Annotated in this window: 42 protein-coding genes and 2 pseudogenes; 24 read left to right on the top strand and 20 right to left on the bottom strand. The window is 71.1% G+C overall.

Annotated elements, in window-relative coordinates; genetic code table 11:
• Positions 1 to 366: 366 nt before the first annotated feature.
• On the bottom strand, positions 367 to 1767 hold the full coding sequence (locus ACWEVS_RS16070; protein ID WP_452552066.1) for an aminotransferase-like domain-containing protein: 1401 nt from the start codon (positions 1765 to 1767) through the stop codon (positions 367 to 369).
• A gap of 60 nt (positions 1768 to 1827) precedes the next feature.
• On the opposite strand from ACWEVS_RS16070, the gene ACWEVS_RS16065 reads away from it, so the two are divergent.
• Positions 1828 to 3009 carry a trans-sulfuration enzyme family protein gene (locus tag ACWEVS_RS16065; RefSeq protein ID WP_449916270.1) on the top strand — a complete coding sequence of 394 codons (1182 nt, stop codon included), beginning with the start codon at positions 1828 to 1830 and terminating at the stop codon, positions 3007 to 3009.
• 118 nt (positions 3010 to 3127) lie between these two features.
• On the opposite strand, the gene ACWEVS_RS16060 is transcribed toward ACWEVS_RS16065, so the two are convergent.
• Entirely contained in the window at positions 3128 to 3433 is a 306-nt protein-coding gene (locus ACWEVS_RS16060) for a hypothetical protein (RefSeq protein WP_449916267.1), read from the bottom strand.
• A gap of 67 nt (positions 3434 to 3500) precedes the next feature.
• Here ACWEVS_RS16060 and ACWEVS_RS16055 point away from each other — a divergent pair, with 67 nt between their 5' ends.
• Together ACWEVS_RS16055 and ACWEVS_RS16050 are read left to right on the top strand one after the other, a co-directional pair.
• On the top strand, positions 3501 to 3797 hold the full coding sequence (locus ACWEVS_RS16055) for an ArsR/SmtB family transcription factor (protein WP_449916265.1): 297 nt from the start codon (positions 3501 to 3503) through the stop codon (positions 3795 to 3797).
• Positions 3797 to 4714 (top strand): threonine/serine dehydratase, encoded by a 918-nt coding sequence (locus tag ACWEVS_RS16050; RefSeq protein WP_449916262.1) that lies wholly within the window; start codon positions 3797 to 3799, stop codon positions 4712 to 4714. The genes ACWEVS_RS16055 and ACWEVS_RS16050 overlap by 1 nt, the downstream gene beginning before the upstream one ends.
• Positions 4715 to 5015: 301 nt before the next feature.
• On the opposite strand, the gene panB is transcribed toward ACWEVS_RS16050, so the two are convergent.
• Complete coding sequence (gene panB, locus ACWEVS_RS16045; RefSeq protein WP_354912940.1) at positions 5016 to 5840, bottom strand: 3-methyl-2-oxobutanoate hydroxymethyltransferase; 825 nt, start codon at positions 5838 to 5840, stop codon at positions 5016 to 5018.
• A 124-nt stretch (positions 5841 to 5964) separates the two neighbouring features.
• Between panB and ACWEVS_RS16040 the strand changes: the two genes are divergently transcribed.
• From ACWEVS_RS16040 to ACWEVS_RS16010, 7 genes are all read left to right on the top strand, one after another.
• The gene (locus tag ACWEVS_RS16040; protein ID WP_449916259.1) at positions 5965 to 7179 is read left to right on the top strand and encodes an MFS transporter; all 1215 of its coding nucleotides are present in this window, start codon (positions 5965 to 5967) and stop codon (positions 7177 to 7179) included.
• Positions 7180 to 7280: 101 nt separating this feature from the next.
• The gene (locus ACWEVS_RS16035; RefSeq protein WP_452552064.1) at positions 7281 to 8819 is read left to right on the top strand and encodes an MFS transporter; all 1539 of its coding nucleotides are present in this window, start codon (positions 7281 to 7283) and stop codon (positions 8817 to 8819) included.
• Positions 8820 to 8826: 7 nt separating this feature from the next.
• Positions 8827 to 9432 (top strand): TetR/AcrR family transcriptional regulator, encoded by a 606-nt coding sequence (locus ACWEVS_RS16030; protein WP_449916254.1) that lies wholly within the window; start codon positions 8827 to 8829, stop codon positions 9430 to 9432.
• A 164-nt stretch (positions 9433 to 9596) separates the two neighbouring features.
• Positions 9597 to 11579 carry a right-handed parallel beta-helix repeat-containing protein gene (locus tag ACWEVS_RS16025; RefSeq protein WP_452552062.1) on the top strand — a complete coding sequence of 661 codons (1983 nt, stop codon included), beginning with the start codon at positions 9597 to 9599 and terminating at the stop codon, positions 11577 to 11579.
• Positions 11576 to 11956, top strand: coding sequence for a hypothetical protein (locus ACWEVS_RS16020; RefSeq protein WP_452552060.1), 381 nt, complete (start codon positions 11576 to 11578; stop codon positions 11954 to 11956). Before ACWEVS_RS16025 ends, ACWEVS_RS16020 begins: the two co-directional genes overlap by 4 nt.
• On the top strand, positions 11953 to 13173 hold the full coding sequence (locus tag ACWEVS_RS16015; RefSeq protein WP_449916250.1) for a hypothetical protein: 1221 nt from the start codon (positions 11953 to 11955) through the stop codon (positions 13171 to 13173). The genes ACWEVS_RS16020 and ACWEVS_RS16015 overlap by 4 nt, the downstream gene beginning before the upstream one ends.
• Complete coding sequence (locus tag ACWEVS_RS16010; protein WP_354912924.1) at positions 13170 to 13700, top strand: TetR/AcrR family transcriptional regulator; 531 nt, start codon at positions 13170 to 13172, stop codon at positions 13698 to 13700. Before ACWEVS_RS16015 ends, ACWEVS_RS16010 begins: the two co-directional genes overlap by 4 nt.
• On the opposite strand, the gene ACWEVS_RS16005 is transcribed toward ACWEVS_RS16010, so the two are convergent.
• The 3 genes from ACWEVS_RS16005 to ACWEVS_RS15995 all read right to left on the bottom strand — a co-directional run bounded on the left by ACWEVS_RS16005 (position 13662) and on the right by ACWEVS_RS15995 (position 18521).
• Positions 13662 to 15434 (bottom strand): NAD+ synthase, encoded by a 1773-nt coding sequence (locus ACWEVS_RS16005; protein WP_452552058.1) that lies wholly within the window; start codon positions 15432 to 15434, stop codon positions 13662 to 13664. The two genes, ACWEVS_RS16010 and ACWEVS_RS16005, sit on opposite strands and share 39 nt — an antisense overlap.
• Positions 15435 to 15489: 55 nt before the next feature.
• Positions 15490 to 17133: a BTAD domain-containing putative transcriptional regulator gene (locus ACWEVS_RS16000; protein ID WP_449916243.1), complete on the bottom strand. Its 1644-nt coding sequence runs from the start codon at positions 17131 to 17133 to the stop codon at positions 15490 to 15492.
• 176 nt (positions 17134 to 17309) lie between these two features.
• The gene (locus tag ACWEVS_RS15995) at positions 17310 to 18521 is read right to left on the bottom strand and encodes an MDR family MFS transporter (RefSeq protein WP_452552056.1); all 1212 of its coding nucleotides are present in this window, start codon (positions 18519 to 18521) and stop codon (positions 17310 to 17312) included.
• A 58-nt stretch (positions 18522 to 18579) separates the two neighbouring features.
• Here ACWEVS_RS15995 and ACWEVS_RS15990 point away from each other — a divergent pair, with 58 nt between their 5' ends.
• Complete coding sequence (locus ACWEVS_RS15990) at positions 18580 to 19545, top strand: DUF5937 family protein (protein ID WP_452552054.1); 966 nt, start codon at positions 18580 to 18582, stop codon at positions 19543 to 19545.
• Here ACWEVS_RS15990 and ACWEVS_RS15985 read toward each other — a convergent pair.
• The 3 genes from ACWEVS_RS15985 to ACWEVS_RS15975 all read right to left on the bottom strand — a co-directional run bounded on the left by ACWEVS_RS15985 (position 19529) and on the right by ACWEVS_RS15975 (position 21784).
• Positions 19529 to 20260 (bottom strand): expansin EXLX1 family cellulose-binding protein, encoded by a 732-nt coding sequence (locus tag ACWEVS_RS15985; protein ID WP_449916237.1) that lies wholly within the window; start codon positions 20258 to 20260, stop codon positions 19529 to 19531. The two genes, ACWEVS_RS15990 and ACWEVS_RS15985, sit on opposite strands and share 17 nt — an antisense overlap.
• An 85-nt stretch (positions 20261 to 20345) precedes the next feature.
• Positions 20346 to 21230 (bottom strand): terpene synthase family protein, encoded by an 885-nt coding sequence (locus tag ACWEVS_RS15980; protein ID WP_449916234.1) that lies wholly within the window; start codon positions 21228 to 21230, stop codon positions 20346 to 20348.
• Positions 21231 to 21238: 8 nt separating this feature from the next.
• The gene (locus tag ACWEVS_RS15975; RefSeq protein ID WP_449916232.1) at positions 21239 to 21784 is read right to left on the bottom strand and encodes an EF-hand domain-containing protein; all 546 of its coding nucleotides are present in this window, start codon (positions 21782 to 21784) and stop codon (positions 21239 to 21241) included.
• Between the two features lie 173 nt (positions 21785 to 21957).
• Between ACWEVS_RS15975 and glnA (ACWEVS_RS15970) the strand changes: the two genes are divergently transcribed.
• Entirely contained in the window at positions 21958 to 23322 is a 1365-nt protein-coding gene (gene glnA, locus ACWEVS_RS15970; protein ID WP_449916231.1) for a type I glutamate--ammonia ligase, read from the top strand.
• 211 nt (positions 23323 to 23533) lie between these two features.
• Positions 23534 to 24220, top strand: a complete 687-nt coding sequence (locus tag ACWEVS_RS15965) for a hypothetical protein (RefSeq protein ID WP_452412879.1) — start codon at positions 23534 to 23536, stop codon at positions 24218 to 24220.
• Positions 24221 to 24303: 83 nt separating this feature from the next.
• Here the strand turns inward: ACWEVS_RS15965 and ACWEVS_RS15960 are convergent, their stop codons facing one another.
• Together ACWEVS_RS15960 and ACWEVS_RS15955 are read right to left on the bottom strand one after the other, a co-directional pair.
• Complete coding sequence (locus ACWEVS_RS15960) at positions 24304 to 25227, bottom strand: CPBP family glutamic-type intramembrane protease (RefSeq protein WP_452412880.1); 924 nt, start codon at positions 25225 to 25227, stop codon at positions 24304 to 24306.
• Between the two features lie 95 nt (positions 25228 to 25322).
• Positions 25323 to 26570, bottom strand: coding sequence for a serine hydrolase domain-containing protein (locus ACWEVS_RS15955; protein ID WP_354912904.1), 1248 nt, complete (start codon positions 26568 to 26570; stop codon positions 25323 to 25325).
• 215 nt (positions 26571 to 26785) lie between these two features.
• Between ACWEVS_RS15955 and ACWEVS_RS15950 the strand changes: the two genes are divergently transcribed.
• On the top strand, positions 26786 to 27517 hold the full coding sequence (locus ACWEVS_RS15950) for a hypothetical protein (RefSeq protein ID WP_449916225.1): 732 nt from the start codon (positions 26786 to 26788) through the stop codon (positions 27515 to 27517).
• Positions 27518 to 27569: 52 nt separating this feature from the next.
• Here ACWEVS_RS15950 and ACWEVS_RS15945 read toward each other — a convergent pair whose 3' ends face one another.
• Both ACWEVS_RS15945 and ACWEVS_RS15940 read right to left on the bottom strand, forming a co-directional pair.
• Positions 27570 to 28436: an alpha/beta hydrolase gene (locus ACWEVS_RS15945; RefSeq protein WP_452412882.1), complete on the bottom strand. Its 867-nt coding sequence runs from the start codon at positions 28434 to 28436 to the stop codon at positions 27570 to 27572.
• A 10-nt stretch (positions 28437 to 28446) separates the two neighbouring features.
• Complete coding sequence (locus tag ACWEVS_RS15940; RefSeq protein WP_452552051.1) at positions 28447 to 31821, bottom strand: serine/threonine-protein kinase; 3375 nt, start codon at positions 31819 to 31821, stop codon at positions 28447 to 28449.
• Between the two features lie 382 nt (positions 31822 to 32203).
• Here ACWEVS_RS15940 and ACWEVS_RS15935 point away from each other — a divergent pair, with 382 nt between their 5' ends.
• Positions 32204 to 32875, top strand: a complete 672-nt coding sequence (locus ACWEVS_RS15935) for a type 1 glutamine amidotransferase (protein ID WP_452552049.1) — start codon at positions 32204 to 32206, stop codon at positions 32873 to 32875.
• Here ACWEVS_RS15935 and ACWEVS_RS15930 read toward each other — a convergent pair.
• Positions 32847 to 33350 (bottom strand): HXXEE domain-containing protein, encoded by a 504-nt coding sequence (locus tag ACWEVS_RS15930; protein ID WP_452552047.1) that lies wholly within the window; start codon positions 33348 to 33350, stop codon positions 32847 to 32849. The two genes, ACWEVS_RS15935 and ACWEVS_RS15930, sit on opposite strands and share 29 nt — an antisense overlap.
• 77 nt (positions 33351 to 33427) lie before the next feature.
• Between ACWEVS_RS15930 and ACWEVS_RS15925 the strand changes: the two genes are divergently transcribed.
• The 3 genes from ACWEVS_RS15925 to ACWEVS_RS15915 all read left to right on the top strand — a co-directional run bounded on the left by ACWEVS_RS15925 (position 33428) and on the right by ACWEVS_RS15915 (position 37999).
• Positions 33428 to 36331 carry a bifunctional [glutamine synthetase] adenylyltransferase/[glutamine synthetase]-adenylyl-L-tyrosine phosphorylase gene (locus tag ACWEVS_RS15925; protein WP_452552045.1) on the top strand — a complete coding sequence of 968 codons (2904 nt, stop codon included), beginning with the start codon at positions 33428 to 33430 and terminating at the stop codon, positions 36329 to 36331.
• Positions 36332 to 36402: 71 nt separating this feature from the next.
• Positions 36403 to 37449 carry a hypothetical protein gene (locus ACWEVS_RS15920; protein ID WP_449916213.1) on the top strand — a complete coding sequence of 349 codons (1047 nt, stop codon included), beginning with the start codon at positions 36403 to 36405 and terminating at the stop codon, positions 37447 to 37449.
• 43 nt (positions 37450 to 37492) lie between these two features.
• Complete coding sequence (locus tag ACWEVS_RS15915) at positions 37493 to 37999, top strand: hypothetical protein (RefSeq protein ID WP_452552043.1); 507 nt, start codon at positions 37493 to 37495, stop codon at positions 37997 to 37999.
• A gap of 82 nt (positions 38000 to 38081) precedes the next feature.
• Here ACWEVS_RS15915 and ACWEVS_RS15910 read toward each other — a convergent pair whose 3' ends face one another.
• Together ACWEVS_RS15910 and ACWEVS_RS15905 are read right to left on the bottom strand one after the other, a co-directional pair.
• Complete coding sequence (locus ACWEVS_RS15910) at positions 38082 to 38759, bottom strand: hypothetical protein (protein WP_452552041.1); 678 nt, start codon at positions 38757 to 38759, stop codon at positions 38082 to 38084.
• A gap of 127 nt (positions 38760 to 38886) precedes the next feature.
• Positions 38887 to 39903 carry a hypothetical protein gene (locus ACWEVS_RS15905; RefSeq protein WP_452552039.1) on the bottom strand — a complete coding sequence of 339 codons (1017 nt, stop codon included), beginning with the start codon at positions 39901 to 39903 and terminating at the stop codon, positions 38887 to 38889.
• A gap of 218 nt (positions 39904 to 40121) precedes the next feature.
• Here ACWEVS_RS15905 and ACWEVS_RS15900 point away from each other — a divergent pair.
• A pseudogene (locus ACWEVS_RS15900) lies at positions 40122 to 40381 on the top strand (IS256 family transposase); the annotation flags it as partial.
• Between the two features lie 24 nt (positions 40382 to 40405).
• Here ACWEVS_RS15900 and ACWEVS_RS15895 read toward each other — a convergent pair.
• Both ACWEVS_RS15895 and ACWEVS_RS15890 read right to left on the bottom strand, forming a co-directional pair.
• Positions 40406 to 41479, bottom strand: coding sequence for a hypothetical protein (locus ACWEVS_RS15895; RefSeq protein WP_452552037.1), 1074 nt, complete (start codon positions 41477 to 41479; stop codon positions 40406 to 40408).
• A complete protein-coding gene (locus ACWEVS_RS15890; protein WP_452552035.1) occupies positions 41460 to 42347 on the bottom strand; it encodes a phosphotransferase enzyme family protein in 888 nt (295 codons plus the stop codon). Before ACWEVS_RS15890 ends, ACWEVS_RS15895 begins: the two co-directional genes overlap by 20 nt.
• 502 nt (positions 42348 to 42849) lie before the next feature.
• Between ACWEVS_RS15890 and ACWEVS_RS15885 the strand changes: the two genes are divergently transcribed.
• The 3 genes and pseudogenes from ACWEVS_RS15885 (at position 42850) to ACWEVS_RS15875 (ending at position 44371) form a co-directional block, all read left to right on the top strand.
• Positions 42850 to 43530, top strand: coding sequence for an HAD hydrolase-like protein (locus ACWEVS_RS15885; protein WP_452552033.1), 681 nt, complete (start codon positions 42850 to 42852; stop codon positions 43528 to 43530).
• Between the two features lie 63 nt (positions 43531 to 43593).
• A pseudogene (locus tag ACWEVS_RS15880) lies at positions 43594 to 43794 on the top strand (IS256 family transposase); the annotation flags it as partial.
• Positions 43795 to 43924: 130 nt separating this feature from the next.
• Positions 43925 to 44371, top strand: a complete 447-nt coding sequence (locus ACWEVS_RS15875) for a hypothetical protein (RefSeq protein ID WP_452552031.1) — start codon at positions 43925 to 43927, stop codon at positions 44369 to 44371.
• 292 nt (positions 44372 to 44663) lie between these two features.
• Here ACWEVS_RS15875 and glnA (ACWEVS_RS15870) read toward each other — a convergent pair whose 3' ends face one another.
• Both glnA (ACWEVS_RS15870) and ACWEVS_RS15865 read right to left on the bottom strand, forming a co-directional pair.
• Entirely contained in the window at positions 44664 to 46088 is a 1425-nt protein-coding gene (gene glnA / locus ACWEVS_RS15870; RefSeq protein ID WP_354912885.1) for a type I glutamate--ammonia ligase, read from the bottom strand.
• 126 nt (positions 46089 to 46214) lie between these two features.
• Positions 46215 to 46502: a hypothetical protein gene (locus ACWEVS_RS15865; RefSeq protein WP_452552029.1), complete on the bottom strand. Its 288-nt coding sequence runs from the start codon at positions 46500 to 46502 to the stop codon at positions 46215 to 46217.
• Between the two features lie 140 nt (positions 46503 to 46642).
• On the opposite strand from ACWEVS_RS15865, the gene ACWEVS_RS15860 reads away from it, so the two are divergent.
• Together ACWEVS_RS15860 and ACWEVS_RS15855 are read left to right on the top strand one after the other, a co-directional pair.
• The gene (locus tag ACWEVS_RS15860; RefSeq protein ID WP_449916195.1) at positions 46643 to 47110 is read left to right on the top strand and encodes an RDD family protein; all 468 of its coding nucleotides are present in this window, start codon (positions 46643 to 46645) and stop codon (positions 47108 to 47110) included.
• A 328-nt stretch (positions 47111 to 47438) separates the two neighbouring features.
• Positions 47439 to 51668 carry a GH92 family glycosyl hydrolase gene (locus tag ACWEVS_RS15855; RefSeq protein WP_452552027.1) on the top strand — a complete coding sequence of 1410 codons (4230 nt, stop codon included), beginning with the start codon at positions 47439 to 47441 and terminating at the stop codon, positions 51666 to 51668.
• The last annotated feature ends 71 nt before the right edge of the window (positions 51669 to 51739 follow it).

Genomic DNA, 51739 nt, shown 5'->3' with positions numbered 1-51739 from the left:
CTCGGCCTCCCGCCTCTCGTGCGCTCGCCCCTCGTGACGGGGCCTGGGATCACGCCGGTCCTCGGATGACCGGGCTCGGCGTCACACCGGCCCTCGCGTGAGCGGCGCTCGTCCACACTGGCCTTCGTGTGAGCGGCGCTCGTCCACACCGGCACTCGCCTGACCCCATCCGGAAAACGGTCCTTCGGCAACCGGATCCCCTGCAACCGGCCCCTGTGACCGGCTCCTGAGATCGGTTCTCCGGCAGGCGGCTCTCGGGTAACCGGCGCTCCGGTGACCGGACCTTCTGGAAACGGGCCTTGAGTGACCGGTCTTTCTGCGACGGGTCCCTGGGACTCGCCCACGGCCGCGAGCGCGCGGGCAGGGTCAGACGATCAGCGTGTGGCGGGACGCGGTGTGGCGGGCTCCGTCGTAGGCGTCCCACGCCTTCACGAGCGCGTCGACCGCCGCCGTCAGCTCCTCCTTCGGGAACAGGAAGTGCAGCCGCATGTGGTCGGCATGCCCGCCCGCCGGGTCGAACGACCGGCCGGGCGGGATCGCCACCCCGTGCCGCAGCGCCACCTGGGCGAAGGTGTCGGCGTCGCCACGGGGCAGGCGGACCCAGATCGTCTGCCCGCCGAGCGCCGGGGCGAACTCCCACGACGGCAGCTTGGCCCGCAGCTCGCCCAGGAGGTGGTCGTGCTGCGCGCGCAGCACCGCGACGCGCGCCTGCCGTACCTCGTCGAGCCTGCGCAGCACCGCGACCGCCGCCAGCTGGGACAGCACGTCGCCCCCGAGGTCGTGGATGGCGCGGAGCCTGGCCAGCCGGGCGGCCAGCGGGGCGGCGGCGCGGATCCAGCCGACGCGCAGCCCGCCCCACACGAGCTTGCTCAGTGACGCGATGGTGACGACCTGCTCGCCCGGGGTGAAGGCGGCGAGCGGGGGCGGGGTGTCGCCCGCGAAGCACAGCTCGGCGCAGACCTCGTCGTCGATGAGCGGGACGTCGTGCGCCGCGGCCGAGACGGCCAGCCTTCCGCGCTCCGCCGTATCCATGATCGCGCCGGTGGGGTTGCTGGCCGTGGGCGTGACGTAGATCAGGGCGGGCCGGCCGCCCGCGTCGACGCCCGCCCGGACGACCGCGGCGGCGTGCCTGAACACCTCCAGCGCGCCCGGATAGGTGGGCGTCTCGGTCTGGACGGTGTCACCGGGGTTGACCAGCAGGCCGGTGAGCAGGGTCAGCGCCTGCTGCGCGCCGGTGGTGACGATGACCTGGCCGGCGTCGGTGGGCAGGCCGCGCCCGGTGTAGTAGGCGGCTATCGCGGCACGGAGGGCGGGATGCCCGGCGGGGTGGTAGCCGAGGTCGCGCCGGGGCAGCATCGACACGGCCTCGCCGAAGGCCTCGGCCAGCAACGGCGGTGGCTCGTCGGGCGCGGCGCAGGTCAGCAGCGTGACCCCGTCCGGCGGGTGGAGGATGTGCGACAGCAGCGGGTTGGAGCCCACCTCGTTGGTGGCGCGTGTGGCGGGCAGGTCGGCGCTGGCCACACGGGTGCCGCTGCCTCTGCGCCTGACGACGCGCCCCTCCTGCTGGAGCAGGTCGTAGGCGGCGACCACGGTGCCCCTCGCCACCGCCAGCCCCCCGGCGAGCACCCGGTCGGGCGGTAGCGGAGCCCCGGGCGGCAGCAGCCCGTCATCGATGAGATCGCGCAGCCGGGCGGCGAGCAGCAGGTAGAGCGGGCCGCGTCCGGACGCCCACCGGCCGAGGAGATCCGCGAGATTGGCCTCATCCATGGACCAATTATGGATGATTGGCTCTGACATCCCGCCGTCAGAACGGCGATCCTTGTCGGTATGAGCCAACTGCGTCCCGAGACCCGTGCCGTCCACCTGCCCAAGCCCGTGATCAGCGGAAGCGTGCCGATCACCGTGCCGATCTACCAGACGTCCGGGTTCGTGTTCGACGACCCCGAGGTCTTCGCCGACGGCATGGGCAGGCCCGACGGAGCCTTCGTGTACGGCAGGCTCTCCAACCCCACGGTGCGCTCGCTGGAGGAGGCCGTCGCCGGTCTGGAGGGTGGCGTCGCGGCCGTCGCCACCGCCTCGGGCATGGGCGCGATCAACTCGGTCCTGCTCGGCCTGCTCAAGCCCGGCGACCACCTGATCGCCCAGAAGGCGCTGTACGGCGGGACAGCCGCGATGATCAACGACATGGTGGCCCGCTTCGGCATCTCCGTCACCTACGTCGCCGAGGACGACCCCGCGGCCCTGCGCGCGGCCGTACGGCCCGAGACCAAGCTCGTCTACCTGGAGACCATCGCCAACCCGGTCTGCCAGGTCGCCGACCTGCCCGCGATGTGCGCGGCGGCCAAGGACCTCGGCCTGCTGTCCGTCGTCGACAACACCTTCGCCTCGCCCGTGCTCTGCCGTCCTCTCGAGCACGGCGCGGACATCGTGATCCACTCGACCACGAAGTACCTGTCGGGGCACACCGACGTGATCGGCGGCATCGCCGTCTTCGCCGACGAGGAACTTCACCGCACGGTGTGGCACTTCGCGATCGAACTGGGCTCGACCCCCGACCCGTTCGCCGCGTGGCTGACCCTGCGTGGCATGCAGACGCTGCCGCTGCGGATGGAGCGCCACTGCGCCAACACCCGCGTGCTGGCCACCAGGCTCGCCGAGCACCCCGCCGTCAGCGCCGTGCACTGGCCCGGCCTGCCCTCGCACCCGTCGCACGACGTGGCCGTCAAGCTGCTGCCCGAGTTCGGGGGCGTGTTCTCGTTCGACCTCGCGGGTGGCCGGGCGGCCGGCGAGAGGTTCATGGCGGCGTTGCGGCTGGCGCTGCTCGCGCCCTCGCTCGGCGGCGTGGAGACGCTGGTGTTGCACCCGGCCACGACCTCGCACAGGTCGCTGAGCGCGGAGGAACTGGGACGGCACGGCATCTCCGAGGGCACGGTGCGGGTGGCGGTCGGGATCGAGCACGCCGAGGACCTCTGGGCCGACTTCGCCCAGGCCCTGGACGCGGCCCGCTGAGACGGCGGCTTCGGGCGGATCGGAAGTGAACTCGCGGAGAGGGGCGGCTTCGGGCGGACCGACGGGTTTCACGGCGGCGGGGCTGTCCCGGCCGAAGGCGAGGTCTCCGCACCCTGGCTCAGGCGGAGCCCACCAGGTACGCCTCGCGGACCCAGGCCGCGAACTCCTCGTCGAGGTCCTCGCAGTGGCGCAGGTGGAACCGGTGCACGTAGAGACGGTCGGTGTAGCGCGTGGCCCCGCCGAAGCGGCGGTCGTGGACGATCCGGCGCAGGCCGAGATAGCCGGTCAGGCCGTGGGCAGTGGTGCGGGCTCCGGCGAAGTCACGGCGCCCGCGGAAGGTCATCGAGGTGGCGGACCTGACGCAGGTCACGGGACCACAGGATTCCACCAGTTCGACGAAGCGTTCGCGCAGGTTCGATTCCATGTTCGGAAAGCTACTCGAGGGCGCCGACGATTTGACGTGACGCTTAGGCGTTGAGGAAACTTCCTCAGTGCTGCCGACTCTCCGGGCGCTCGCCAGCGAGCCGAGGTTGCTGATCCTCGACTGGCTCAAGGACCCCGTCGCCCATTTCCCGCCGCAGGTCGACGGCGATCTGATGGAGGACGGCGTCTGTTCGATCTTCATCGCGACCAAGCTCGGCATGACACAGCCGAGCGCCTCGGCGCACCTGAAGATCCTGGAAAGGGCAGGGCTGATCCGGGGCACGAAGATCAAGCAGTGGGTCTTCTACCGGCGCGACGAGGCACGGATAGCCGAGCTGAAGCGAACGATCGAGCGGGAGCTGTGATGGCGGTTTCGTATGACGACGTGCTGGCGGCGGCGGACAGGATCAGGGGTCGCGTGCTGCGGACCCCGGTCGTCGAGGTCGGCGAAGGGCTGTTCCTCAAACTGGAGACGCTGCAGCACTCCGGCTCCTTCAAGGTGCGGGGGGCGTTCAACAGGATGCTGTCGGCCACCGTGCCGGACGCGGGCGTGATCGCCGCCAGCGGCGGCAACCACGGGCTCGCGGTGGCCTACGCGGCCAGGGCCCTCGGGCTGCGGGCCGAGATCTTCGTACCTGAGGTCTCCAGTCCCGTGAAGGTGGCGGGGCTGCGGGCGCTCGGCGCCGACGTCACGCAGACGGGGGCGATCTACTCCGAGGCCGCGGAGGCGGCGGCCAAACGAGCGGCCGAGACCGGCGCGCTCGAGGTGCACGCCTACGATCACCCCGACGTGGTCGCGGGGCAGGGCACGCTCGGGCTCGAACTGATGGAGCAGACGGGCGGCGTGGACACGATCCTGATCGCGGTCGGCGGCGGCGGTTTCGTGGCAGGCGTCACCGTAGGCTCGGGCGCGTCCCAGGGCGCGCCGGTGGTCGTCGCGGTCGAGCCCGAGCGCTGCCCCACGCTTCACGAGGCGCTGAAGGAGGGACGGCCCGTCCCCGTCGCCGTGAGCGGGGTAGCGGCCGACGCGCTGGGCGCCAGCCGCCTCGGCGACGTGGCCTACGGCATCGTCGAGCGGGCGGGCGTCAGGAGCCTGCTGGTGTCCGACGACGCGATCGAGGCCGCGCGGCGTACGTTGTGGGCGGAGTACAGGATCGCCGCCGAGCACGCCGGTGCGACCGCGTACGCGGCGTTGCTGTCCGGCGCCTACGAGCGGGCGCCCGGTGAGCGGGTCGCGGTCGTGCTGTGCGGGTCCAACACCGACCCCGCCACCCTCGGGTAGCTTGTCGGGCCCGTCCGACCCGGCAGCCGGGGACGGGTCTGTGCTGCCGGTCGATTCGGCACCCGGGGTGTCGCGTGAAGGTGGAATCAGCGTCCGGGATGCGGAAGGTGGCACCGGCGTCCGGGGCGCGGAAGGTGGCATCGGCGTCCGGGGTGCGGCGGGCGTCCGGTCGGGTGTGGATCCGGGAGGGCCGCAGGGGAGCCGGAGAACTGTGCTGTTCCTCGGGGGAAGCCGGAGGGCTGGGCTGTTCCTCGGGGAGGCGGGCCGGTCGCATGTTCGGGGCCGGCCCGCCTTCACCGCGTCAGCTGTAGGCGTGTTCGGCCGCAGGGAACACTCCCGCGGCCACCTCGGTGGCGAAGGAGCGGACCGCCCTGTCCATCTCCGCGCCCAGATCCGAGTACGTCTTGACGAACTTGGCCGGCTTCGCCGTCAGACCCATCAGGTCCTGCCAGACCAGCACCTGCGCGTCCGTGCCGACCCCCGCCCCGATGCCGATCGTCGGGATGGCCAGCGACGTGGTGACCCGCTCGGCCAGTTCGGCCGGCACGCACTCCAGCACCACCGCGAAGGCCCCCGCCTGCTCCAGGGCCTTGGCGTCGGCCATGAGCTCGTCGCCCGCCTGGCCGCGGCCCTGCACCCGGTAGCCGCCGAAGGCGTTGACCGACTGGGGTGTCAGCCCGAGGTGCGCCATGACCGGCACGCCCGCCGAGACCAGGTGTTCGACCTGCGGCAGGACCCTGCGTCCGCCCTCCAGCTTGACGGCGTGCGCTCCGGCTTCCTTCATGAAGCGCGCCGCCGACTCCAGCGCCTGCGCGGGGGAGGACTGGTAGGAGCCGAACGGCAGGTCGGCCACGACCAGCGCCCGCGAGGAGCCGCGCACCACGGCCGCGGTCAGCGGCAGCAGGTCGTCGACGGAGACGGGGAGCGTGGAGTCGTAGCCGTAGACGACCATCGCCGCCGAGTCGCCGACGAGCAGGACGGGGATGCCCGCCTCGTCGAACACGCGGGCCGTCATCGCGTCGTAGGCGGTCAGCATCGGCCACTTCTCGCCGCGCTCCTTGGCCGCCGCGAGGTCGCGGACGGTGACCCTGCGCCCGAGAGCGCCGCCGTACAGGGAAGAGGACATGGGTGTAACCCTCCTGAGCCGTCTCGAGTCGCCCCAGTGGCGTACCCGGACCTCTCCGATGATGACATGCGGCCCGAAGTGTCGGTGCCTGACGAGAGAATGGGGCCGGAGGTAAGCAATAAAAATGGCAATCGAACCTTACCGGCGTCTGCTCGCGATCCCCGGTGTCCGTACGTTGTTGCTGGTCGGCATGCTGGCCAGGATCCCCGCCACGGCGACCGCCATGGCGTTGACGCTGCATGTCGTGAACGGCTTGAAATTCGGGTTCGCCGAGGCGGGCGTGGTCGCCATGGCCAGCACCGTGGGCATGGCCGTCGGCTCGCCGCTGTCGGGAAGGTTCGTCGACAGGCACGGGCTGCGTCCGGTGCTGGCCGTCACGACGGTCGCCCAGGTGGCGTTCTGGTCGACGGCGTGGCTGCTGCCGTTCGCGGTGCTGGTGCCGGCGGCGGGCGTGGCCGGGTTGCTGGCCCTGCCGATCTTCAGCGTGATCCGGCAGTGCCTGGCCGCGATGGTTCCCGTCGAGCAGCGCAGGATGGGCTTCTCGCTCGACTCCATCATGGTCGAGCTGTCGTACATGACCGGTCCCGCGCTGGCCGTCGCCGGCATCACCACGCTGGGCAGCACGTGGACGATGTCGCTGATCGCCGCCGGGCTGGCGTGCGCGGGCACGGGGCTCCTGGTGCTGAACCCGCCCATCAGGTCCGAGGCGGAGCTGGAGGCGGCGCAGGAGAAGGTCTCGCGTCGCCAGTGGCTGACCCCCTCGCTCGTCGCGCTGCTCGGCACGGTCACCGCGGCCACGTTCGTCCTCACCGCCACCGAGCTGTCGCTGGTGGCCACGATCGAGCACGCCGGCCAGACCCGGTGGATCGGTCTGGCCGTGGCCGTCTGGTGCGTCTACTCGCTCATCGGCGGTTTCGTGTACGGCGGGCTGCCCCGCGGCTTCCCCACCCTCCTGCTGACCGGCCTGATGGGCGCGCTCACCATCCCCGTCGGTCTGGTCGGCGGTGACTGGCGGTGGCTGGTGGTGGCGCTGCTGCCCGCCGGCGTGCTGTGCGCGCCCGCCCTGTCGTCGTCGGTCGACACCCTCAGCAGGTGGACCCCCGCGGCGGCTCGCGGCGAGGCCATGGGCCTGCACGGCACCGCCCTGCTGATCGGCGGTGCCGCGTCGGCGCCGATCGCCGGAGCCGTCATCGACGCCCACGGACCCAGCTGGGCGTTCGCCCTGGCGGGGCTGGTGGCCGTGGTGATGGTGCTGGTGGCGCTGCCGTTCTGGAAGCGGACGCCGCAGCCGGAGACGGCCGCCGAGCGGGAGCCGGAGCCCGAGCGCGTGCACGCGTGACTCCCGTTCGGCCTGGTTATGAAACGCAACCGTTGCGTATCGGAATTCGTTGCGCTACGGTTGCGTTGCGAAACTAAGCCGTATCGAAATGTGGAGTCCCCATGAAACCAGAGACCGGCCACCCCCGCCGGTGGGCGATCCTCGGCGTCCTCGTCTTCAGCCTCCTGGCTGTCGTGCTGGACAACACCATCCTGAACGTCGCGATGAAGACCATCGCCGACCCCGTCGAAGGGCTGGGGGCGACGCAGGCCGAGCTGGAGTGGGCGATCAACTCCTACACTCTCGTCTTCGCGGGCCTGCTGTTCACCTTCGGCGTGATCGGTGACCGTACCGGCCGCAAGCGGATGTTGTTCATCGGCATGTTGTTGTTCGGCCTGGCCTCGCTGGCCAGCGCGTACTCCCAGGATCCGATGCAGCTGATCCTCGCGCGCGCCGCGATGGGCATCGGCGGCGCGGCGATCATGCCGGCGACATTGGCCATCATCTCCAACGTCTTCCCGCCGCACGAGCGCGGCAAGGCCATCGGCTACTGGGCCGGCGGCGTCGGCCTGGCCGTCGCGGTCGGCCCGATCACCGGTGGCTTCCTCATCCAGCACTTCTGGTGGGGCTCGGTGTTCCTGATCAACGTCCCCATCGTGCTGATCAGCATGATCCTCATCGGCACCATCGTCCCCGAGTCGCGTGACCCCAGGCCGTCGAAGCTCGACCCCGTCGGTGTGATCCTGTCGATCGTCGGCCTGGTCGCCGTCGTCTACGGCATCATCCGCATGGGCGAGCTCGCCACGGTCGCCAGCGCGGAGGTGCTCGTCCCGACCGTCTTCGGCGTGCTCGTCCTGGCCGGCTTCGTCTGGTGGGAGCGGCGCATCGACCACCCCGCCTTCGACGTGCGCAACTTCGGCAACGTCCGCTTCAGCTCGGCCATCGGCATGATGGGCATCGTCTTCTTCGCGATGATGGGCGGGATGTTCTTCCTGACGTTCTACATCCAGATCGTCAGGGGGTTCAGCCCGATGCAGGCGGGCGCGCTGATGATCCCGTTCGCCGCCGCGCAGCTGATCTTCGCGCCGCTGAGCCAGCGGGTGAACGAGCGCTTCGGCGCCAAGTCCTCCGCGGTGGCCAGCATGATCGTGGTCACCCTCGCCCTGGTCAGCTACTCGCTCTTCGACAGGACCACCCCGATCTGGCTGATGGAGGTCGTCTTCTTCGTCCAGGGCGCCGCGATGGCCAACATCACGCCGCCCGCGACCACCGCGATCATGGAGTCGCTGCCGAGGGAGAAGGCGGGCGTCGGCTCGGCCATGAGCAACACCGTCCGCCAGGTGGCCGGCGCGCTGGGCGTGGCCGTGCTCGGCTCGCTGCTGTCGTCGACCTACCGCGGCGAGATCGCCCCCGCGCTCACCGCCCTTCCCGAGGGTGTACGGCACGCGGCCGGCGAGTCCATCATGGCCACGGTCGGCCTGGCCGGCGGCAACCCCGCCGTCCTGAACACCGCCTTCGACGCCTTCATCGACGGCATGCACACCACGGCCCTGGTCTCCGCGGCCATCGCCCTGGTCGGCGTGGTGGTCGTGGCGGTCTGGATGCCGGGCAAGGCGCGCCTGGTCGCCAAGGTGGAAGAGAAGGAACCAGCGGTAGTCTGAGGCTGCGATGACGACGACAGAGACCGGTACGGCCCGCCCCGCGGGCCGTCCGCGCAGCGAGAAGGCCGAGAAGGCGATCATCGAGGCCACCCTCGACCTGATGGGCGAGGGGATGGGTGTCTCCGAGCTGTCCATCGAGGCGATCGCGTCACGGGCCGGGGTCGGCAAGACGACCATCTACCGGCGCTGGTCCAACAAGGAGGACCTGGTCGCCGACGCGCTCGCCTCGCTGAAGGCCCCGGTGCCGCCGCTCGCGGGCGTCTCGGTGCGCGACGACCTGGTCGCCCTGCTCGACACCACGATGCGCGAGGCGGGTCAGGCCCGCACGCGCTGCGTCATGAACATCGCGATGAGCGAGTCCGACCGCTATCCGGAGCTGTTCGCCAGGTTCATGCGCCAGGCGGTCGAGCCGCGCACGGCGGCCATGACGGCGGTGATCGAGCGCGGCATGCGCACCGGTGAGCTGCGCGCCGATCTCGACACGCGGCTGGCGCTGGGCACGCTGTCGGGCACGATGATGTGGCACATCAAGCGGGCCAAGGACGACGGCGACCTGCCTGACGACCTGCCTGCCCGCATCGTCGACAGCGCGCTGCGCGGTCTGGCGCCCTGAGAGGCCGCGCAGGGCGGCCATGCCGTCCCGCGGTCCCTCGGGGCGGAGCCCTGCCACCATCTGGTCACCTTGGGTGACCGAGTCGTTCCTCCGGCCCTGTTGACCGGGCGGGCGAACTCCGGGGGCCCTAGGCAGAACGTGAGCAATGTTCTAATCTCGCCGCCATGCCCCTCATCGCCCGAAGGACGCTGACGCTCTTAGGCGTGGTCCTCGCCCTGCTCCTGCCCGCCGGCGCCGCCCTGGCTCACGAGGAGCGGGAGGTGAAGCTGCCGGACGGCTCGGGGAGCGTCCCCACCTACCGGCAGAGGGAGCCCGACCTGCTGGTCTGCAAGACGGATCGATCAGACTTCGAGCGCCGGATCGCGAGTTTCCCTGCCGAGCTCAAGCAGCGCAACCTCGACCTGTTCGCCCGCTGCCAGAAGGAGGGCGTCCGGCATCTCCAGGAGGCCGTCGACAAGGTCGACCGCCCCGGGATGAACATCGCCATCCTCCCCGGCCGCTACCTGGAGGAGCCGAGCCTGCCGCAGCCGGGGGGCGCCTGCGCCAAGCTCGACGCCCGCTGGTCGAGCTGGGGCTACCAGATCCTCTCCTACGAGCAGCAGGCCCAGTGCCCGCACAACCAGAACCTGGTCGCCATCCTCGGCAAGAAGGACCTGCAGATCGAGGGCACCGGCGCGGGCCCGCTCGACGTGATCGTCGACGCGCAGTACCGCAAGCTCAACGCCATCCGCGCCGACATGACCAACGGCATCTACTTCAGGAACTTCACCGCCCAGCGCACCACCTTCAACTCCCTCTACATCCTGGCGACCGACGGCTTCGTCATCGACCAGATGCTGACCAGGTGGAACGACGAGTACGGCTTCCTGACCTTCGCCAGCGACCACGGCCTCTACACCGACTGCGAGTCCTACGGCAACGGTGACTCGGGCCTGTACCCGGGCAGCGCCTCCAACATCAACGACGGCCGCGGCCACGAGGTGCCGCGCTACTCCATCGAGATCAGGCGCTGCAAGAGCCACCACAACATGGTCGGCTACTCCGGTACGGCAGGCGACTCCGTCTACGTCCACGACAGCGAGTTCTGGGGCAACCTGGCCGGCGCCACCATGGACAGCGCCTTCCCCGGCCATCCGGGCCTGCCGCAGAACCACGCCAGGTTCGAGAACAACAAGATCTACGACAACAACGCCTCCTACTACGAGTACGTCAGGGACGGCACCTGCGCCAAGCCCCCCGCCGAACGCGGCTACGAGAAGGGCGTGGTCTGCCCCCAGATCGGCCTGCCGCCCGGCAGCGGCATCATCACCGGCGGCGGCAACTGGAACGTCTTCAGGAACAACTGGATCTGGGGCCACGACAACGCCGCCTTCAACCTGCTGGCCGTGCCCGCCTTCATCAGGGGCGAGGAGTCGTGGGACAAGCAGTTCGACACCTCGCACCACAACCTCTACGCCGGCAACCACCTGGGCGTCTCGCCGGCCGGCGAGAAGCGGCCCAACGGCGCCGACGTCTACTGGGACGGCCAGGGCACCGGCAACTGCTGGGAGGGGGTGCGCGTCACCAGCCCCGGCGCGCTTCCCGCGTGCGGCGCGAGCGGGCCGTCGAGGGTGGTGGCCGAGCCGGTCAAGCTCGTGCAGATGTACCTGTGCAACGACTACAGCGTCGGCGACCGCCGCCTGCCCGGCGGGTGCTGGTGGTTCGGCTCCAGCGGCCTGGCCAGGGTGGAGGTGCAGCTGGCGCTGGGCGGCTCGCTGGTGCTCGGGCTGATGGCCGTCCTGCTGTGGCGGCGCCGCCTGCGCTCGCGGTGGGCGCTGCCGCTGACGCTCGCCGGGCTGGCGGGGCTGGCGCTCGACGTGGTCGGGGCGCTGGAGCCCTACACGGTCCTGCCCGCCGCCGCGCTGGCGCTGACGGGGGTCTGGCTGCTCGGAACGGGGCTGGTCATGCGGGGGGCCTTCGGCTGGTTCGGCGTCGTGCTGGGCGTGTTGCACCTGGTCGACGCCTTCGACAAGGCGGTGTGGATGCTGCCCGTGCTGCCGATCGGGCCGGGCTGGATCCGCGGGCTGCTGACCGGGGTGTGGGTGCTGTGCGCGGTGGTGGCGGTCGCGCCCCGCCGTACCGGCAGGGTCGCGGAGGAGACCGCGTGAGGCGGGGAGCGGCGCTGGTCGCGCTCGCGCTGGTGGCGGGGTGCGGATCGCTGCCCGAGACGCATCACCGGCCGGGCACCGGGCACGAGGTGGCGACGGCGGCGCCCGCGCCCGGCGACCCGCGCGCCGAGATCACGATCGCCGGGGGCAAGGTGACACCGCCGTCCGGCTGGCTGGAGGTCAGGCGCGGCCAGACCGTGACCCTCACCGTGACCAGCGACGTCCCCGACGAGCTGCACGTGCACGGCTTCGACATCGGCAAGGAACTGCAACCGGGCAAGCCCGCCGTCGTCAGCTTCACGGCGGACATGACGGGCGTGTTCGAGGTGGAGACGCACGAGAGCAAGCTGGTGCTCATCCAGCTCGCGGTCACGTGACCGGGATCCTGGCGCACGGGATCGGCAGCCGCAGCGACCTGCCGATCCCCCTGTTCTACGCCTACGCGGGGGCGTTCGCGGCGCTGGTCGTGTCGTTCCTGGCGCTCGGCCTGCTCTGGGCCGACTCCCGCTTCAGCGGCGACAGGGCCGGCAGGGTCCTGCCGTGGCGCCCTCCCGCCCGGGCACTGCGCGTCGCGGCCGCGCTCGTGGCGCTCTACACGGTGGGCTGGCTGGTCCTGGGCCCGGCCAGGGACAACGCCGCGCCGTACCTGGTCTATGTGGTCTTCTGGGTGGGGCTGGTGCCGGCGTCGCTGCTGTTCGGGCCGGTGTGGCGGCTGGCCAACCCGTTCCGGCTGCTGCCGGACCGGCCGCGCCGCCCGCTGCCGCGGCGGCTCGGCTACTGGCCCGCCGCGGCGGGCCTGACCGCCTTCACCTGGATGGAGCTGGTCTCGCCCGAGCCGGCCGCGCCGCCGACACTGCTGGCCTTCCTCCTCCTGTACGGCACCGCCACGGCCGCCGGCACCCTCGTGTACGGCCACGCGTGGCTCGACAGGGGCGACCCGTTCGAGGTCTTCTCCACGCTCGTCGGCCACCTGTCGCCGCTGGGCCGCAGGGCCGACGGGACGCTGGTGCTGCGCAGCCCCTTCAACGGCCTCGACGCGATCGTCCCGGCGCCCGGCCTGGTCGCGACCGTGTGCGTCCTGCTCGGCAGCACCGGCTACGACGGCTTCGCGGGCGCGCCGTTCTGGGTGACCGCGCTGCAGACCAGCCCGCTCGGCCGGGTCGGCCTCGGCACGGTCGGCCTGGCCGTGGCCATCGGGGGAGTGGCGCTGCTGTACGCCGCGTGCCTGTGGGCGGCGGGCCTGATCGGCCGCACGCGCGGGCTGACCCCGCGCTTCGCGCACTCGCTGGTGCCGATCGCGATCGGCTACCTGGTCGCGCACTACTTCTCGCTGTTCGTCATCGAGGGGCAGCGCGCGGTCATCCTGGCCCTCGGGCTGCCGGGCGAGGTCGACGCCGACGTCGTCGGCCCCGGCACCATCGCGACCGTCCAGGTGCTGGCCATCGTGATCGGCCACGTGCTCGGCGTGGTCGCCGCCCACGACAGGTCGGTGCGGCTGCTCGAACCGGCCAGGGCGGTGGCCGGCCAGATCCCGCTGTTCGTGCTCATGGTCTGCTACACCATCGGCGGGCTGACCCTACTCTTTGCCGCATGAGACGCATTCCCGTTCAGCGGCGCAGCGCCGAGAAGGTCGACCGGATGCTGGACGCGGCGGCGGCGCTGCTGGACGAGGGCGGCTACGACGCGCTGAGCACCAGGACGGTGGCCGCCCGCACGGGGATGCCGATCGGCTCGATCTACCGTTTCTTCAGCGACAAGCGGTCGCTGGCCGCCGCGCTGACCAGGCGCAACCTGGAGCAGTTCGTCGCCCGCATCGAGCCGAAACTCGCCGGGGCCCGCGGCTGGGAGCCCGTCATCGACGCCGTCGTCGACGAGTACCTGCTCATGAAGGCCACGGTCCCCGGCTTCGCCGTCCTCGACTTCGGCGACAACTCCGAGGTCGCGCACGCCCTCGCCGACCTGCTCGGGATCGACGCGGTCAACCCGATGCTGGTGGCGGTCGAGGCGGCCGACACGCTGCTGCGGGCCCACCACGACGAGCCCGAACTGATCGAGGAGACCAAGCAGCTGCTGCGCGCCTACCTAGGCCGTCGTCTCCCGCCACCTGTTGGTGATCGGTAGCCTGCGGTCCCTGCCGAAGTTCTTCGGCGTGATCTTCGGGCCCGGCGGGTACTGCCGGCGCTTGTACTCGGCGAGGTCGACCAGCCTGATGACCCTGGTCACCAGGTCGGGGTCGTGGCCGGCCGCGATCAGCTCGGCCGAGCCCATGTCCTTCTCGACGTAGTCGTCGAGCAGCCGGTCGAGCACCTCGTACGGCGGCAGCGAGTCGGTGTCGCGCTGGTCGGGCCGCAGCTCGGCGCTGGGCTCCTTGGTGATGGAGTTCTCCGGGATCGGCCGCTCGGCGCGCAGCAGGAACGAGGGATCGGTGTGCTCGTTGCGCCACCTGGACAGCGCCCACACCATCGTCTTCGGCACGTCCTTGATCGGCGCGAAGCCGCCCGCCGAGTCGCCGTACAGCGTGGAGTAGCCCGTCGCGAGCTCGCTCTTGTTGCCGGTGGTCAGCACCAGGTGGCCGTGCTCGTTCGACAGCCCCATGAGGATCATGCCGCGCACCCTGGCCTGCAGGTTCTCCGCGGCCAGCCCCGACAGCTCGATCTCCTTCTCGAAGGCGGTGACGATGTCGGCGATCGGCACCACCTGGGCGTTGATGCCCTGCCTGCGCACCAGCTCCTCGGCGTCGCCGACGGAGTGTTCGGAGGAGTAGCGCGACGGCATCAGCACCACGTGCACGCGATCGGGGCCGATCGCGTCGGAGGCGATGGTGGCCGTCAGCGCCGAGTCGATGCCGCCGGACAGACCGAGGATCACCGAGCGGAAGCCGTTCTTGGCCACGTAGTCGCGCACCGCGAGGACCAGCGCCTGGTAGACCTCGCCGGTGTCGTCGAGCCGGGGCGCCACACGGGGCTCGACCGGCGCGTACGGCGCGACGGGCGCGTCCGACAGCACCAGGCGTTCCACCGTGATCGTCGTGCCGTCGCCCGCGTCGATGGGGAAGACGCCGGGCTCGGCGGCGGAGACCGGCAGGTCGAGGTCCACCACCAGCAGCTCCTCGCGGAACTGCCCGGCCCGCGCCACCAGCTCGCCCGTGCTGTCGACGACGATCGAGTCGCCGTCGAAGACCAGCTCGTCCTGGCCGCCTACCTGGTTGGCGTAGGCCAGCGCGCACCCGGCCTCCCTGGCCCGGCGCGCGACCAGCTCCAGGCGGACGTCGTCCTTCTCCCGCTCGTACGGCGAGGCGTTCGGCACCACGAGCAGGCCAGCGCCCGCCTGGCCGACGACCGCGACGGGGCCGCCGTCCTGCCACAGGTCCTCGCACACCGCGATGGCCACGTCGACGCCGTGCACGCGGAAGATCGGCAGCCGGTCGCCGCGCACGAAGTAGCGGTACTCGTCGAACACGCCGTAGTTGGGCAGGTGGTGCTTGGCCGTACGGGTGACGACCCTGCCCTGGTGCAGCACCGCGGCGGCGTCGAGCGGCGCGCCCTTGGGCTGGCCCACCCGGGGCGCGAGCCCGGCCCGGTCGACGTAGCCGACCACGACGGGCAGGTCGCCGAGCCCTTCGCCGGCCAGCCGGGCGGCCACGTCCTCCAGCGTCCTGATGCTGGCCTCGACGAAGGAGGTGCGCAGGACGAGGTCCTCGACCGGGTAGCCGGTCAGGAACATCTCGGTGAACAGGACGAGGTGGGCGCCGCGGCCGGCGGCCTCGCGCGTCCATCGGACCAGCGCGTCGGCGTTGCGGGTCAGGTCGCCGACGACCGGGTTCGTCTGTGCCAGGGCGATGCGCAAGTGAGCCACGGCCCCAGCCTAGTACCCCGGATTTTTTATCGTCAAAGCGACGATAAGGAGGTCGTCACCTCCCCGGGGTGACCAGGCCCGACTCGTACGCGGCGACCACGAGCTGGGCCCGGTCGAACAGCCCCAGATGGTCGAGCAGGCCCGCGACCGCGCCGGCCACCTGGCGGTCGGGGACGGCGAGCGTCTGCGCGATCTGCCGGTTGGTCAGCCCGCGGGCGATCAGCTTCAGCACGTCGAGCTGCGTGTCCGGCAGCCCCGCCAGCGCGGGGGGCGCGTCGGGGTCGGTCCGGCCGGCGAAGGCGGAGATGATCCTCGTGGTCACCGAGGGGTCGATCAGCGCGTCTCCGGCCGCGGCGGCACGCATGGCGGCGACCAACTGCTCGGGGGCCGAGGTCTTCAGCACGAAGCCGCTGACGCCCGCGCGCAGGGCGGCGTAGAGGTTCTCGTCGGTGCCGAACGTGGTCATCATGATGACCTTGGGCGGGTTGGGGTCGGCCAGGATCCGGCGTGCCGCGGTCAGCCCGTCGAGCCGCGGCATCTGGATGTCCAGCAGGACCAGGTCGGGCCGGGTCGCCTCGACGACGGCGATGGCCTGCTCGCCGTCGGCGGCCTCGCCGGCCAGTTCCAGGCCGGGCTCGGTGTCGATCACGACGCGCAGCCCCGTCCTGACGAGCGCCTGGTCGTCGGCGACGACGACGCGCAGCTCCTTCGCCGGGCCCGCCCCGCCGTCCAGGTGCGCCTGGCCCGCGAGGTCGCCGGAGTGTCCGGCGGCGGGCGCCGGCCCCGCGCCACCGTGGGCGGCGCCGGGGCTGCCAGGGAGGGTACCGGGGACCGCGGGCGACGGGCCCGGGACGCCGGGGGCAGGGGAGACGTGGCCGGGGGCATGGCTGGGGGTATGGCCGGGGACGTGGTGGAGGGCGGGGAAGGAGGCCGGCGGGGGCGCCAGGTCGGCCTCGAGGTGCGGTGACTGGGCGAGCATGTCGGCCTCCAGCCGCTGCAGCACGGCCGACGGGTCGAGGCCCAGCTCGTCGCGCCAGATCGCCCGTGCCCGCCGGAGCGTGGCCAGCGCGTCACCCTGCCGCCCGCTGCGGTACAGGGCCGTGGCCAGCAGCCGCCACGCCTCCTCCCTGAGCGGGCAGGCGCCGGCGTGCGCCTCCAGGTCGGGGACGAGCGAGGCCGCGTGGCCGAGGCGCAGTCCCGCGTCGGCCCGCCGTTCGAGGGCGACGAGCCGCAGTTCCTCCAGCCGCGCGCCCTCGGTCGCCGCCCATGCCAGCTCGGCGAACTCGGCGAGCGCGGGGCCCCGCCACAGTCCCAGCGCCTCCTCCATGGCCGTCCACACCACGGGCGCGGGACCTTCCACGCGCGCCAGCCGTTCGAAGTGCCAGCAGTCGACCTGCTCGACCGTGGCCCGCAGCGCGTACCCGGGCGGGGCCGTCACCAGCACCTCGGCCTCCGACCGGGGCGCGCGGTTCGGCTCCAGGGCGCGGCGCAGGCGTGAGACGTATCCCTGGACGGTGGACAGGGCCTGCGTGGGCGGCCGGCCCGGCCACAGCTCGTCGATGAGCGTGGTCACGGGCACCGCCCTGCCCCTCGCCACCAGCAGCCTGGCCAGCACCGCCATCTGCCGCTGGCCGCCGAGGTCGAGGGGGAGTCCGTCGAGGAGGACCTGGAACGGTCCCAGTGCGCTGAAGGTCACCATGGCAGGCGTAAGCGTAGAGCCACCGGTGACCGCGCGAAATGACGACATGTTCAACAATCTCCGTTCACCCGGGTCGCCCGGCCTGCGTGGCGGGGCCCGGGTGAGGAGAGACGTGCGAGGGGCCGGGCGGCAGGACGGGCACGTGTGGACGCTACCGGTCCCCTGCCAATGCCCGATCAACGCTCGTTCAACGCCGCCCTGCGCCGGATGGCGGGGGAGAGCGCGACCCCGGCCGCACCGGTGACCAGCCCGATGGCGCCGACCGTGAACCACAGCGCGGACGCGCTGATCTCCAGCAGCGGCGTCATCAGCGGCGCGACCATGCCCGCCGCCGCCCACGCGAAGCCGAACAGACCCGCGTACCTGCCGCGCAGGTGGGCCGGGGCGAGCGAGGCCACGATCGCCCCGGCGATGCCGGCCGTGACGATCTCGCCCAGCGTCCACACCACGATGGTGGCCACCAGCCCCGCGGTGGAGGTGACGAAGGAGGTCAGCGCGAAGCCGGCGCCCATGACGGCGACGCCCAGCGCGAAGGTCCTCGCGGCGTCCCTGCGGCCGAGCCAGCCCGACACCAGCGGCTGCAGGACCACGATGAGCACGCCGTTGGCCGCCATCGCCGCGCCGAACTCGCCGGTGTTCAGCCCGACCAGCTTCATGGCGACGGGCAGGGTGGTGAAGGTCTGGCTGTAGACGAGGGCGTCGCCCAGCACGACAGCGGTGAAGGCGAGCATCAGCCGGTCGCGCAGCACCTCCCGCATCCCGCCGCCAGGTCCGCCCTCCTCCGACTCGGGCCTGGTCTCGGGGACCGCCCGCCACACCAGCACCGCGAAGACCACGCTGCTGAGGGCGTCGAACCAGAACAGCCACAGGAAGCCCGACTGGGCCAGCCAGCCGCCGGCCGTCATGCCGACCGCGTAACCGAGGTTGATCGCCCAGAACAGCAGGCCGTACGCCCTGGGCCGCTCGGCGGGCGCGATCAGGTCGGCCACCAGGGCGCTGGAGGCGGGCCGGTAGGCGTCGATCACCAGGCCGAGCACGAACATGGAGGCCAGGATGGCCGGCAGCGTCGTGCTGTAGCCGAGCGCCAGCATCGCCGCCGCCGTGGCCAGCATGCCGCCGGACAGCGTCGCCCTGCGCCCGATCCGGTCGGTCAGCGAGCCCGCGACCAGCTGCGAGGCGAGCTGGCCCGCGCCGAACACCGCCATCACGATGCCGGTGGCGGCCAGCGACAGGCCGCGCGCCTGGCTCAGGTACACGCCGGTGAACGGCATCACCATGGTGCCCAGCCGGTTGACGAGGGTGCCGCTCCACAGTGCCCAGAACGGCCTCGGCAGCCCCCCGATCTGCGCCTTCAGGAACGACGGCTTTTCCACGCTTGCGGTAGTCACGCCGCAAGGCTGACGGTGATCCGTCCCCTTCGCGAACCATTTAGGGCAGACTAAAAACATGTCCATCGTCTGGACCCTCAGGCCCGAGGACGTCGCCCGGATCAGGTTCGCCTTCTCCCCGATGTGGGAGCTCGTGGCCAGCCTGCGCACCCTGCGCGACCCCGCGCGGCAGTCCGTCCACCTGCCGTGGATCAAGGCGGTGCGGCCCCGCCTGCCCGCGCTCGACCTGAGCGAGCTGCTCGCGCTGGTGGCGCCGAGCGGCTACCTGGCCGACTTCATCACCCCTCCGCCCGAGACGCCGCTGCCGGAGTTCGCCGCCGAGCTGGAGAGGGTACGGCGGACGCCGCCCGAGCGCGCGGCCGAGGAGGCGGGCATGGTCGTCGGCTCCGACCCGGAGGTCGTCCGGCGGTTCAGGTCCGACCCGGCGGCCGGGATCGCCCGCGTGGCCGACGCGCTGGAAGCCTACTGGGAGACCTGCTTCGCCGAGTACTGGCCGCGCGTGTACGCCCTGCTCGAACGGGACGTCATGCGCCGCTCCCGCGAGCTGGCCTCCGGCGGGGCGCGCCAGCTGTTCGCCGGTCTCGACCCCGCCGTCGTGTGGACGGGAGAGCAGCTGCTCGTCGACCGGCCGTGGTGCACCGGCGGGGGGTTGCACGGCGACGGGCTCGTGCTGCTGCCGTCGGCGTTCTACTGGCCGAGCGTGGCGGTGATGACCGCCCCCTACCAGTCGATGCTCATCTACCCGGTGCAGGGCGTGGGCACGCTGTGGGAGCAGGGGCCGCCGCCCGCGCCCGGCGCGCTGGCCGCCCTCATCGGCCGCAGCAGGGCGCAGATCCTCACCGCCCTGGCAGAACCGGCCACCACGTCCGCGCTGGCCAGGCGGATGTCGCTGACGCCCGGCGCGGTCAGCCAGCATCTCGGCGTGCTGTCGGCGGGCGGTCTCGCGGTCGGCACCCGGTTGGGCAAGGAGGTCGTCTACCGCCGCACCGCGACGGGCGACGCGCTGGCTAGCAGCGCCGCCTGACGCTCTCCGCGGCCAGCGGGGCGGGGGTGGCCGGGGCGCGTCCCGCCGGTGCGGGGCCGTACAGGCGGGCGGTGGTGCGCTGGATCTCGTCCGGGTCGAGGTCGACGCCCTCGACGGTCACCTGCTGGCCGTGCACGTCGGTCACCCGCAGGCTGAACGGCCCCGCGCCCGCGCCGCCCGCCGCCACCCAGTAGCTGTCGGAGCCACGCTCGAGCGCACGCCAGCGGCCGTGGTCGCGGATCTCGACCGAGCGCAGCGGATTGCCGTGATCGAGCAGCTGGAGCGCCAGCCAGCCCGCCGTGGAGCCTTTCCGCACCCTGACGGCGAGGCCCTGACCCAGCTCGGGGTTGCGGACCTGGTGGTAGTCCACCGTGGCCACGCCCGAGCGCGGATCGGCGATCACGGCGAAGGCCGCCATGCTGAGATCCAGCTCGCCCCGCCGGCAGGTCGGGCAGCTGTCGACGACCTGCACCCGGACCGTGCCGCGCGGCCCCTTCACGTCGAGATAGCCGCCGCACGCCCGGCTTCCCGCGTACTCCTCGGCCGACACCGACGCGTACAGCTCGGCGCCGGTGATCGCGCAGTTGCCCGCCGTGCCCTGGTAGTGCAGCGCCCTGCCGGACATCACCGGCTCGACGTCGGCCACGGCGCAGCCGTCGCGGCCCGGCAGGTTCACCGCCCACAACGCGACGGCGAGGGCGGCCAGCGCCGTCACGCTCGTCGCTCCTCGCCGCCGCCACGGCATCCGTCTCGCGTGTCTGCCCCCCACGATGAATACATAGGGGAAGCGGGCGATGACGTTACGTGTAACGCTCGCTCTCGGCGGCCCAGTCCATGTGGGCGCGCGGGGCGGTCAGGTAGGCGCAGGCCACCATGCTGACGTCCCTGGCCGTCCTGCGGGGCAGCTCGCCGAGCGGCAGCCGCTTGGCCGCCGTCCGCATGTCTGCGCACCGCTCCTCGATCCGGTCCAGCACCCAGTCGACGGCTTCGGCCTCGCCCACCTCCAGCTCCCGCGCGGCCACGACCACGAAGTTGTGCGCGTCGCCCCGCTCCTTGGCCAGCGAGGCCAGGTCGTTGCACCAGGCGGCCACGTCGGCGCAGGAGTCCACCAGCGCCTGCCACTGCTCGGCGGCGGCCAGCTCGGGCGGCACCTCGACGCCCAGGCACGGCTCCACCAGGTCGTACAGGAAGGGGCCCGCCGTGCCCCTGCGCAGCGCGGGATACTCCGCGATGGTCGGCACCGCGCCGCTCGCCCTGTTGTCCGCCTCGGCCCGGCACGCGTCGGCCTGCCGCTGCAGGTTCGTCGCGAAGCGCAGCCGCCAGTCGTCACTCATGGTCGCGCTCGTGGCCCGCCACAGGTCCGTGAAGGCCGCCTCCAGCGGGTGCGCCCCGTTCCCCGCGAACAACCTCGGGTACGGCTGGCCCTCCTCGTCCACCAGGTCGTCCAGGTGGAACAGCCATGTCAGCCACTGCGCGAACAGCGCCGCCGCCCTGGCGTCGAACTCGGCGAAGGCACGCGCGGCCAGGCGGTGACACGCCGACCTGCGGTCCACCTGGAGCCCCGTCCGCCGGGTCCAGTCGATGACGGCCGCCTCGATGGCGTGGACCGAGCGGTGCATCCTGCACGGCGCGGCCAGCGCGGGAACCCGCGAGGTGAGCGGCGTGAGCGCGCTCGCGGGCGTCATGGTCAGCACTACAGCGGCCCGAACAGCCAGTTGCCCACCGCGTGGGGGTCGTCGCCGGTGTAGTACTGCCTGACGGCCTCGACCAGCTCCGCCACGCCCAGCTCGCCGTCCCTGTCGCGGTCGAGCCGGTCGAAGGCCTCGTCGACGTCGTCGTAGGCGGTGCCGAACGCGCTGAGCAGCACGCGGAACTCGGCCACCCCGATCCGGCCGTCGTGGTCGCCGTCGCACAGCTCCGCGACCGCCGTCGCCGCGGGCCTGAAGACCGGCTCGAACATGTCGCCCTCGACGAACGCGCCGGTCATCCCGGCGTGGAACTCGGCGTTGGAGATCCACGCGTCGTTGTCCCTGCCGAGCTCGGCCGTCAGCGCCGACCAGATGGCGTCGAAGCTCCGCACGAGACGGTCGCCGACGACCGAGGTCGGAGACTCGCCGAACCCCACCAGCAGGCGCGCGCCGAGCCCCAGCAGGTCGTCGCGCTCGATCTGCCCCCTGCCGTCGACGTCGATATGCGTGAAAGCTCGATCGAGCTTGTGTTTGCGCAGCTCAGTGCTCATCCGTGTTTCCCCCGAGACGGTAGTGCGTGATCACCCTAGGAGGGGCGGGAGCCGTTTGTCAGCGAGGCACGCGCTGGCCGCGTGACACCCCGTGCGACCTTCGTAACGCGCGTGAAACACGAAACAGGCAGACTGTAGAGGACCAGACATGTCTTTTCAGTCAAGGGGACGCCTTGGACCGTCAGCAGGAGTTCGTTCTCCGCACACTCGAGGAGCGCGACATCCGGTTCATCCGGCTCTGGTTCACTGACGTGCTCGGCTTTCTCAAGTCCGTCGCCATCGCGCCCGCCGAGCTGGAAGGCGCCTTCGCCGAAGGCATCGGGTTCGACGGCTCGGCGATCGAGGGTTTCGCGCGCGTCTACGAGAGCGACATGCTCGCCAAGCCCGACCCCGGCACGTTCCAGATCCTGCCGTGGCGCAGCGAGGCGCCGGGCGCGGCGCGCATCTTCTGCGACATCCTCATGCCGGACGGCTCGCCGTCCCACGCCGACCCCCGGTGGGTGCTCAAGCGCGCCCTCGCCAAGTGCGCCGACATGGGCTTCACCTTCTACACCCACCCCGAGATCGAGTTCTTCCTGCTGAAGAACCGGCCGGAGACGGGCGGGCCGCGCCCCGAGCCGATCGACTCGGGCGGCTACTTCGACCACACCCCGCACAGCGCGGGCCACGACTTCCGCCGCCAGGCGATCATGATGCTGGAGTCGATGGGCATCTCGGTGGAGTTCAGCCACCACGAGGGCGCCCCCGGCCAGCAGGAGATCGACCTGCGCTACGCCGACGCGCTCACCACCGCCGACAACATCATGACCTTCCGGCTGGTCATGAAGGAGGTCGCGCTGGAGCAGGGCATCTGGGCCTCGTTCATGCCCAAGCCGTTCACCGAGCACCCCGGCTCCGGCATGCACACCCACATGTCGCTGTTCGAGGGCGACCGCAACGCCTTCTACGAGGCGGGCGCCGAGTACCAGCTGTCCAAGATCGGCAGGTCGTTCATCGCCGGGCTGCTCAAGCACGCCGCCGAGATCACCGCGGTCACCAACCAGTGGGTCAACTCCTACAAGCGCCTGTGGGGCGGCGCCGAGGCCATCGCGGGGCAGGGCGGCGAGGCGCCGTCCTACATCTGCTGGGGCCACAACAACCGCTCGGCGCTGGTGCGCGTGCCGATGTACAAGCCGCACAAGGGCGGCTCCACCCGCATCGAGTTCCGCTCGCTCGACTCGGCCTGCAACCCGTACCTCGCCTTCGCGCTCGTGCTGGCGGCCGGGCTGAAGGGCATCGAGGACGGCTACGAGCTGCCCGCCCCCGCCGAGGACAACGTCTGGGCGCTGACCAGCGCCGAGCGGCGGGCCCTCGGCATCCAGCCGCTGCCGCAGTCGCTCGACGAGGCCATCTCCGTGATGGAGCGCAGCGAGCTGGTCGCCGAGACCCTGGGCGAGCACGTCTTCGACTACTTCCTGCGCAACAAGCGCACCGAGTGGCGCGACTACCGCCGCCAGGTGACGGAGTTCGAGCTGGGCCGCTACCTGCCCGTGCTCTGAGCAGTCAAGATGCCCTGCTGCTGAGACCTCCGTCGTGATCGGGAGTCGCTCAGCGGCAGGGCATGTCGCCGCCCTGACGATCGCCGAGGCATGACCGGTCACCGTACGTGCTCGGGGGTGATCGACTTTCCCCTTCTCTTCGATCATCTCCCGGCCAGGCAGGCAGGAACAAGACTGTTTCTTTGGTCTGTACGGCTGTCAGGCTGTAACCGTGAACGCCACAGGTGGTGAGGTCTGGGATCCGTTCGGCACCTTGCGCAGCGCCCTATGGATCGGAGGTGGCCAATGGGCCGGCAAATCCACCGTCGCCAGGCTGCTGGCCACCCGCTACGGGCTGACCGCGTACCACTACGACTATCACGACGCGCGTGCGCACAATGACCGTCGGATCGCACGCCGAGCGCGACTCGGCGAGCCCACCGCGGACCCCGATCCGGACAGCGTCTGGGTGAACACCAGCCCTCAGGAGATGGCCGACGAGACCCTGGCCGGCTTCCCCACGCGGTTCGAGTGGGCTCTGGACGACCTGCGCGGCCTGGTATCGGGGCGACCCATCGTCGCCGAAGGCTGGGGACTGCGTCCCGAACTGGTCGCCCCCATCATCGACTCACCCCGTCGAATGATCGTGATGGTGCCGAGCGAGGAATTCCGTGAGCGTCAGCTCCGCGAGCTGCCCCGCGCCGCCGCCGTCCATCGCGCGGTCAGCGACCCTGATCGAGCACAGCGCAACCGGCTCGCCCGAGACCGCCTCGTCGCCGACGAGGCCGCCCGCTCCGCTCGTCGCCTGGGCATACGAGTCCTCGAGGTTGACGGGCTCGATGATGCGGAGGCCGTGGCGGACATCGTGGCCGACCACTTCAGCTCCTATCTGCCGCTGCCGAACGTCTACCGGCCTTGACCGCGCGGCTGGTCGTCGCACTCGCGCTGAGCTCCACGAACGCCACCGATGACCCATCTCGTTCAGGTCCCGAGTTCTTTCCTCTAGCGGCCGGCCACATCGAGGGCGGGCCGCGGCGCCGGGGTCTTCCTGGCCAGCAGGACGGCGACGGCGCCGGTCAGCACCCAGCCGGTCAGCCCGAACACGCCACCGAGCACGGCGTCGGCCGGGTGGCGGGCGTCGGAGACGATGAACGGCAGCGCCTGCGCGGAGGCGTTGAACGCGGCGTGCCCGATCACGGCGGGCCAGATGCTCGCCGTACGGAGGCGGAGCAGGCCCAGCAACGACCCGAGTGCCACGCAGCTGACCGTGAAGAGCGGCACGCCCGCCCAGCCGAGGCCGGGGTAGTGCAGGCCGGCCGCGGTCAGCGGCGCGTGCCACAGGCCCCAGATGACGCCCGACACGAGCAGCGCCCTGCCGCGGCCGAGCGGCATGAGCCGGGGCAGCAGCCAGCCGCGCCAGCCCCACTCCTCGCCGAACGCGCCGATCGCGTACAGCAGCGGGTAGACCACCACCGCGAGGAGCGCCCCGATGACCGCGAAGCTGTGCGTGGCCCCGGGGAAGACCTGGCGGTAGCCGGACAGCCCGGCCAGGTCGGTGGGGAACAGGCCCAGCAGCGCGCCGGCCGCGATCACGGCCGCGACGAGCACGGGCGTGCCGATCCAGGTGAGCGCGGTGACGCCGAGCGTGCGCCCCCGCCTGCCGCCGAGGGTCAGGCCGGTGTCGCGGGCCCAGGCTCGCGCCCTGTCCCTGCGCAGCAGCCAGACGGCCAGGACGCCGAGCGTGGGGGAGAGCTGCATGCCCGCCAGCGTCAGCTGCAGCGCGCCGCCCGCGCCCGACGCGGGGGCGGTCCACAGCGGGATCGCGGCCAGCCACGCGCCGCCGAACGCGATGGCGAGGAACACCAGGAGGTCGGCGGGGCGGGCGGGGATGACCTGGCGGGGCGGTTGACTGTCGAGGTTCGTCATGTCCTCGATCGTCGAAGGCGCCGGGGGCGCGGGCCAGTGAAGAATTCACGACCTGCGGCCCGGCCGCCGAGCGGGTGCGCCGGCGGCCGCCGGTGTCAGAGGTACTTCGGGTAGAGGTCGGTGGTGGGCCAGGAGGTGACCGTGTCGTGCGCCTGCCACATCAGCCTGTCGATCACGTCGAAGTCGGGCGAGCCCTCCTCCTCCCGCCGGTTGAACTGCACGCACCAGGTCACGCCCGCCGCGTTCCGTACCAGCAGGGTGAACGTGCCCGGCATCGACCCGGTGTGCCAGGTGTTGAGGCCGTTGCCCCACGTCCTGACGTACCAGCCGCAGCCGTACCACCAGCCGTCGCCGCTCACCCCGATCTCGGGCTTGGCGAAGGCGCGGGAGATGGAGGTGGCGTTCAGGACGGCGCCGGAGGCGTCGAAGGCGCTCGCCCACCGCACCATGTCGACGGCCGAGGCCACCCAGCCGCCGTTGGCGTCCTGGTTGGGCATGTTGAACCCGCCGTAGGGGTACGGCACGACCGCGCCTGAGGAGTCGACCACGCTCTTGTTGGTGTACTTGGAGCTGTAGCTCACCTCGCTGGGCGACATCTCGGCGCGCAGGCTCCTGCCGAGCGTCATCCGGTCGATGCCCAGCGGCGCCAGCAGCTTGGACCGCACGTACGACTCGTAGCTCTGCCCCGACACCTTCTCGATGATCCGGCCCAGCAGCATGTACCCGTAGTTGCTGTAGGACATCTTGCTGCCGGGGTCGAAGTCGAGCGGCTTGGCGGTGACGTACTTCACGATGTCGGCGTGGCTGATCGGCAGCGGCGCGTCGAGGGAGGCGGAGATGGTGGCGTCGAGCCACAGCGGGTCCTTGCTGACGGCCCTGTCCCAGCCACCGGTGTGCTGCATGAGCCGCCACAGGGTGACCTGCTCAAGGCGCGGGTCGGCGGCGGCCGACAGGCCGAGGAGCGTGGTCACCGGGGTCGTCAGGGTGAACTTGCCGTCCTGGGCCAGGCGCAGGATCGCCGCTGCGGTGAGGCTCTTGCTCAGACTCGCGACACGGAACAGCGAGGTCGGCTGCACGCGCGCGATGCGCGCCACCGAGTCGGTGGTGTTGGGGCGGTAGAAGCCGTAACCGCGGGCGGCCAGCAGCTTGCCCTTCCTGGCGACCGCCAGCTGGCCGCAGCCGATGCTCCGCTCGGACATGTACTTCTGCATGGTCTTGTCGAAGGCGGCCAGCTGCGCCGGGATGGTCCCGCTGACCAGGAGGTCCGCCTCGGCCCTGGTGGGCAACGCCAGCGTCACGGTGGCGGCGGCGCCCGCCCTGATGAGGTTCCGACGGCTCAGCACAGTCACTTCTGACCCCCATGTCACATCTGTGTCAAGGAGCAGAATCTTACGGACAAGTGAGTGCTTTTGCCGATTCCATGGGAAGCTAGGCCGTCATCGGCGCGTTACACGTGCTTAGCGACCCTGACATGAGCCCCTGGTTCTCTTGGTGTGTGGACCCTCGGGTAAAATCGGTCCGTTCTAAATGATATTTCCGGACATATTGGAGGGTGTGGATGACGACGGCTGCCCTGCAGACCGTGCTGACCGTCCCCGAGCGCTTCCGCGGCCCCGCGGGCATCGCCAACGGCGGCTGGATCTCCGGCACCGTGGCCGAGGCGCTCAACGGTCTCTCCTCGGCCGTGGAGGTCACGCTGCATGCCCCCACCCCGCTCGAGACCGAGGTCCGTCTGGAGCACGTGGCCAACTCCGCGTCCCTTCACCATGACGGCAAGCTGCTCGTCGAGGCCATCCCGGTCGCCGAGCACCTGACCGGTCCCGGTTTCGTGCCGTTCAACGAGGCCGCCCGCGCCGAGGCCGGCTTCGCCGGCTGGCAGGGCCACGCCTTCCCCGAGTGCTTCGCCTGCGGCCTGCGCGAGCCCGGTGACGGCCTGCGCGTCTTCCCCGGCCCGGTCGACGGTGCCGACGCCGGCGAGGGCCGCCTCGTCGCGGCCGGGTGGCGCGTGCCGTTCACGGTGACCGACGCCGACGGCGCGGTGCCGGTGTCCGTCGTGGGCGCCGTGCTCGACTGCGTGACCGGCTGGGCCCACTTCGAGCCCGGCGAGTCGGCCCTGCTCGGCCGCCTGACCCTGCAGGTCAACCGGCGCGTCTACCCCGGCGGCACCTACTCCGTCGTCGCCAGGGCCACGGGCCGCGAGGGCCGCAAGCTCTTCGGCGAGAGCGCCATCTACGAGGTGGACGGCACGCCGGTGGCCGCGGCCAAGGCGACCTGGATCGCTCCACGCTAGAACACGCCCCGTGGGTGGCCCGCTCGGGCCACCCACGCGCTCGGCCACTCCGTCAGGCGGGCCGATCCGCCCGCTCCGTCAGGCGAGCGGCGACCAGGGACGCGCACCGGTCGTCGAACAGGATCGTGTAGTGGTTGCAGTCGGGCACCAGCTCGTCGCGCAGCCCCGGCACCCGCGCCGTCCACTCGGCGGCCAGCGCGTCCGGCAGCATCCCCACGTCCTGGTTGAGCAGCCCGCGCGGTGCCCGCAGCAGAGTCGTCGGCGCCTGGACGGCGGCCAGCGCGGCGCCGATGGCCTCGCCGTTGAGCCGCAGCCACCTGCCGTCCTCGCGTACGGCGGCGCCCACCGCCCGCGAGCGCAGCTCCCCCGGTTCCCCCACCAGGTCGTACCTGACGTACTCCTCCGCCTCCGGCGTCCACTGCCCGGCGAAGGCGGGGTGCGCCTTGAAGAAGGCGACGTAGTCGTCGGCCGTGGCGAAGGTCTGGCTCAGCCTGGCGACCGCCGGCCCGAGCGTGGCCTCCATGACGGCGTCCACGTCGGTGCCCGGCGGCAGCGGCGGGAACGGCAGCCCGCCGTCCACCAGCACGACCTTGCCGAAGGGCCGTCGCGCCCCGGCCAGGACGGCCACGTAGGCGCCCATGGAATGCCCGGCGAGCACCGCGTCGGGGCCCGCGCCGACGTGCTCGGCCACCCGCAGCACGTCGTCGGCGTGCCGGGGCAGGCCGTACGGGCCCGGCAGGTCGCGGCTGTGACCGCGGCCGCGCAGGTCCATCGCCACCAGCGACCACTCCTGCGGCAGCCTGCGGGCCACCGCCGCCCACGCCATCAGCGACGCGGTGATGCCGTGGACCGCGATGACGAGCCGGGGACCCGTTCCGAAGGTGGCGATCCGCAGGCCTTCGACATCCTCTTCCCTCATGCGGGCGATCTTATGAGGAGGGGCAGACCTCCCGGTACGGCAGGCCCGGCACGTACGCCCCCCACTGGGCCGGGGTGAGCGCCCCGCCCGCCCTGGCGCAGACGGCCGCCAGCACCTTGGCCGGGGCCACCGGCTGCTCGCGGACCACCCCCTTCTCGTCCACCGTGAGGACCGACGTGCCGTCGTCGGTGAAGACCACCGACCTGATCCAGCCGCCGCCGTCGGCCTCGGCCCCGCCGGCGTCCGGGTAGCCGCCCAGGCTCACCCCGCTGATCGGGTCGAACAGCAGCAGCCTGGCCTTTCCGCCCACCGCGACCACGTCCTCGGTGGGGGAGTAGGCGGCGGACATGCCGTCGGCGCCTCTCGCGACGGGGCTCAGCCGGCGCCTGGTGGCGGCGTCCCAGAGCGTCACCCGTCCCCGGGAGTCGAGCACGACCAGCTGCCCGCCGGTCCGGGTGAAGAACACCCGCACCCCCTCGCCGCCGAACGGCGCACCCACGCGCCTGCCGGTCGCCGCGTCGAGGAGTGACTGGCGGGGACCGGTCAGCGCGAGCGTGCGGCCGTCGGGAGAGAGCGCGACGTCGATGATCTCGTCCTGGTCCGCGCTCCACAGCCGCCGCCCGCTCCGCCAGTCCCAGACCTGGGCGGCGTGGTGGCGTACCGACGTGCCGTCGTCGGGGGTGCGCAGCACGACCGCCAGCCGCGCGCCGTCCCGGCTGAAGACGGCCGTCAGCGGTTCCATGCCGCGGACGGCCGGCCGGAACTCGGCGAGCGTGGCCCGTGACGGCACGTCCACGATCCTGATCTTGTCGAGCAGCAGGAGGGCCAGCCGCCTGCCGTCGGGGGAGAAGACGGGCTGGTCGGTGGACGGCAGCGAGCCGAGGACGCCTCCCCCGCGGGTCTGGCGCAGCTCGCCGTCGCTCAGCAGGTGACGGCCGCCGGGGGCGAGCGCCACCGAGGACGGGTGCTCGCCGTCGCGCCAGGCCAGGTCGGACAGGTCCATGGAGAAGACGCGGTCGTCGACGAGGTAGCGGTAGGTGCGGCCGTCGAAGGCGCCCTGCGGGAGGTCGGTGTCGGCCGAGTCGCCCCGCACCGGCATGGTGGCGAGCAGTCCCCGATCGGCCATCCGCCAGATCTGGATCACCCGGTGGGAGACCGAGGCGGCGAACCGGCCGTCCGCGCTGACCGCCACCGATCCCTGGTTCCAGCCGCCGCGCTCGTTCGCGCCGTCGCGCACGCCCAGCCGAACCTCGCGCCTGGTCCGGAGGTTGACCAGGCGCAGCTCGCGCGGATGGTCGGCCGTGTCCCACTCGCCCCCGGCGTCGAGCCGGTGCCGGAAGGCGGCGCGGGTCCTGCTCCCGGTACGTGGGTCCCACCGCACGCTGGGCCGCTCGGTCACCGACAGGACGGGGCCGCGCTCGTCGGCGTAGGCGACGGAGGCTCCGGCGTTGACCAGGTCGAGGGTGCGCGGGAAGTCCCACCTCCCGACGAGCCTGCCGCCGCGCAGGTCCCATGCCCTCATGCCCTTGTCGGTGACGGCCGCCAGGGTGCGGCCCGAGGGCGACAGCGCGGCGTCCGCGACCGTCTCGGTGCCGAGCCCGAGAGCGGGGACACCGCCCGCGCTCCGGCCCGTGCGCAGGTCCCACAGCCGCGCCGCGTTCTCGCCGACGCTGAGCAGCGTCCTGCCGTCGGCGCTCAGCCGCCTGACCGTGCCGCCGTCGGCGGCGGGATCCTGGAACACCTCCGTCTCCCGCTGCGCCAGCGAGGCCACCAGGCCCGCCCTGGTCTGCGGGGTGTGGTCCAGCGTCCACGCCGCCGCGCTCAACCGCATGGCCAGCCTCGGGTCGGTGTCGCGCGTCGCGGCGGCCAGCGCGGTCAGCCTGGTCGCCTCCGAGCGCTCGAGCTGCCTGGCGATCCGCGCGGCCCGCTCGTCGGCGACCATGCTCTGCTGGACGGCCAGGCCCCCGGCCACCAGGGAGATCACCAGCAGTCCCGCGAGGCTCAGCGAGACGAGCCTGCTCCTCCTGGCCCGGCGCCTGCGCACCCCCGCCGCGGCGTCGAGGAAGTCGCGCTCGGCGGGGGAGAGGGTGATGTTCCTGCGCGCCGTGGCCGCCCACTGCAGCGCGTTCTCCAGGCTGGAGCCGTGGAACAGGTCGCCGTCCCTGCGGCCGCCCTGGTCCCACCGGCGCGACGCCAGCAGGATCTGCCGGTGGACGGCGAGACCGTCCCTGTTGGTGTCGATCCATCGGCGGTACCTCGGCCAGGCGTGCGGCAGCGCCGGACGGGCCAGCCAGATCTCCTCCCCGTCCCGGCCGAGCAGGTAGCCGTACACCTTGAGGATCTTGGTGATGGCGGCCACCTCGGGCAGTGGCCTGCCCTCGACCAGCTCGGCCGTCGCGGCGTGCCGTACGGACAGCTCGCCGTGCTCGTCCACGGTCACCAGACGCAGGAACACCTCGGGCGCCAGCTCCCGCTCGGCCGGGTCGAGCAGCGCGTAGGCCTCCTCGGCCAGCGTGCCCAGCGCGGGATCGTCGGCGGTGCCGCTGACCAGCGCGGCCTGCTTCCCGCCCCTGGCCAGCAGCCGCGCGGTGCCGATCCCCGCCTCGCCGCTGACCAGCGCGAGTAACAGCCGGCGGGCGACCGGCCGCTGCGCGGGCTCCTTGCCGAGCGCGGCGGCGACCAGCGGGCGCAGCGGCTCGGGCAGCGCGCCGAGGTCGGGAACGGACGACAGCACCCTGTGCATGACCCCGCCCAGGCTGTCGGCCTGGAACGGGTCGGCGCCCGTCGCGGCGAACAGCATGATGGCGCCCCAGGCGAACACGTCGGCGGGGGCGCCGGCCCGCTGTCCGGTGAACACCTCGGGCGCCATGTAGCTGGGCGTGCCCTTGACCAGGCCGGTGTCGGTGAGCGACATCTCCTCGGTCCTGGCGATGCCGAAGTCGATGACGCGAGGTCCGTCAGGGCCCAGCAGCACGTTGTCGGGCTTGAGATCCCGGTGCACGACGCCCGCCTCGTGGATGGCGGTCAGCGCGGTCGCCACCGCGGTGGCCAGCCTGACCAGGTCGCCCTCCGCGAACCTGCGGCCGTCCGCGACCGCCCTGCGCAGGCTCGGCCCCTCCACGTACTCGCTGACGATGTACGGCCGCGGCCCGTCCAGCTCGGCGGCGATCACCTTGGCCGTGCAGAAGGAGGCCACCCGCTGGGCCGCCTCCGCCTCCCTGCCCAGCTGGGCCGCCTGGTCGCCGTGCAGCACCTTGACCGCGACCCGCCGGCCGTCCTGCGCGTACGCCTCGTACACCACGCCCTGGCCGCCCGCGCCGAGCCTGGCGGCCAGCCAGTAGCCGCCGAGCCGCTGCGGGTCCCCGTCGATCAGTGCCGTCGCCATACCGCCGTCCCCGTGATCGTGATCTCTGTGGCGTTTGATGCGAAACCTGGGTACAAGGTTCGATCTGGCGTTATCGGGATGGCCGGGTGACACTGGAGTCTTCCCCCACGAAGGGTGCCCGCGATGAGCAAGCGCTCACGCCGGCGTCGCGCGCTGACCAGCGGCGCGCCCGCCTGGATGCCGGGGTTCGGCCCTGGCGAGCCGCACTGGACCGACGACTTTCCCGGTGATTCCGGTGATTCCGGTGATTCCCCCGGCGAACCGCCGGGAGGCGAGGGTGGCGTCAGGGAGCCCAGGCGGCCCAGGCCGACGCTCCCCGGGATGCCGGAGTACATGGCCGAGCCCGACCCGCCTGTGCGGATAAAGGTCGGATAATGCGCGTATGCGCATCACTGTCATCGAGCACGAGGCCGGCGCCGGTCTGGGGTACTTGGCGGAATGGCTCGGCGTCGACGTGCGGGTCGTCCGGCCGTATCTGGGTGAGGAGGTGCCGGCGCGCGCCGAGGACGGACTGATCGTGCTCGGCGGCGAGGCGTCCGCCTGGGACGACGCGCGTTACCCGTGGCTGCCCGCCACCCGCGAGCTGCTGCGGGCCGGCGTGGCCGACGGCACGCCCACGCTGGGCATCTGCCTGGGCGCCCAGCTCATGACGATCGCCTGCGGCGGCACGGTGGAACGCGGCGGCGACGGGCTCGAGGTGGGCGCCCGCGAGGTGGTGGCGCTGCCGGCGGCGGCCGGCGACGCGCTGCTGGGCGGCCTGGACAGGGCCGTGGCCGTGCAGTACCACCAGGACGTCATGACCGTGCTGCCCGAGGGGGCGGTGCTCCTCGCCACCGGCGAGCAGTACCCCCACCAGGCCTACCGCCTCGGCGAGCGGGCGTGGGCGGTGCAGTTCCACCCCGAGGCCACGCCCGAGATCTTCGCGGGCTGGAACTCTCCCGAGGACCTGGTGGTCGAGGTCAAGCGGGCCGAGGAGGACCTGGTCGCCGCGTGGCGGCCGCTGGCCGAGGCGTTCGGCGAGGTGGTCAGAACCAGCGGTCGCGCCACCGCGTGAGCGCGCGGGCGCGCGGCCTGGTGAGCACGTGCGCGGCCATGTGGACGCCGCCGAGCGCCAGCGGCAGCAGCAGCCAGCTCGAGGCGGGCAGCCGCTTGTCCTCCAGCCGCCGCCATGCCCACACCGAGTACGGGATCACCACCAGCGGCGCGGTGACCACGCCGGGCGTGTAGCCGCGCACGGTCGCCGCCTGGGCCAGGTGCACGACCCCGTGCGCGCCGAACGCCGCCAGCGCCGCCTTGTAGAAGCCGCTGCGAGGCCCGCTGGCCGCGGCGGCGGCCACGACCCCGCCCATGAGGCCGATGGCGACGTTGACGTGCCGCTGGTCGACGTCCATGGCCTCCCACACCCGGTCGGGCACCCAGGGGAAGCGTTCCGCGAGTCGCGGACGCGCCCTGCGGGCCCAGCCCGCCATCGTGGCCAGTTCCTCGGCGTCGTGCAGCGCCCAGGCGGCGAGCAGTCCCCATGCGGGCATGACCTCTCCTCTCCCCTTAATACAACGCAACGTTGCGTTGCAGTTCTCACTATACGCGTAGCTGACAAGATGAGAAGGTGCCGAGGATCGAGTCCACCGCAGCCCGCCTGGCCAAGCTCGGCTTCGCCGACGCGGCCCGCGCCGAACGCCTGGTCGCGGAGATCGACGGGCCATGGCTGCTCGACGCCTTCGCCGCCGTCGCCGATCCCGACCTGGCCCTGCTGTCGCTGACCCGGCTCGCCGAGCGCGACCCCGCCGTGCTCGACGCGCTGCGATCGGACGAAGGACTGCGCGCGCGGCTGCTCGGCGTGCTCGGGCTCAGCGCGGCGCTGGGCGAGCACCTGATCACCCACCCCGGCCAGTGGCGTTCGCTGGCGGGGGAGCCGGCGCCGGCCAGGCCGGGGGAGGAGGAGCTGCGCGCCGCGCTGCTGCGCGCCGTCGGCGCCGACCCTGAGGCACCCGAGCCCGGCCCGACCGCCTCCCACCAGGGCGCGAAACAGGCGCTGCAGTCCGCCTACCGGCAGCGCCTGCTGCTCCTGGCCGCCCGCGACGTCACCGGCGCCGCCTCCTTCGCCGAGGTCACCGCCGAGCTGTCCGACCTGGCCGGGGCCGCCCTCGAGGCGGGCCTGGCCATGGCGCGGGCCGAGGTCGACTCCACCGGCGTACGGCTGGCCGTCATCGGCATGGGCAAGTGCGGCGCCCGCGAGCTCAACTACATCAGCGACGTCGACGTCGTCTTCGTGGCCGAGCCCGCCGACGGCGCCGACGAGACCAAGGCGCTGCGCACCGCCACACGCCTGGCGCAGGCGATGATGCGCGCCTGCTCCGCCCTGTGGGAGGTCGACGCGGGCCTGCGCCCCGAGGGCCGCGCGGGCCCCCTGGTGCGCACGCTCGGCAGCCACCTGGCCTACTACCAGCGGTGGGCCAAGACCTGGGAGTTCCAGGCGCTGCTCAAGGCCAGGCCCGTCGCCGGCGACACCGCCCTCGGCGCCGCCTACGTCTCCGCGGTCGACGAGCTGGTCTGGAACGCCGCCGCCAGGGAGAACTTCGTCGAGGACGTCCAGGCGATGCGCCGCCGCGTCGAGGCGCACGTCAGCGAGGAGGGCGACCGGCAGCTCAAGCTCGGCCCCGGCGGTCTGCGCGACATCGAGTTCGCCGTCCAGCTGCTGCAGCTCGTGCACGGGCGGCTCGACCCGCTGCTGCGCCGCAGGGCCACACTGCCCGCCCTGGCCGCCCTCTCCCGCGGCGGCTACGTCGGCAGGGACGACGCCAGGGGCCTGGCCGAGGCCTACACCTTCCTGCGCCAGGTCGAGCACCTGCTGCAGCTGCACCGGCTGCGGCGTACCCATGTCGTGCCCTCGGGCAGCGACGACCTGCGCAGGCTCGGCAGGGCGCTCAAGCTGGGCCCCGACCCCGCCGCCGCGTTCACCCGGCAGTGGAAGAAGCACGCGATGGAGGCGCGGCGGCTGCACGAGAAGCTGTTCTACCGGCCGCTCCTGCAGGCCGTCGCCAGGCTGCCCGACACCGAGGCACGGCTGTCCACCGCCGCGGCGACCGCCCGCCTGCAGGCGCTCGGCTACCACGACCCCGCCGGGGCGCTGCGCCACATCGCCGCGCTCACCACCGGCGTCTCCAGGCGCGCGGCCATCCAGCGCACCCTGCTGCCGGTCATGCTGGGCTGGTTCGCCGACGCCCCCGACCCCGACGCGGGCCTGCTCGGCTTCCGCCAGGTCAGCGACCGGCTCGGCACCACACCGTGGTACCTGAGGCTGCTGCGCGACGAGACCGCGGTGGCCGCCCGCATGGCGCGCGTCCTCGGCACCAGCCGCTACGCCACCGACCTGCTCACCCGCGCCCCCGAGGGCGTCGCCATGCTCGGCTCCGACGCCGACCTGCGGCCCCGTCCGGTCGCGGCGCTGCGCGCCGAGGCGGCGGCGGCCGTCTCCCGGCACACCGACGCCGAGGCCACCGTCGCCGCCGTGCGGGCGCTGCGCCGCAGGGAGCTGTTCCGTACGGCGGTCGCCGACCTGTCGGGCCTGACCGACATCGAAACGGTCGGCGTCGCTCTGTCGGAGCTGAACGACGTGACGATCCAGGCCGCACTCGACGCCGCGCTGGCCAAGGTCCGGGCGGAGCGCAGGGGCGAGCCGCTCGGCGCGTTCGCCGTCATCGCCATGGGCCGGCTGGGCGGCATGGAGTGCTCCTACGCCAGCGACGCCGACGTCATGTTCGTCGCCGAACGCCCGGAGGCGGGCTTCGCCGTGGCCAACGAACTGCGGCGGCTGCTGTCGCTGCCCGCGCCCGACCCGCCGCTCCCGATCGACCCCGACCTGCGGCCCGAGGGCAGGCAGGGCCCGCTGGTGCGCACCCTGGCCTCCTACCGCGCCTACTACGCCCGCTGGTCCTCGCCGTGGGAGTCGCAGGCCCTGCTGCGTGCCCGCTTCTGCGCGGGCGACGCCGAGCTCGGCGCGGCGTTCGTCGAGATGATCGACGACCTGCGCCACCCGCCCGGCGGCCTGCCCCAGGAGTCCGTGCGCGAGATCCGCAGGCTGAAGGCGCGCATGGAGGCCGAGCGGCTGCCCCGCGGAGCCGACCCCACGCTGCACACCAAGCTCGGCAGGGGCGGGCTGTCGGACGTGGAGTGGGTGGCCCAGCTCCTGCAGCTCCGGCACGCCGCCACGGAGCCCGCGCTGCGCACGACCAGGACGCTCGAAGCCCTGCGCGCGGCCGCCTCCCGCGGGCTGCTCGACCCGGCCGACGCCGAGGTGCTGGCCGACAGCTGGCGCTTCGCCTCCCGCATCCGCGACGCGATCATGCTCGTGAAGGGAAGGGCGGGCGACATGGTGCCGTCCGGCGCGCACGAGCGCCGCCTGCTCGCCAGGACGCTCGGCTACCCGCCCGACGGCTCGGAGGACTTCGTCAACGACTACCGCAGGGTGACCCGCCGCGCCCGCCAGGTGGTGGAGCGCGTCTTCTACTGACGCGCCTCTCACCGGCCTGCGTGGGTGAAAGGCGTTGCGTGCGGCGAGCCAGGCGTGTATCACGGCGTGGGGTGATCGCTTTGCTGTCTCTTTACGTCGATCTCGCGCTCGGTCTCGTGCTGTGCTTCCTGCTGCTGTCGCTCCTGGTCAGCGGCCTCAACGAGGGTTTCGTCCGGCTGCTGTCCATCCGCAGCAAGTTCCTGTGGGCCTACCTGAGGGACACCATGGACGGCGCCGACTCCTCCGGCAGGGCGTGGCTGCCCAGCAAGGTCGCCGACGTCTTCGCGAAGCTGCCGTTCACGCACGACCCCAGGCCCGAGCACAGCCAGCTGCCCGCGCCGGCCGAGGTCGCGCCGGTGCCGGCCGAGGAGAGCGCGGCGAAGGAGGCCATGACCACGCTGTTCTACCAGCGGGTCCGCGAGATCGACCATCCCAAGACCGGCCGGACCAGCATCGCCAACATCCCCCCTGAACGGTTCGCCGTCGCCATGATGGAGATGGCCTCGGCGGAGAAGGACGGCGTCGAAGGGCTGCTGGCCAAGCTCAAGGGCATCGGCAGCCCGCTCCACGGCCACCTGCAGGGGCTGTGGGAGGGCGCCCAGCGCGACCTCGACCGCTTCCGGCAGGGCGTCGAGACCTGGTTCGACGCAGAGATGCAGCGCCTGTCCATGCTGTACAAGCGCTACGTCAAGTGGGTCGTCGGCGTCCTCGGGCTGGTCGTCGTGCTGCTGTTCAGCATGGACGGCCTGGAGTACGCCAAGACGCTGCTGCGCGACAACGCCTACCGCTCGGCGGTCTCGGCGATCGCCGGAAGCGGCGCCGAGCAGATCGAACCGCTGCGCCAGGAGTGCGACACGCCGGGCAACCCCTACCTGTGCGTCACGGAGACCCTCAGCTCGCCCGCCCTGGTCAAGGTCTTCGACCACGCCATCGTCAGCGTCGTCATCCCCGAGGAGGGCGACCCGTCCCTCTCGTGGAACGGCCCGGTCTGGTGGTCGCGCCTGACCACGCTCAGCCACTGGCCCGGCTTCCTGCTCACCTACGTGGCGCTGCTGTTCGGCGCGCCCTTCTGGTGGGATCTCTTCCGCCGCATCACCGGCCTGCGCTCCCCGAAGTAAGATCAGCCCACTCCCCCCATGGTCTTCAGGGAGGAGTCCTCACATGTGGTTGATCGCCGGGATCGTCATCCTGTCGAGCGTCGCGGCGCCGGTGCCCGACGTCGCCGGCCAGGGCCTGGTGCAGGCGCTGGGCGAGCTCAGGGACGCGGGATACGAGCGCGTCAGGACCGTCGACGTCAGCGGCCGCGGGCGGGTCGTGGTCGTGCGCCGCGGCTGGAAGGTCTGCGCTCAGCGGCCGACGGCCGGAGAGACGCCGGACAGACAGCGGGTGGAGCTGGCGGTGGTGAAGGCGAACGAGACCTGTCCCGTCCGCGAGAGCCCGCAGGTGGCGCCGGGGCTCATGCCCGACCTCGCGGGCAAGAGCGTCCGCGTCGCCCGCCGGTCGCTGCCCGGCCGTACGACGATCAGGATCAATGACGCCACGGGGCGCAACCGCCTCGTCTTCTGGGACACCGCCTGGCAGGTGTGCACCCAGCGGCCGGCCCCTGCCGCGCCGCTGACCGGTCCCGTCACGCTCGGCGTGGTCAAGTACGGCGAGTCCTGCCCCTGACCGCACGCCGCCGGAGGCCCGCCTCGCCGTCCCGCCGTCGGGTACGGCGAGGCGGGCACCCCGGGCGGCGTTCACGGGCTCGTCAGTCCTGGAGTTCCGTCAAGCGCGCCCGGACCCCGGCGAGCGCCTCCAGCAGGTCCGCGTCCGCCATGCCCGCGGCGACCAGATCCTCGTACAGCTCGACCTTCCGGCGGCAGAGGCCGCGTTCCAGGTCGCGACGGTCGCCGGCGGGTGTGCTCCCGGACCTCAGCAGCGCGCCCGCCCTGGCGATCAGCGATGAGCGTTCGAGGTCACTCATGGGGACGAGGTCGAAGGTGGCCGACGGGTCCTCGTCGATCGCTCGCCTGGACGTGACGGAGGCACGCAGCCTGCCGGCGACGCCCGCGAGCCGTCCGGGGCTCAACGGCGACTCCGGCGCGCGTTCAGGCCGCAGCCAGGCGAGCAGGAAGCGCTCGCGGAAGTCACGCTCCGCCTGCCCGAAACGCTCCTGGGCGGCCCGGCGGCTGATGCCCAGCTCGACGCCGATCTGCTCCCAGCTGGTGCCGCTGACCCGCTCGAACACCACGGCCAGCTCCAGTACGCGGTGCGCCGATCTCACCAGGGGCGCGGCCGCCGCGACGAATCCGCCGAGCCGGGCGCCGGCCTCCCGCGTCGTCGGAACCAGGTGGTAGGCGGTGTCGGCGAGCAGGGCGGCCTGCTCGGCCAGGGCCAGGCGAGCGACGCCACCCTCGGACGGCATGGCGTGATCGGGGCTGCTCATGTGGCCAGATGATCCTGGCATCGACTGTCTGTCAAGGTGGTCCTGCACGTCTGGGGCGCCATGCGTCGTCTGTTGCCAGACTGACCGCCCTCGCCGATGAGGGTCCTTCGAAGGAGCGCCGGGAACCTTATGCTTGGCGAGCCACGAGTCCATCCAACTCCTGGCGATACTCAGCAACTGCCCGCACCTGCCGCCAGTGTTCCAGCTTGGCGTCGAGCCGGATCAACTCTGTGATGATCCGAGCTGACCCAGTAGCCTCGGCGATTCCTATGGCCTGCAAACCAACGGTTGCGGCCTGCTCAGGCTCCTTCGCGCCAGCGTGGGCAAGAGACTCACGAGCTAGGTAGACTCCTCGATCTCGATGATAGGCGGCCGGTAGCGCGTCGATGGCCGTGCGGAAGCCTTGTGCGGCTTCGGCATGGTGACCGAGTGCATACAAGCTCCAGGCCTGGTGGACTTCGATGTAGGCGGGGTTCATCCACGCACCCCACGGAGACGCCGGATCGAGATCAAGATCTGAGAGCAGTCCGCGTGCTCGGTCAACCGCTTGAGCCGAAGCTCGTGCTTCGCCAGCGAGGGCGTGGCCGTAGGCGGCGTAGGTGGCAGCGATGGCGCTTAGGCGAGTGTCGCGGCGGGCTCTTGTCTCCGCAGCTGCAGAGAGATCAATTGCTGTTTTCGCGTCAGACATGTCGCCGGCGAGCTGGGCTTTGCGCGCCAGGATGTACGTCGTGATGTCCTGGTCGCCGGTCGTGTAAGACCACTCCAACGCTCGGTCAAGCCAGTACTGCGAGGATCGGAAGTCACCAGCATCGTGGTGTAGCCAACTGCAGAACTCGGCGTACTGCGCCTGGAGGTACGTGAGATCGCCCGCATCCTTCCCGTGGTGCACCTGTCGCACCTGCTGGATGGCACCGATCTGGCTTTCAACGGTGGGGATGACGCGCAGAGGACCCAGCAAGTTGTCGTTGTCGATAAGGACCTGGCGTAGTTGCCGGAAATACTCCGTTGGGTTGACGTCTGGAGCAGCTAGGCCGTGGAGACGGCTGGACGTCCCGGCTTGTGCAGCGGGCGAGGCGACACCAGAAACCAGGGCGAAAGCGCCCAGCCCCACACCACTAAGGAGCGTACGGCGAGGCAGAGTCACGAAGATGATCCTTCCCTCCTGGGTGTGGCAGGGAACCGGAACTCCCGCCTCCTCTGACTGTGCTGGGAAATCACGTCTTTCGGCTAGAGCCTGGTGGCCACCAGCTCGCCCGCCGTGAGCTGGGCCGATGGATCCACGTCAACATCTGCCTGGAGGAGCACAAGCTGTGCCTGCTGGTGCCGATCGGGGCACGCGCCGATGGCCGCAAGGAGCTCGTCTATCCGGCCGAGCACTGGCGGCATCTGCGCACCACCAACCCGATCGGGTCGACCGTCGCCACCGTCCGGCACCGCACCAAAGGCCCCGGCTCTCGCGCTGCCGGCTTGGCGATGGCGTTCAAGCTGATCGAGTCCTCCAGCCCCGCTGGCGCGCGGTCACCGGCGCCCACCTGGTCGCACTCGTCCGGGCTGCAGCCACCTTCATCGACGGCAAGCTCGCCGAACGCCCCGAAGAATCACGCGTCCCCCCAGCCGCCTAGAAACTCATGATCCACAGGTCTTGACTATTCCTCCCGGTCTTCGTCCCCGCAGCGTTCCTGGCTTTCGATCGCGGTCAGCTCGGCGGCGGTCGCCCGCTCAAGACGGCGCAGCATTCGGGCGACGGTCTCGGCCTTGGCCACCAGCCCCATCGCCTCGTACAAGGCATCGTGGTAGCCGACCACTCGCAGCGAGGGTACAAGCAGGCCGAGGTCTGCCGTCGCTTCGACGCTGTAGCTCAGGTCCAGCTCCATGTTTCCGAGCTTGCTGCTCAGGCTCTCCAGAGTCTTGCGCCGCATCTGTGTGCCCTGGTGCGTACGGTCGCTGGCGCGGAAAGTGGACACCGCGGCGTAGGCCGCGGACCGGATCTCGCGCAAGCGCGCCGCGCTGGCCACGCCCTGGACCGCGGACAGGAAGACGGTGTTCTCCACATAATCCTGCTGAGCGCACAGGACGCTCACGTATGGTCCCACCGCGGCCACAGCATCCGGTCTCCGGTTCAGCTCCACCGGATAGGTGATCGCGCTGAACTCCTTCCGGTACGGCAAGTCGCTGCGGTAGATGACGCGCTGCACGATGTCGTCACGTTTGGTGGCTGACATCTTCGGTCCGAAGACGATCTGGTGGCGCTCTGGCAGGAACACGCCTTCCATGCCGAGTACTTCGGCGGCCAGCGTCGTGATGGTCTGGTCCCCGACTTTCACGTCGAGGTAGTAGCAGTCCTCCAGCAGGTCAATCGTGTGCGCCAGCTCGCAGCTCACATCGAGACTGAGCACAGCGACGATCTGCCTGGACGGGACCACCAGTAGCCATAGCCGGGCACCGGTCAGCAGGCGACGACGATCCCAGCGTCGGAAAGCGATCTGGTCGTGATCGAGATCGATCCGCTGGATCACCTTCGGCAACTGTGCGGCTGATCCGGTGAAGTACTCCTCCAGTCGGCCGAGCCGTAGGTACTCTCCTGGCAGCGCGTGATCGGCCTCCTCTGGGAGGTGCCAGGGCGTGGCGTAGATGTTGGTCAGCCGTACGCAGTCGCGCTGCGCGGGCGGGTCGAAGAGTCGTTTGCTGTTGGCTTGCCGCTCAGAACGGATGCCAGACAACGTCGCGGTCTCCCTCGCGGAGGGACCTGACCCGATGCGCGAACTCCTTGGCGATGCGGGGATCCTCGCCGACGTTCTGCATGAGCCAGGTCGTCATGGTCAGTTCACGAACGTCCCGTAGAACCATGTAGCCCTGCCAGCTCCGCACGTCAAACCCATAGGCATTGCAGAACGCCCGATACTGCTCCTCCGGCAGGCCGAAACGCTGCCTGGAGATCGATGTGGGCATGAGGTCCCACTCTCGTGGCCCGCGTGCCACGACCTCGAAGTCCAGCAGCACCACCTGTCCGTCGGCCCGCAGCAGGTTCGCCGCATGTGCGTCCCCGTGGATCGGTCCGTACGGCAGGGCGAATTCCAGTTCGGCATAGCGCTTGACCAGGTCACGACATCGTCCTCGCAGGAAGTCCAAGTCCTCATCCCGAAGGACTCGCGCCGCGTCCAGCCGGGGCTCCACCTGGTAGAGCGGGTTGAACTCCGGCAGCCCACACGGCGGATCACCGGCATTATGGAACTGGCGGAGCAACTCTGCGAGGTCGACAGGCCCAGGTGACGGCTCGTTCGGAGTGATGGCTTTCCAGAAGGAGACAGGGTAGCCGTCGACGACGATCGGGTGCGGCACTTCGGAGTACGCCTGGACGGCGGGAACGCCGGAGGCCTGGAGCCAGGAGGCGATGCAGAGCTCTTTCTCCACGACGGGCAGCCGGTTCTGGCCGCGCGCGATCCGCACGACAACGGGCTTGGACACGAGCTTGTAGATGGCGTTCTCACCAAGCCGCAGCAGTTCAGCGCCTTCCGGATCCAGTCCCGCCTGCCGGCACGCAGATCTCATGACATCGGTGAGCACACCCAAGGTGAAGTCAGCTGCCATGAGATCACCCTCACCCGCAGCTGGATAACCGTCAAACTAAGCGGTGGGCTTCCTCCGGGCCCCAGGGGGGAACCTCATACCTGAACCGTAAATACCAGCTGCCATGATCGTCATCCAGCGACAGGCGGGAACACTTCACCCCGCTGACGTGGCCCATCCAGTGACAGGATCGGTATAGCCGCATCGCTTTTGACCTGCACACGGTCCTTCCTCACCTGCCCTACCTCCGTACCCTCGCCATGCGCGGCGGCCAGCCCCACCGTCAAGGGGAAGGCGGCACACAACGGTGCCTCTGAACCGGTTCGGGTTGGTTGGAGGCTGGTGTGCGCTCGTTGTGCCCTGCCTGATGAGTGAGAAGGCTTCGCCACCAGTTCATGCGATGCCTTCCAGCGCACAGACGGCTGATACTCCTGTGTGGTACATCACGGCCACTGATGACGTAGGCACACTTCAAGGAGTCCGGTTGGCGCATAAGACACCACGCCCCCATGTCGCCCGAGTCTTGGAGCAGACCGGTGCTGCCCTCTTCGGCTTCGACGACGCGTTATGCGATCTCTCCCACGGCGTGGACGGCGCAGCAATCGCCCGCGAGATCCACGATCGGCTCTTCGCTACGGGACACCGGATGCCACTCCTCGTCGCCGTCAACCCGAACCCGATCGACATGATGTGGTACGCCCGAGAAGTCGACCCGGACATCGGTGCCGAAGCTACCGAACTCCTGCGCAAGGCCGAGACTGCGGCGGCCGCGACAGCTGTGCCCGTACCAGGCGTTCAAGAAGCTCTTCATACCTGCCACGCCAGCGGACGAAGCATCGCGGTAGTCGGCGACACCTCCTCCGATGCCGTGGAAACTTACCTGGACATGCACGGCCTGCGGCAGCTGGTAGGAGCAGTCATCAGCCGTGAGCATCTCTTCTCGCTGCCCGTGAACCTCCAGACGGACGAAAACCTCCTCCTGCAGGCCGTGCAAGCCCTGGCCGCCGGGCCGTCCGACTCCGCTCTGGTCACACTGACCCCGCACAGGATCTACTGGGCCAAAGACGCCGGCCTGCGCTCCCTCGGAGTCGTCAACAAGCGCGGTGCCCGCAAGCACCTCACTGGGCCTTCAGGAGCGGTGGCCGTCTCCTCCATGGCTCACCTCGCCTCAGGCTTCGCCAGCGTCCCCGTCCTGCGCACTTGATTACAAGGGACTTCGAGTCTGTCCACGGGCATTCATCGCTGTCGCCGGCGCCTGCTCAGCTGTGACATCCTCACCGCGGCCGGCGCGATCGAGGTCCCGGCCCCGCGGGTCAACGACAAGCGCATCGACGCGGAACCCGGCGAGCGCAAGCAGTTCTCCTCGGCGATCCTGCCCGCCTGGGCGCGCAAGACGCCGCAGCTCACCGAGGTACTACCACTGTTGTACCTGCACGTCCCGTCGGGCATCAGCCTGTTGTGGTTCGGCTTTCTCATCCATCTGGAATGGCGGCACCGCGACGCTGGTTGACTCCTGTGGCCTTGGTATGCATGGGGGATCCCGGAGTACAACTAGTTCAGCACAACCTACGACACGGGGTTGATCTATGCCTCTAGCCGTGGCCATTACTGGAACAAGGTCTACCGGCCATCGCGAACTCGGCTGGTTCGCCGACCTGTTCAACACCTACCTTGCGCCGTTCGCGGTAGACGACGCGCACTTCTATATCGGAGGTGCGGTCGGCATCGACAGCTTGTCGTTGCTATGGCTCGCTGGGAACTCGACGTCGCACATCACGATCGTCGCGCCGGGAACCGTGGAGCAGCAGCCTGCTGAGGCGCGGAAAGCACTCGCCCGGTGTCGTGATCGAATCACTGAGATTGTTGAGCTGGGCGCCACCAAGCTGCAGACGGACGCGTACTTTGCGCGCAACTGCTGGATGGTCGATCACGCTGACATGGTGATCGGCTTTCCCCGTCTCGGTGTCGAGGGCACTTCCGGAACCTGGCAGACGATCAATTATGGAGCATCTCAGGGGAAAGCACGGTTGATTGTGCCCGTGTGAGCCGCGAAAGCGAGATCATCAGCGTGAGCACGCGCCACAAGTACATCGGCACGGCCACTCGAAAGCGGGCTGCGACTATCCATGGTTTGGTGTCCGAAACTGCCCAATCTGTCGTAACCGATGACGACGGCGTAGGTCGACTCTTGGAAGTTTGGATGCAACGCGGAAAGCCCGTGGGAGGGCTCAAGACCTTCCCACGGGCTTCGACTCCAACGACGTGCGGCGCTGTCTCGCGTCGCTCCTGAGCGCCTCGGGCGCTGACGTCAAGGTCGTCCAGGCCGGAAACGCGCGGTCAGACGTCGTAGTACATCTCGAACTCGTGCGGGTGCGGGCGCAGCCTGATCGGGTCGACCTCGTTCTCCCGCTTGTAGGCGATCCACGTCTCGATGAGGTCGGGCGTGAACACGCCGCCCTCGAGCAGGTAGTCGTGGTCGGCCTCGAGGGCGTCGAGCACCTCGGGCAGCGAGGCGGGCACCTGCGGCACCTGGCGGGCCTCCTCGGGCGGAAGCTCGTAGAGGTCCTTGTCGACCGGCTCCGGCGGCTCGATCTTGTTACGGATGCCGTCGATGCCGGCCATGAGCATCGCCGCGAACGCGAAGTACGGGTTGCACGACGGGTCGGGCACCCGGAACTCGATGCGCTTGGCCTTCGGGTTGGACCCGGTGATCGGGATGCGCACGCAGGCCGAGCGGTTGCGCTGCGAGTAGACCAGGTTGACGGGCGCCTCGTAGCCGGGCACGAGCCGGTGGTAGGAGTTGACCGTCGGGTTGGTGAAGGCCAGCAGCGACGGGGCGTGCCTGAGCAGGCCGCCGATGTAGTAGCGGGCGGTGTCGGACAGGCCCGCGTAGCCCACCTCGTCGTAGAACAGCGGCGAGCCGTCCTTCCACAGCGACTGGTGGCAGTGCATGCCGGAGCCGTTGTCACCGAAGATCGGCTTGGGCATGAAGGTGACCGTGTGGCCGTACTCCAGCGCCGTGCTCTTGATGACGTACTTGTAGAGCATCAGGTTGTCGGCGGTCTTCAGCAGCGTGCCGAACTTGAAGTCGATCTCGGCCTGGCCGGCGGTGCCCACCTCGTGGTGCTGCATCTCGACGTCGATGCCGCACTCGATGAGGTTGCGGACCATCTCGGAGCGCAGGTCGGTGAAGTGGTCCATCGGCGGGACGGGGAAGTAGCCGCCCTTGTAGCGGGGCTTGTAGCCGAGGTTGCCGCCCTCGGCCGCCTTGCCGGTGTTCCAGGCGCCCTCGATGGAGTCGACGTAGTAGTAGCTCGAGTGCTGGTTCGTCTCGAAGCGGACGTCGTCGAAGATGTAGAACTCGGCCTCGGGGCCGAAGTAGGCGGTGTCGGCGATGCCCGTGCCCCTGAGGTACTCCTCGGCCTTACGGGCGACGTTGCGCGGGTCGCGGCTGTAGGCCTCACCGGTCAGCGGGTCGTGCACGAAGAAGTTGATGTTGAGCGTCTTGTGCTGACGGAACGGGTCGAGCACGGCGCTGGTGGGGTCGGGCAGCAGGAGCATGTCCGACTCGTGGATGGCCTGGAAACCGCGGATCGACGAGCCGTCGAACATGAGGCCGTCGGAGAAAACGTTGGAACTGAAGTTCTCCACAGGAAAGGTGAAGTGGTGCGTCGTTCCCGGCAGGTCGGTGAACCTGACATCGACGAACTGCACCCCTTCGTCCCCAATGAACTTCAGGACGTCGTCGGCGGAGTTAAACACTCTCGAACCTCCCGGGGCATGGGCTATCAGGCAGACCCTAGGCGTCGGCCGTTTCCGGCCCGTGTCCCGATTGTTTCGCATGTGTTAAGGGGGACCCGGCCCGCCGCGCCGTCCGGTCCTCCCGTTTCAGGACCCTTCGGCGTGTCCCGGCCCAGGAACGAGGACGGCCGGCGGCTCCTGCCGTACGGCGGGCACGATGTCCGCCAGCAGTTCGGGCCAGGCCGCCACGAGCACCGCCGCGCCCGCGACGACGGCGACGACGATCCACGCCGCGAGCCACACGCGCCGCCGTGGCCGGGTTCGCCGGGGTGAGCGCATCCCTTTGGTGGCCGCCGCGCGCATCCTGCGCCGCTCGTCCTCGCCGATCTGCGCGACGACCGCGTCGAAGCGGGCGTGTAGATCGTCCCCTGTCATCCCTTACCCCCGTTCCGCGGAAGCCGGACGGCGCCGCCCAACCGGCCCATGATGCTGGTGCGACCCCCCTGGGCAGAAGCGCGATCAGATCACGATGTACGGCTGGCGTGACCGGCCACCCCGCCGGATACCGTTGATGCATGAGCAGCAAGGAGCAGCAACCCCGGTGGACCCAGACCTGGCTGGGCGGGGTGAGGTCCGCCGGCGTCGACCTCGGCTACCCGGGTGAGCGCCTCGGGCTGCCCGAGGAGGGCAGTGGCTCGGTGGCCAGGTTCGGCCGCCGGATCGGCGCGCTGGTCATCGACTGGCTCATCTGCACCTGGGCGATCGCCCAGGCGTTGCTGCGGGTCAACCCCGCCGAGTCGCCCTGGGTGCCGGTGGCGATCTTCGCGGTGCAGTACCTGCTGCTCGTCGGGTTCCTGGGGCAGACCTTCGGCCACCGCCTGCTGGGCATCAGGGTCGCCGCGATGGACGGCGGGCGGCCGCGGTGGTTCCCCGTGCTGGTCCGCACGATCCTGCTGTGCCTGGCCGTCCCCGCGGTGATCTTCGACCGCGACCAGCGTGGCGTCCACGACCGCGTCTCCAACACCGTGGTCGTCCGCATGTAGCGTCGGCCCGCGTCGCCCCGCGTCGGCCCGCGTCGGCCCGCGTCGGCCCGCGTCGGCCCGCGTCGGCCCGCGTCGCCCCGCGTCGCCCCGCGTCGCCCCGCGACACCCCGTCTCCCGCGCCGGTCACTGGGTCGCGCCGTCATGTGCGCGCCCTGCCCGGCCCGTCCCTGTGCCCTCATCGGCTTAGCCGTGCCCTTTCGTCTGAGGGCTGGAAAAACGGGACAGCCGGTGGTCGTTGACCAAAAGGTGATCTGCGCGGGCGTTGACAACGTTGTCTATCCGAAGGATCTTCGGTGACAACGTTGTCAGCTTCCTCGGAGGTCCCGGCATGCGGAGAGCACACCTGGCCGCGTTGGCGAGCGCCCTGGTCCTGGCGTTACCCGGGGTGGCGCTGGCCGACCCGCCACCCTCGCCACTCCCCTCGGACGCGCCGTCCGCCACCCCCACCCCGCCCCCACCCCCGCCCGAGGTCACCCCGCCTCCGTCCGCCCGCAGGGCGCAGGTGAACCTCGCCCCCGCCGACGCGCTCTTCCACAGCTCCTTCGAACCCGGCCAGCCGCAGCCGACCTGGGTCAACACGGTCGACGAGGTCAAGGGCGCCGAAGGCGTCACCGGCGGCACGACCGGCGGCATTCCCGGCAACATCACCGACGAGGTCGTCGAGGTGAACGCCAGCGGCGAGTTCAGCGCCGCCGGTGAGGTGAAGGAGAACCTCTTCGACGGCGACGTCAACACCAAGTGGCTGGTCTTCGCCGGCACCGGCTGGGTGTCGGCGAAGCTGTCCAAGCCCATCAGGGTCGCCCGCTACGCTCTGGCCTCCGCCAACGACGCGCCCGAGCGGGACCCGCGCGACTGGGCGCTCGAAGGCTCCGCCGACGGCCGGACGTGGACCGCCGTCGACACCCGCGCGGGAGAGGTGTTCGACGCCAGGCTGAAGACCCGCGAGTTCGTGGTCGCCAACCCCGGCGCCTACCTGTACTACCGGCTGAACGTCACGCGCAACGGCTCGGGCGGCATCGTCCAGCTCGCCGAGCTGCAGCTGTCGGACGGCGACACCGCGCCCAAGCCGCCCTCCGACATGCGCAGCCTGGTCAGCGGCGGCCCGAGCGGCGGGTTCACCGCCAAGCCGCGCGCCGGCTACACGGGCCTGAAGGCGCTGCGCTACTCCGGCAGCACCACGACCGAGCGGGGCGGCCGCTCCACCAACAAACTCTTCGAGGTCGACGTCCCCGTCGGCCCCGACACCGAGCTGTCCTACAAGATCTTCCCCGAGTTCACCGGCGCCGACCTGCGCTATCCCAGCACCTACGCCGGACTCGACCTCGCCTTCTCCGACGGCACCTACCTCAGCGACCTGCAGGCCCGCGACCACCACGGCACCAGGGCCGTCGCCCGCGCCCAGGGCGAGTCGAAGACGCTCTACGCCGACCAGTGGAACAACAAGCGCGTACGGCTCGGCGAGATCGCCAAGGGCAAGCGCGTCACGCGCATCATGGTCGCCTTCGACGCCCCGGTGGGGCCGCTGCCGTTCAAGGGCTTCGTCGACGACATCACGCTGGCCGACACCAGGGCGCAGGCCCCGTCGAGCGTCGCCGACCACGCGATCACGACCAGGGGCACCCATTCCACCGGCGGCTTCTCGCGCGGCAACACCTTCCCCGCCACCGCCGTCCCCCACGGTTTCAACTTCTGGACCCCGATGACCGGGTCCGGCTCCAACTCCTGGCTGTACGAGTACCACCGCAACGGCAACCCCGACAACATCCCCACCATCCAGGCGTTCGCCGCCAGTCACGAGCCGAGCCCGTGGATGGGCGACCGGCAGTCCTTCCAGGTCATGCCGTCGCTGCTGGCCGTCCCCAACCCTGACAGGGTGGCCCGAGCCACCCCGTTCACCCACGACAGGGAGACGGCCAGGCCGTACTACTACGCGGTCGACCTGCTCAACGGCATCCGCACCGAGATCGCCCCCGCCGACCACGCGGCGGTCTTCCGCTTCACCTTCCCCGAGGAGCGGGGCAGCCTGATCTTCGACAACTACAACAACGACGGCGGCCTGACGATCGACGGGGGAGTGGTCACCGGTTTCACCGACGCCCGCAGCGGGCTGTCGGCCGGCGCGACCAGGATGTTCGTCTACGCCGTCTTCGACCAGACCCCGACCGGCGGCGGCAAGCTCACCGGGGCGGGGCGCGACAACGTCACCGGCTACCTGGCCTTCGGCGCCAAGCAGGTGACCATGCGCATCGCCACCTCCTTCATCAGCGTCGCCCAGGCCAAGCGCAACCTGGAACTGGAGGCCGGCGGCTTCGAGGAGGTCAAGGCGCGGGCGAAGAAGGCGTGGGAGGACAAGCTCGGCGTCATCGAGGTGGAGGGCGCCACGGACGACCAGCTGACCACGCTCTACTCCAACCTCTACCGCCTGTTCCTGTATCCGAACTCGGGCTTCGAGAACACCCCCGAGGGCCCTCGCCACGCCAGCCCGGTGGCGCCGCGCACCGGCGCCGACACGCCCACCCAGACCGGGGCCAAGGTGGTCGCCGGCAAGATCTACGTCAACAACGGCTTCTGGGACACCTACCGGACCACCTGGCCCGCCTACACCCTGCTCAGCCCCGGTACGGCGGGCGAGCTGATCGACGGATTCGTCCAGCAGTACCGCGACGGCGGCTGGATCGCCAGGTGGTCGTCGCCCGGCTACGCCGACCTGATGGTCGGCACCAGCTCCGACGTGGCCTTCGCCGACGCCTACGTCAAGGGCGTGCGCGGCTTCGACGTCAAGGGCGCCTACGAGGCGGCGCTGAAGAACGCCACCGTCGTGCCGCCCAACGCCGCCGTCGGCCGCAAGGGCATGCAGACCTCCGTCTTCCGCGGCTACACCGCGAGGGACGAGGTGGGCGAGGCCATGTCGTGGGCGGTCGACGGCTACATCAACGACTTCGGGATCGCCGGCATGGCGCAGGCGCTCGGCCGTACGGAGGAGGCGGAGTACTTCCGGTCCAGGGCGCTCAACTACGTCACCATGTTCGACCCCGCGGTCGGCTTCTTCCAGGGCCGCGACTCCAGCGGCGCGTGGCGCTGGACGCCCTCGCAGTACGACCCGCGCGTGTGGGGCCACGACTACACCGAGACCAACGGCTGGAACATGGCCTTCCACGCCCCGCAGGACGGGGTCGGTCTCGCCGCCCTGTACGGCGGGCGCGCCGGCCTGGCCAAGAAGCTCGACGACTTCTTCGCGAGCCAGGAGACCGCGACGTTCCCCGGCTCCTACGGCGGCATCATCCACGAGATGCGCGAGGCCAGGGACGTCAGGATGGGCCAGTACGGCCACAGCAACCAGCCCTCCCACCACGTCATCTACATGTACGACTACGCGGGCCAGCCGTGGAAGGCGCAGGCCAAGGCGCGGGAGGCGCTGTCGCGGCTCTACCTCGGCAGCGAGATCGGCCAGGGCTATCCGGGCGACGAGGACAACGGCGAGATGTCGGCCTGGTACCTCTTCAGCGCGCTCGGCTTCTACCCGCTCCAGGTGGGCAGCCCGCACTACGCGGTCGGCTCGCCGCTGTTCACCAAGGCCACCGTGCACCTGCCCGGCGGCAGGAAGCTGGTCGTCAACGCGCCGGAGAACAGCGCCCGCAACGTCTACGTCCAGGGGCTCAAGGTGAACGGCAAGGCGTGGACCTCCACCTCGCTGCCGCACGACGTCCTGGCCGAGGGCGCGGTGCTCGACTTCGCCATGGGGCCCGAGCCCTCCACGTGGGGCACGCCGCTGCAGTCGATCACCCCTGAGGGGCAGTCGCCGCGGCCGATGCGCGACATCCCGGTCACCGGCGGCCCCGCCGCGCTCTCGGACGACACCTCGGCCACCGCGGCGGTGTTCAGCGGCCCCGTCACGCTGACCGCGGCGGGCCGCCAGCCGGTCACCTTCTACACGCTCACCTCGGGCGCCTCCGCGGCCCCGAGGGCGTGGAAGCTGGAGGGCTCCTACGACGGCACCACCTGGAGCGTCATCGACGAGCGCAAGGAGGAGAGCTTCGCCTGGCAGAAGCAGACCAGGCCCTTCAAGATCGCCAACCCGGGCCGGTTCGGAAACTACCGCTTCACGACGTCCGGGACCGTCGCCGAGCTGGAACTGCTGGCCGTACCCGACCAGGCCTGTTCGAGGACCGTCAGCGGCACCCACCGGGGCCCGCTGGTCGTGGCCGAGGGCGTCACCTGCCTGACCGAGGACGCCACCGTCACCGGCCCCGTCACGGTACGGCAGGGCGCCGGCCTGCTGGCGAAGGACGCCACGATCGAGGGGCCGGTCACCGCGCACCAGGCCGCCGCGCTCGTCCTCACCGGTTCCTCGGTGGGCGGTCCGGTGAGCGTCTCGGGCGTGCGCGGCGAGGTGAGCCTGGAGGCGGCCGAGGTCCGCGGCCCCGTCACGCTGACCCGCAACGCCGCCCCGCTGGTCAGCGCCAGCACCGTCGGCGGCCCGCTCACCTGCGCGGGCAACGATCCGGCGATGCGCGACAACGGGCTGCCGAACGCGGTCCGAGGCCCGGTGACCTGCTGACCGCCGCGCTCCCGGCCCGGCCGGACACCGGGAGCGCACCAGCACAGCCGCGGCGCCGCGACCCACGCGGC

The sequence above is a fragment of the Nonomuraea sp. NPDC003754 genome (assembly GCF_053605785.1).
This window is presented reverse-complemented; position numbering and strand designations above follow the sequence as displayed.

Bases quoted from the DNA above. Each gene is read 5' to 3' on its own strand.
- ACWEVS_RS16070 (WP_452552066.1), bottom strand. From the start codon at position 1,767: ATGGATGAGGCCAATCTCGCGGATCTCCTCGGCCGGTGGGCGTCCGGA.
- ACWEVS_RS16065 (WP_449916270.1), top strand. From the start codon at position 1,828: ATGAGCCAACTGCGTCCCGAGACCCGTGCCGTCCACCTGCCCAAGCCC.
- ACWEVS_RS16060 (WP_449916267.1), bottom strand. From the start codon at position 3,433: ATGGAATCGAACCTGCGCGAACGCTTCGTCGAACTGGTGGAATCCTGT.
- ACWEVS_RS16050 (WP_449916262.1), top strand. From the start codon at position 3,797: ATGGCGGTTTCGTATGACGACGTGCTGGCGGCGGCGGACAGGATCAGG.
- panB (WP_354912940.1), bottom strand. From the start codon at position 5,840: ATGTCCTCTTCCCTGTACGGCGGCGCTCTCGGGCGCAGGGTCACCGTC.
- ACWEVS_RS16040 (WP_449916259.1), top strand. From the start codon at position 5,965: ATGGCAATCGAACCTTACCGGCGTCTGCTCGCGATCCCCGGTGTCCGT.
- ACWEVS_RS16035 (WP_452552064.1), top strand. From the start codon at position 7,281: ATGAAACCAGAGACCGGCCACCCCCGCCGGTGGGCGATCCTCGGCGTC.
- ACWEVS_RS16030 (WP_449916254.1), top strand. From the start codon at position 8,827: ATGACGACGACAGAGACCGGTACGGCCCGCCCCGCGGGCCGTCCGCGC.
- ACWEVS_RS16025 (WP_452552062.1), top strand. From the start codon at position 9,597: ATGCCCCTCATCGCCCGAAGGACGCTGACGCTCTTAGGCGTGGTCCTC.
- ACWEVS_RS16010 (WP_354912924.1), top strand. From the start codon at position 13,170: ATGAGACGCATTCCCGTTCAGCGGCGCAGCGCCGAGAAGGTCGACCGG.
- ACWEVS_RS16000 (WP_449916243.1), bottom strand. From the start codon at position 17,133: ATGGTGACCTTCAGCGCACTGGGACCGTTCCAGGTCCTCCTCGACGGA.
- ACWEVS_RS15990 (WP_452552054.1), top strand. From the start codon at position 18,580: ATGTCCATCGTCTGGACCCTCAGGCCCGAGGACGTCGCCCGGATCAGG.
- ACWEVS_RS15980 (WP_449916234.1), bottom strand. From the start codon at position 21,230: ATGACGCCCGCGAGCGCGCTCACGCCGCTCACCTCGCGGGTTCCCGCG.
- ACWEVS_RS15975 (WP_449916232.1), bottom strand. From the start codon at position 21,784: ATGAGCACTGAGCTGCGCAAACACAAGCTCGATCGAGCTTTCACGCAT.
- ACWEVS_RS15960 (WP_452412880.1), bottom strand. From the start codon at position 25,227: ATGACGAACCTCGACAGTCAACCGCCCCGCCAGGTCATCCCCGCCCGC.
- ACWEVS_RS15950 (WP_449916225.1), top strand. From the start codon at position 26,786: ATGACGACGGCTGCCCTGCAGACCGTGCTGACCGTCCCCGAGCGCTTC.
- ACWEVS_RS15945 (WP_452412882.1), bottom strand. From the start codon at position 28,436: ATGAGGGAAGAGGATGTCGAAGGCCTGCGGATCGCCACCTTCGGAACG.
- ACWEVS_RS15940 (WP_452552051.1), bottom strand. From the start codon at position 31,821: ATGGCGACGGCACTGATCGACGGGGACCCGCAGCGGCTCGGCGGCTAC.
- ACWEVS_RS15935 (WP_452552049.1), top strand. From the start codon at position 32,204: ATGCGCATCACTGTCATCGAGCACGAGGCCGGCGCCGGTCTGGGGTAC.
- ACWEVS_RS15930 (WP_452552047.1), bottom strand. From the start codon at position 33,350: ATGCCCGCATGGGGACTGCTCGCCGCCTGGGCGCTGCACGACGCCGAG.
- ACWEVS_RS15915 (WP_452552043.1), top strand. From the start codon at position 37,493: ATGTGGTTGATCGCCGGGATCGTCATCCTGTCGAGCGTCGCGGCGCCG.
- ACWEVS_RS15910 (WP_452552041.1), bottom strand. From the start codon at position 38,759: ATGAGCAGCCCCGATCACGCCATGCCGTCCGAGGGTGGCGTCGCTCGC.
- ACWEVS_RS15890 (WP_452552035.1), bottom strand. From the start codon at position 42,347: ATGGCAGCTGACTTCACCTTGGGTGTGCTCACCGATGTCATGAGATCT.
- ACWEVS_RS15865 (WP_452552029.1), bottom strand. From the start codon at position 46,502: ATGACAGGGGACGATCTACACGCCCGCTTCGACGCGGTCGTCGCGCAG.
- ACWEVS_RS15860 (WP_449916195.1), top strand. From the start codon at position 46,643: ATGAGCAGCAAGGAGCAGCAACCCCGGTGGACCCAGACCTGGCTGGGC.
- ACWEVS_RS15855 (WP_452552027.1), top strand. From the start codon at position 47,439: ATGCGGAGAGCACACCTGGCCGCGTTGGCGAGCGCCCTGGTCCTGGCG.